The 42638-nt window shown below is 41.6% G+C and carries 41 protein-coding genes and 5 pseudogenes; 30 read left to right on the top strand and 16 right to left on the bottom strand.

The genetic code is table 11. From position 1 onward, the window contains the following. The 3 genes from RRG12_RS31020 to RRG12_RS31010 form a co-directional block, all read right to left on the bottom strand. Positions 1-344: hypothetical protein (locus tag RRG12_RS31020; protein WP_420761849.1), on the bottom strand; the 344-nt coding region annotated here is incomplete at its 3' end. A gap of 159 nt (positions 345-503) precedes the next feature. After that, the gene (locus RRG12_RS31015) at positions 504-692 is read right to left on the bottom strand and encodes a hypothetical protein (protein WP_420761848.1); all 189 of its coding nucleotides are present in this window, start codon (positions 690-692) and stop codon (positions 504-506) included. Between the two features lie 509 nt (positions 693-1201). Then, positions 1202-2794 (bottom strand): alkaline phosphatase D family protein, encoded by a 1593-nt coding sequence (locus RRG12_RS31010; protein ID WP_069073580.1) that lies wholly within the window; start codon positions 2792-2794, stop codon positions 1202-1204. Between the two features lie 381 nt (positions 2795-3175). On the opposite strand from RRG12_RS31010, the gene RRG12_RS31005 reads away from it, so the two are divergent. The 20 genes and pseudogenes from RRG12_RS31005 to RRG12_RS30910 all read left to right on the top strand — a co-directional run bounded on the left by RRG12_RS31005 (position 3176) and on the right by RRG12_RS30910 (position 22511). After that, positions 3176-3742, top strand: a complete 567-nt coding sequence (locus RRG12_RS31005) for a hypothetical protein (protein WP_370684504.1) — start codon at positions 3176-3178, stop codon at positions 3740-3742. A gap of 9 nt (positions 3743-3751) precedes the next feature. Continuing rightward, on the top strand, positions 3752-4090 hold the full coding sequence (locus RRG12_RS31000; protein WP_370684503.1) for a hypothetical protein: 339 nt from the start codon (positions 3752-3754) through the stop codon (positions 4088-4090). Between the two features lie 98 nt (positions 4091-4188). Beyond that, entirely contained in the window at positions 4189-4311 is a 123-nt protein-coding gene (locus tag RRG12_RS30995) for a hypothetical protein (protein ID WP_420760671.1), read from the top strand. A 206-nt stretch (positions 4312-4517) separates the two neighbouring features. Further along, entirely contained in the window at positions 4518-4868 is a 351-nt protein-coding gene (locus RRG12_RS30990) for a hypothetical protein (RefSeq protein WP_420761847.1), read from the top strand. Positions 4869-4884: 16 nt separating this feature from the next. After that, complete coding sequence (locus tag RRG12_RS30985) at positions 4885-7605, top strand: PAS domain S-box protein (RefSeq protein WP_420761851.1); 2721 nt, start codon at positions 4885-4887, stop codon at positions 7603-7605. Further along, on the top strand, positions 7602-8225 hold the full coding sequence (locus RRG12_RS30980; RefSeq protein ID WP_029634594.1) for a response regulator: 624 nt from the start codon (positions 7602-7604) through the stop codon (positions 8223-8225). The genes RRG12_RS30985 and RRG12_RS30980 overlap by 4 nt, the downstream gene beginning before the upstream one ends. 220 nt (positions 8226-8445) lie before the next feature. After that, entirely contained in the window at positions 8446-9003 is a 558-nt protein-coding gene (locus tag RRG12_RS30975; RefSeq protein WP_420761846.1) for a DsbA family protein, read from the top strand. 164 nt (positions 9004-9167) lie between these two features. Further along, entirely contained in the window at positions 9168-10151 is a 984-nt protein-coding gene (locus tag RRG12_RS30970; RefSeq protein ID WP_069072010.1) for a CPBP family intramembrane glutamic endopeptidase, read from the top strand. A gap of 36 nt (positions 10152-10187) precedes the next feature. Continuing rightward, positions 10188-10925 (top strand): SDR family oxidoreductase, encoded by a 738-nt coding sequence (locus RRG12_RS30965; RefSeq protein ID WP_069072011.1) that lies wholly within the window; start codon positions 10188-10190, stop codon positions 10923-10925. Between the two features lie 161 nt (positions 10926-11086). Continuing rightward, a complete protein-coding gene (locus RRG12_RS30960) occupies positions 11087-11878 on the top strand; it encodes a CPBP family intramembrane glutamic endopeptidase (protein ID WP_069072012.1) in 792 nt (263 codons plus the stop codon). A gap of 230 nt (positions 11879-12108) precedes the next feature. Further along, on the top strand, positions 12109-12309 hold the full coding sequence (locus RRG12_RS30955; protein ID WP_420761845.1) for a hypothetical protein: 201 nt from the start codon (positions 12109-12111) through the stop codon (positions 12307-12309). A 20-nt stretch (positions 12310-12329) separates the two neighbouring features. Beyond that, positions 12330-12707 (top strand): hypothetical protein, encoded by a 378-nt coding sequence (locus RRG12_RS30950; RefSeq protein ID WP_069072014.1) that lies wholly within the window; start codon positions 12330-12332, stop codon positions 12705-12707. A 12-nt stretch (positions 12708-12719) separates the two neighbouring features. After that, the gene (locus tag RRG12_RS30945) at positions 12720-12992 is read left to right on the top strand and encodes a DUF302 domain-containing protein (protein WP_420761844.1); all 273 of its coding nucleotides are present in this window, start codon (positions 12720-12722) and stop codon (positions 12990-12992) included. Between the two features lie 123 nt (positions 12993-13115). Beyond that, positions 13116-13481, top strand: coding sequence for a hypothetical protein (locus RRG12_RS30940; protein ID WP_069072015.1), 366 nt, complete (start codon positions 13116-13118; stop codon positions 13479-13481). A 19-nt stretch (positions 13482-13500) separates the two neighbouring features. Next, positions 13501-13851: a peptidoglycan-binding domain-containing protein gene (locus RRG12_RS30935; RefSeq protein ID WP_069072016.1), complete on the top strand. Its 351-nt coding sequence runs from the start codon at positions 13501-13503 to the stop codon at positions 13849-13851. An 89-nt stretch (positions 13852-13940) separates the two neighbouring features. After that, positions 13941-14042 (top strand): annotated as a pseudogene (locus RRG12_RS30930) (sigma factor); the annotation flags it as partial. A 205-nt stretch (positions 14043-14247) separates the two neighbouring features. Continuing rightward, the gene (locus RRG12_RS30925; RefSeq protein WP_420761843.1) at positions 14248-20214 is read left to right on the top strand and encodes an AAA family ATPase; all 5967 of its coding nucleotides are present in this window, start codon (positions 14248-14250) and stop codon (positions 20212-20214) included. Continuing rightward, complete coding sequence (locus RRG12_RS30920) at positions 20214-21788, top strand: hybrid sensor histidine kinase/response regulator (protein ID WP_420761842.1); 1575 nt, start codon at positions 20214-20216, stop codon at positions 21786-21788. The genes RRG12_RS30925 and RRG12_RS30920 overlap by 1 nt, the downstream gene beginning before the upstream one ends. A gap of 257 nt (positions 21789-22045) precedes the next feature. Beyond that, the gene (locus RRG12_RS30915; protein WP_420761841.1) at positions 22046-22297 is read left to right on the top strand and encodes a hypothetical protein; all 252 of its coding nucleotides are present in this window, start codon (positions 22046-22048) and stop codon (positions 22295-22297) included. Between the two features lie 34 nt (positions 22298-22331). Beyond that, positions 22332-22511, top strand: a complete 180-nt coding sequence (locus tag RRG12_RS30910; RefSeq protein WP_420761840.1) for a hypothetical protein — start codon at positions 22332-22334, stop codon at positions 22509-22511. A gap of 98 nt (positions 22512-22609) precedes the next feature. On the opposite strand, the gene RRG12_RS30905 is transcribed toward RRG12_RS30910, so the two are convergent. Then, entirely contained in the window at positions 22610-23821 is a 1212-nt protein-coding gene (locus RRG12_RS30905) for an endonuclease (RefSeq protein ID WP_420758009.1), read from the bottom strand. A gap of 306 nt (positions 23822-24127) precedes the next feature. Here RRG12_RS30905 and RRG12_RS30900 point away from each other — a divergent pair, with 306 nt between their 5' ends. Continuing rightward, positions 24128-24493, top strand: coding sequence for an ArsR/SmtB family transcription factor (locus RRG12_RS30900; protein ID WP_420761839.1), 366 nt, complete (start codon positions 24128-24130; stop codon positions 24491-24493). A 262-nt stretch (positions 24494-24755) separates the two neighbouring features. Here RRG12_RS30900 and RRG12_RS30895 read toward each other — a convergent pair. Further along, positions 24756-25199, bottom strand: a pseudogene (locus tag RRG12_RS30895) (FAD-dependent oxidoreductase); the annotation flags it as partial. A 73-nt stretch (positions 25200-25272) separates the two neighbouring features. On the opposite strand from RRG12_RS30895, the pseudogene RRG12_RS30890 reads away from it, so the two are divergent. The 3 genes and pseudogenes from RRG12_RS30890 to RRG12_RS30880 form a co-directional block, all read left to right on the top strand. After that, positions 25273-25419 (top strand): annotated as a pseudogene (locus tag RRG12_RS30890) (IS701 family transposase); the annotation flags it as partial. Positions 25420-25520: 101 nt separating this feature from the next. Then, positions 25521-26348, top strand: coding sequence for an IS982 family transposase (locus RRG12_RS30885; RefSeq protein WP_069074888.1), 828 nt, complete (start codon positions 25521-25523; stop codon positions 26346-26348). Between the two features lie 142 nt (positions 26349-26490). Beyond that, a pseudogene (locus tag RRG12_RS30880) lies at positions 26491-27602 on the top strand (IS701 family transposase); the annotation flags it as partial. A 17-nt stretch (positions 27603-27619) separates the two neighbouring features. Here RRG12_RS30880 and RRG12_RS30875 read toward each other — a convergent pair. The 4 genes from RRG12_RS30875 to RRG12_RS30860 all read right to left on the bottom strand — a co-directional run bounded on the left by RRG12_RS30875 (position 27620) and on the right by RRG12_RS30860 (position 30480). Next, complete coding sequence (locus RRG12_RS30875; protein WP_420758946.1) at positions 27620-28840, bottom strand: ISL3 family transposase; 1221 nt, start codon at positions 28838-28840, stop codon at positions 27620-27622. 418 nt (positions 28841-29258) lie between these two features. After that, positions 29259-29732 (bottom strand): class I SAM-dependent methyltransferase, encoded by a 474-nt coding sequence (locus RRG12_RS30870; protein WP_420761838.1) that lies wholly within the window; start codon positions 29730-29732, stop codon positions 29259-29261. A 145-nt stretch (positions 29733-29877) separates the two neighbouring features. Beyond that, the gene (locus RRG12_RS30865) at positions 29878-30120 is read right to left on the bottom strand and encodes a hypothetical protein (RefSeq protein ID WP_420761837.1); all 243 of its coding nucleotides are present in this window, start codon (positions 30118-30120) and stop codon (positions 29878-29880) included. Between the two features lie 27 nt (positions 30121-30147). After that, entirely contained in the window at positions 30148-30480 is a 333-nt protein-coding gene (locus tag RRG12_RS30860) for a rhodanese-like domain-containing protein (RefSeq protein WP_420761836.1), read from the bottom strand. Between the two features lie 248 nt (positions 30481-30728). Between RRG12_RS30860 and psbA the strand changes: the two genes are divergently transcribed. The 5 genes from psbA (at position 30729) to hetL (ending at position 35080) form a co-directional block, all read left to right on the top strand. Further along, the gene (gene psbA, locus RRG12_RS30855) at positions 30729-31814 is read left to right on the top strand and encodes a photosystem II q(b) protein (protein ID WP_420761835.1); all 1086 of its coding nucleotides are present in this window, start codon (positions 30729-30731) and stop codon (positions 31812-31814) included. A 273-nt stretch (positions 31815-32087) separates the two neighbouring features. Next, positions 32088-32780 carry an MBL fold metallo-hydrolase gene (locus RRG12_RS30850; protein ID WP_420761850.1) on the top strand — a complete coding sequence of 231 codons (693 nt, stop codon included), beginning with the start codon at positions 32088-32090 and terminating at the stop codon, positions 32778-32780. A 56-nt stretch (positions 32781-32836) separates the two neighbouring features. Next, positions 32837-33382 carry a rhodanese-like domain-containing protein gene (locus RRG12_RS30845; protein WP_420761834.1) on the top strand — a complete coding sequence of 182 codons (546 nt, stop codon included), beginning with the start codon at positions 32837-32839 and terminating at the stop codon, positions 33380-33382. Then, positions 33379-34290 carry a sulfite exporter TauE/SafE family protein gene (locus RRG12_RS30840; RefSeq protein ID WP_420761833.1) on the top strand — a complete coding sequence of 304 codons (912 nt, stop codon included), beginning with the start codon at positions 33379-33381 and terminating at the stop codon, positions 34288-34290. Before RRG12_RS30845 ends, RRG12_RS30840 begins: the two co-directional genes overlap by 4 nt. Positions 34291-34366: 76 nt before the next feature. Next, positions 34367-35080 carry a heterocyst differentiation pentapeptide repeat protein HetL gene (gene hetL, locus RRG12_RS30835; protein WP_420761832.1) on the top strand — a complete coding sequence of 238 codons (714 nt, stop codon included), beginning with the start codon at positions 34367-34369 and terminating at the stop codon, positions 35078-35080. 72 nt (positions 35081-35152) lie between these two features. Here hetL and RRG12_RS30830 read toward each other — a convergent pair whose 3' ends face one another. The 4 genes from RRG12_RS30830 to RRG12_RS30815 all read right to left on the bottom strand — a co-directional run bounded on the left by RRG12_RS30830 (position 35153) and on the right by RRG12_RS30815 (position 38550). Then, positions 35153-35293, bottom strand: a complete 141-nt coding sequence (locus tag RRG12_RS30830; protein ID WP_420761831.1) for a hypothetical protein — start codon at positions 35291-35293, stop codon at positions 35153-35155. A 42-nt stretch (positions 35294-35335) separates the two neighbouring features. Continuing rightward, the gene (locus RRG12_RS30825) at positions 35336-36637 is read right to left on the bottom strand and encodes a hypothetical protein (protein WP_420761830.1); all 1302 of its coding nucleotides are present in this window, start codon (positions 36635-36637) and stop codon (positions 35336-35338) included. A gap of 214 nt (positions 36638-36851) precedes the next feature. Continuing rightward, the gene (locus RRG12_RS30820) at positions 36852-37736 is read right to left on the bottom strand and encodes a hypothetical protein (protein ID WP_420761829.1); all 885 of its coding nucleotides are present in this window, start codon (positions 37734-37736) and stop codon (positions 36852-36854) included. A 661-nt stretch (positions 37737-38397) separates the two neighbouring features. After that, the gene (locus RRG12_RS30815) at positions 38398-38550 is read right to left on the bottom strand and encodes a hypothetical protein (protein WP_420761828.1); all 153 of its coding nucleotides are present in this window, start codon (positions 38548-38550) and stop codon (positions 38398-38400) included. 406 nt (positions 38551-38956) lie between these two features. Here RRG12_RS30815 and RRG12_RS30810 point away from each other — a divergent pair, with 406 nt between their 5' ends. Next, positions 38957-40381 (top strand): NB-ARC domain-containing protein, encoded by a 1425-nt coding sequence (locus RRG12_RS30810; RefSeq protein ID WP_420761827.1) that lies wholly within the window; start codon positions 38957-38959, stop codon positions 40379-40381. Between the two features lie 101 nt (positions 40382-40482). Here RRG12_RS30810 and RRG12_RS30805 read toward each other — a convergent pair. The 3 genes and pseudogenes from RRG12_RS30805 to RRG12_RS30795 form a co-directional block, all read right to left on the bottom strand. Beyond that, positions 40483-40626, bottom strand: a pseudogene (locus RRG12_RS30805) (radical SAM protein); the annotation flags it as partial. A gap of 43 nt (positions 40627-40669) precedes the next feature. Then, a complete protein-coding gene (gene nifT, locus RRG12_RS30800) occupies positions 40670-40873 on the bottom strand; it encodes a putative nitrogen fixation protein NifT (protein ID WP_420761826.1) in 204 nt (67 codons plus the stop codon). After that, positions 40870-41136, bottom strand: a complete 267-nt coding sequence (locus RRG12_RS30795) for a nitrogen fixation protein NifZ (RefSeq protein ID WP_420761825.1) — start codon at positions 41134-41136, stop codon at positions 40870-40872. Before RRG12_RS30795 ends, nifT begins: the two co-directional genes overlap by 4 nt. Between the last annotated feature and the right edge of the window lie 1502 nt (positions 41137-42638).

The following is a 42638-nucleotide window of genomic DNA, read 5'->3' as shown; positions in this document are numbered from 1 at the left end:
ACTTTGCGATTTACTGAGATTACGTTGTTGTCGCTCCATTTACCTTTAATTTCGCTAATCTTTAATGTTTTAGGATCAAGAAAATGGTTCAAGTTGCCGCCTAGTTTTCCCCACCAGTAAGAAGCCCCGACCATTCGGGTATTAGTAAACTTAACGCCAGACATTTTAACGACTGAATTAGTCTTTGTATTGAAAGAACATGCAGTATTAGTTTTGTTATCCAGTGCGATAATCAAATTGTTGTTGCTGCTGAAAAATGACAAATCGTCATTTATATTATTAGCTACAGCAGTTAAAGGTAATAAAAACGCCAAAATATTAATAGTTACAAATAGTTTTTTCATTAGCTTTATTTTAATCTATTAAATACTTTACTATCTCAATTTGCAATAATACATCAGTATATTTATTTACTTGTTATTCAGTATAATAGCCTCAAGATTGCTAACTGGTAGCCAAGCAAGCTCCTACTGAGATTAAGGTGAGTTTCTGTCTGCCAAATCCTAATTAAGGACAACCCGGAACTCAGAGGCAAAGGTGGCTGCTGGGCGATTGTTAGCGCAGTGAATGACTTTAGTTGCACCGTGAGAATGTGGGATGGAGAACACACGGTTGCTTTGCAGCACCTGAAGTCCTTCAACTACCCGCCTGCCGAGTGTCAGCAGATGCAGGTGATTTGCGATCGATCGCATTAATCAGGTGTATTCCGATTCGCTGGAAGAGACAGTCAAAAGTCTGTTGCAGTCGTTGGGGAAGGTGAATCGACCTTATCTTACTGCTGTCGAAGAGAAATTGTTGAATCTTCTGGAGTCTGAATACGAGATAAGATAACCCCTGAACAATTTTGGCAATTTGGCATTCAATACAGCACTTCCGCCAGCTATGAGGTACATCCTCAAATCTGAAAGCTTTGATAGGAGAGGGCAAGGAGAAAAACTGTATTGCATAATAGCCGGAAGCGCTGTATCTTTGGGTTGCAGTTTCAACGGAGATATCACCACAATAGGACAGCGAAGAAGTTGTACGAGGGATAGGGCAAAACTTTCCGCTTCTGGTGTCCCGTGCTACGCCAGTTGTCAAACGAGTGCTGTAGAATCGCTCTACATAATTGATACAGCGCTGAATGGAGTTCGTAATGGAGTGGGATTACACTTTTAAGCTTTTGCGTACTCAAATATTTGAATACGCAAAAGCTTAAATACTAGTCTAATTTGGCACCTGGATGACCATTCTCAACAACAAAGGAAGCAAAGGTATATACAGGCGCATCTGGACGACTTACAGTTGTAACAATACGCAGGTCAGTCTGCCAACGCTCATAGTTAAGGTTGACTCGGAAGTAGCCTCGGCGATCGCCATCAAAGAACTTAATATGGGGGTTTTCTGGAATCTTCGGTCCATAGTAGGGGCCGTAAACATTGGCATCACCATTGCTAGTAATTGAAGGAGTCACAAACTCTGTAGCCACTGTTGGAGAGTTAGAAGCCTTAAAGTCCAGCTTGAGGTCATTGACAAATGTAGAATGCCAATCGCCAGTAATCACCACTGGGTTAGGAATCCGGCGGCTGGCGATGTGACTTAAAACACGATTACGTGCAAGGGGATATCCATCCCATGAGTCGTTCCAAAAGATTTCGCCTGGCGCAATTTTATGATCTAGCTCTGCCATCAGCACCTGTTGAGCAAGTATGTTCCAACGTGCTTGAGAACGATCAAGACCATCTAGCAGCCAGCGCTCCTGCTGAGAACCAAGCATGGTTTTAAATGGATCTAGCGCTGCTGGACAACGAGGTGTTTCACCGTCACCGCATGGCTGATCGCTGCGATACTGGCGGCTATCAAGTACGTTAAATTCCGCCAGATTACCAAAAGTCAGCCGACGGTAAATAAGCATATCTGGCCCCTGTGGTAGGGAAAATTCTCGCAGTGGCTGATGCTCATAATAAGCCTGATAAGCAGCTGCACGCCTTTTGAGAAACTGTTCGACCGGATCGTTGTTTTCCGAAATGTCATCTGTATAGTCATTTTCAACTTCGTGATCGTCCCAGGTGACTGTAAAAGGAAATAAGGCGTGAGCTTTTTGTAAATCCGGGTCAGTTTTATATAGAGCATATCGAAGGCGGTATTGCTCCAGCGTATTCGTTTCTTTTCTAAACTCTTCAGGTAAAGAAATGTTGCGTACACCACCTGTAGCAGGGATGCCGTATTCGTAAATATAATCACCCAAGTGAAAAACCAAATCTAAATCTTCTTCAGCTAGGTGACGATAAGCAGAATAGAAACCATCTTCCCATTTTTGGCAAGTAACAAACGCAAAATTCAGCTGATTCAACCTAGTGCCAATCGCTGGAGCAGTACGGGTACGACCAATTGGACTATCTTCATTACCCACTTTAAACTGATACCAATACCAACGGTTAGGCTGTAAACCACGTACATTTACATGAACAGAATGTGCTAATTCAGGGGTTGCCAATGCCACGCCCCGTAGCACAACTTGTCTCATGTTTTCATCCAAAGCAACTTGCCACCGTACTGGCACATTAAATGGCGGCATACCGCCACCATTTAAGGGATCTGGAGCCAGCCGTGTCCATAGCACTACACTATCTGGTAAAGGATCGCCAGAAGCAACACCAAGACTGAAGGGATAGGCAGAGAATCTTGACAATGCAACAACTTTATGAGTCCAAAGACTAGCAATAGCGCTTGCGGTCAATGTGCCGGCACCGAGCAGAAAGCGTCGCCGCTTTGTTGTAGTGGATAGCAAGCCCTGGAAATGTACATGCTCCATAAAAGTCCTTGTTGAAATTTCTACAATAAAAGGGAATAAAAAACCTAAATAATAACCATCTAGTTATTAACAAGATTAATTACCAAATCGGGTTTAATTAGGGCTTAAGAAGTTATTAATATTGCAATAATTTATTTACAATCCACAATCAGCCAGTGAACAAGTGGATGAGTGCAAGCAGCCACAGTTATGCTTTTTTATCAGAGATGGGAATACCTATTATTTCAAGCATTTTTGCCATTTATAAAATTGGGGACTAACACTGTTTACGTAGCAAGTGATACCTGCATTGGGCTATGACGGAGCAGTTATCAACTATTTCCAAAATCTACGTTGTAATTGATTCTGAAAAAATATTGTTGAATTAAACAGGGTGGAATAATGGCTAAACCACCTTCTAGAAGCAAAAAAGACACTTCTCCCGCATCTACCGATTCAACTTCAGCAGCTAACTCTGTAAACGAGGATATCTCTCAGCAAGTAGATCCAAGTTCCGCAACGATTACAGTTACTGCTGTTGAAGTAACAGAGTTGACCCAAGAGGAGCAAAGCGATCGCCTACATCTGGAGAGGAAAGTGGAGCGGGCGTTTTTTGAAGCAGGTAAGGCACTGGCAGAATTGCGCGATCGTCGGCTTTACCGTTCAAGTCACCGCACGTTTGAGGAATACTGCCGCGATCGCTTTGGGCATAGTCGTCGCCAGTCTTATCTTTTAATGGATGCAGCTGTTGTTTTTGATAATTTACTTGAAAAATGTGATCCATTGGATCACATTTTGCCAACTAACGAACGTCAAGTCCGACCAATGACAAAGCTTGAACCCGAACAACAGCAAGAAGTGTGGGTAAAAGCGGTGGAGCAGGCAGGGGGTAAAGTGCCACCAGCTAGAATCGTTAAAAACGTAGTGCAGCAAATAATGGAGCGAACCCAAGTACCCAATACCTACTAAATTGGCAAAGTGTGCCAGATTCTCGCAAAGGACAACCCGGAACTTAGAGGAAAAGGCGGGTGCTGGGGGATAGTTAACCATGTGGGTGAATTTAGTTGCACCGTCAAAATCTGGGATGGGGAGTATACAGTTGGGTTGCAACACCTGAAGTCTTTCAACTACTTGCCTGCCGAGTGTGAGCAGATGCAGCAGATTAGCGATCGCATCAGTCGAGTGTATTCAGATTCACTTGAGGAGACAGTCAAAAGTCTGTTGCAATCATTAGGGAAGCTGAATCGACCTTATCTCACTGTTGTGGAAGAAAAGCTGTTGAGTGTTCTGGAGTTGGAGTATGGGAGAATACCCTAAACAATTTTGGCAAATTGGCATCCAATGTCTTTGGGTTGCAGTTTCAATGGAGATATCACCACAACGGGACAGTAAGGAAGTTAAGTTGTACGAGGGATGTGGCAAAACTTTCCGCTTCTGGTGTCCCGTGCTATGCCAGTTGTCAAACGAGTGCTGTAGAAATGCTCTACATGATTGATACAGCACTCGCAAGTGAACGCCATCACCCTGCAACTGGCTAGAAATGAACAAAACCAAATAGAACCTCAAAAATGAAAAATGTAAGTAGCTGGATTGCTGTATAGTTTGGGTTATGCCAGATTATCCTCTCAAGAGTTGCTCTATGATTGCTCTACCTGGTATTGTTATCCAAAACAAAATATACGAAAGTTCCAATTCTCTAGTGTACCGGGGCATCAGAGACGATGGAGTAAGGATCGTAATAAAAATGCTAAAGCTTGATTATCCTTCTCCCCAGGAACTAACCCGCTACAGACAGGAATATAAAATTACCCTTTCCCTGAATCTGGAAGGAGTTATCAAGGCATACAGCCAGCAGGACTATCAACGGACTCTGGTGATTATCTTAGAAGATTTTGGGGGAGAGTCCCTAGAGCAATGGATGCACAAGCGCCCAGATATCTTCTACCCCATGCCTTTATCCACTTTTCTAGGTGTTGCGATCACCCTTACAGACATTCTGGGCAGAATCCATGCAGCCAATATCCTCTCTGGCGCTTTTGAGCCTACCTCTCGATGCTTCAAACTCCCAAAAAGTAGCTTGGCTCAATTGTGTTAACATCAACCAAGAAAAGATGCAGAAATGGGCAGAACACGCTCCCATGAATTATCTACATAAATTTCATCTAGTCGAGGCAGAAAAAGCGCGAGTCTTAGGGCAATTTTTTGAGGCTGAAGAGTTTTACGAGCGAGCGATCGCGGGGGCTGCTGAAAATGAGTTTATCCAGGAAGAAGCACTCGCCTATGAATTAGCGGCTAAACATTATCTGGCGCGAGGGCGGTTAAAAATTGCTCAAACTTACATTAAAGAGGCGCACTATTGCTATGATCGCTGGGGCGCAACCGCTAAAGTTAAAGACTTAGAAAAACGCTATCCACAACTCCTCAACACCAACCTAGTTCGGCAATCACATTCAATCGTGACCGATGAAACTATCCGTCATCCGACTGCGGCGATCGATTGGGCTGCGGCGATGAAAGCGGCTCAAGCCATCTCAGAAATGATCCATCTCGATCAATTAACTGCAACGTTGATGCAGGTGGTGATAGAAAATGCCGGAGCCGAAACTGGCGCTCTGGTTCTCCTGGAAGATGATCGGCTCACTGTTGTGGCTCAGTGCAGTGGGAGTAGACAGTGTAACCTGGAAAAGATCGCTGTTGCTGGCTGTGCAACAATTCCTGTCTCCGTCATCCAATCAGTAGAACGCACATTTGAAACTCTGGTGTTTGATGATGCAATCAGCGAACCGTCTTTTTTGACTGATCGGTATATTCAAAACCAACAAACGCGATCGCTCCTGTGTATGCCCATTCTTAAGCAAAATCAGCTGATTGGCATACTTTATCTGGAGAACAATCTCAGTACCGGAGTGTTTACTAGCGATCGCTTACAAGTCCTTAAACTGTTGATTGCTCAGGTAGCAATTTCACTGGAGAATGCTCGGTTATATGAACGGTTATCGGATTATTCCGAAACACTGGAAAGGAAGGTAGAAGAGCAAACTCAAGCTTTGCAGCAGGAGATCGCGGAACGTCAACAAACCGAAGCCGCATTGAGACAAAGTGAAGCAAATTATCGCAACCTGCTACAAACCGCGAATTCCGTGATCATTCGCTATGATCCGCAAGGACGGATTCGCTACATCAACGATTATGGGGTAAAGCTTCTTGGCTATGAAGAACATCAGATTTTAGGGCGAACCTTATTTGAAACCATCATTCCAGAAGCCGAACTTTCTGGACGCGATGTGAGACCCTTTGTCCATGATTTACTTCGTAATCCTCAATCGTACCCGCAAGGCGAGGGTGAAAACCTGTGTCGAGACGGTCGGCGAGTTTGGGTTGTTTGGTCAAATCAATCCATCTTCAATGAACAAGGAGATGTCGTTGAAATCTTATCGGTTGGCAATGACACCACCCAGCGTAGACAAGCAGAAGAGGCATTACAACGCAGTGAAGCCAAGTTCCGAACTATTTTTGAAAACTCACAGGTTGGTATCTACCGAACCCGCACCGATGATGGCTTAATTCTCAATGCCAATCAACGCTTTGCCGATCTGTTTGGTTTTGATTCACCCCAAGAGATTATTGGAATTGAACACACTACAGGCTATTGGGTCAATCCCAGCGATCGCCAACAAGGCATTGAGGTGATGAAGCGGGATGGGGAAGTGCGAAGCTATGAAGCACAGATGCGAAAACGAGATGGGACAGTGTTTTGGGGACTTTTCTCTTCTTATCTGAATGCAGCCGATGATTACATCGAAGGGGTGATTGCGGATATTAGCGATCGCAAACAGGCAGAAGTAGCATTGCAAGCCTCTGAAGCAGAACTGCGATCGCTCTTTTCAGCCATTCCCGATCCAATGTGTATCTTCAATAGTGAGGGACAATTGATCTGTGCAATCAAAGGAAATCCGTCATATGGAGAGTTGCATAGGGAGGAGTATATTGGTAAAACACTGCATCAACTCTATGCTACGGAACAAGCTGATGAATTCCTGAGTTACATTCAGCAGGTGCTGAGAACTCAACAAGTACTCACAGTTGAATACAGCCAGTGGATAGCTGAACGAGAAATCTGGTTTTCGGCTCGCATTGCACCGATTCGGCACGAACAGGTGATTTGGATAGCGCGAGATATTACGCTGCAAAAGCGAGCAGAAGCAGCCTCAATTTTGGAAGAACGCAACCGCATGGCGCGTGAAATTCACGACACACTCGCTCAGGCGTTTACGGGCATTCTGGCTCAGGTAGGAGCGGCAAAACAGGTGTTAACGGATGATTCAGAAGCAACTGAGGCACACCTAGACCTGATCAAAGAATTGGCGCGAACTGGACTGGTTGAAGCGCGGCGATCGGTAGTAGCGCTCCGTCCTCAGCTTTTGGAGGAAGGCAGTTTACAGAGCGCTCTACATCGTCTCATCGCTCAACTCAGAACTGCCGCAATGGATACCACTTTATATTATGAGATTGAGGGTGCAGTATATTCTCTGCCGACTGAAGTCGAGAGTAACCTACTGCGGATTGGGCAGGAAGCCTTAACCAATGCGATTCGACACGCCAATGCTGATGAAATTCGAGTGAAGCTAGGATACGATCGCGATCAGTTTTGCTTGCGCGTGCAAGACAATGGACAGGGCTTTGGAGTTGGGAGTATTCCAGCCTCTGAGGGTTTTGGCTTACTAGGCATGAGCGAACGAGCAGAGCGCATCGGTGCACAACTCACGATTCGGAGTCAACCTGGAGAAGGTACAGAGATGATTGTTACCGTCGATCGGGAGGCATCACAATGAGCCAAGCCATTCGGGTTCTCATTGCAGACGATCATGCTATTTTTCGCCAAGGATTAGCCACGATTATTAACCGTGACCCAGATATGCAGGTGATTGCCCAAGCCGAAAATGGGGAACAAGCGATCGCTCTATTTGGGGAACACCAACCGGATGTCACGCTCATGGATCTCCGAATGCCTGAAGTGGAAGGAGTTGCCGCCATCGGTGCAATTTGTGCTACTGCTAAATCTGCTCGGATTATTGTACTGACCACGTATGATAGTGACGAAGATATTTATCGGGGATTGCAGGCAGGCGCAAAAGGATATCTGTTGAAAGAAACTGAACCTGACGAGCTTCTGAATGCTATTCGTACCGTTCATCGGGGTCAGAAGTATATTCCGCCTGATGTAGGAGCAAAGTTGGTACAGCGCCTCAGCAATCCAGAACTGAGTGAACGAGAACTAGAAGTACTCGGCTCACTGGCGCAGGGAATGAGCAATGCCGATATTGCAGCTGCTTTGAGTATCGGTGAAGGCACTGTCAAATCTCATGTCAATCGGATTTTGAATAAATTGGATGTGAGCGATCGCACCCAAGCTGTAATTGTTGCCGTTAAACGCGGCATTGTTAATTTATAAGATGTACTTTCGATAGAATTGGGATTCTAACTTGAGTTAGAACCAGCCTTCTACTCCACGATGGCATGGTTGCTCTATCAATTTATACTGTAAAAATTTTAACTTGCTATAGACGACAGCTTGAAGGCAATTTCCTATATTAAATGTATGCAAATAGAGATGCAGTCAATGGATTGAGCAAGTCAATTGCAAAGTTCTATACTTGCTGCAAACGTAAAAAATGAACGATGATCGCAGCTACAGTTCCTTACTTGTACCCCCTTCAACTCAAGATTGGATGCAAGGTGTGCTGAGTGCCAAGGTCGTGCTGGTGATGTATGGAGACTATCAATGCTCTAGAAGTGCGGACGTTTACAGGATGATTCAAGGAATCAAACGAGAGCTGAGTGCTTCTTTTGGAGAAGATTATTTATGCTTTATCTTCCGTCATTTTCCGCAAACACAGATTCATCCTCATGCTCAACGAGCCGCCGAAGTCGCTGAAGCCGCCGCTGCCCAAGGACAGTTTTGGTCAATGCACGATACTTTATTTGTTTATCAACAGAAGTTAGAGAATGGTTATCTTGTAGAGTACGCCAATGATTTGGGGCTTGATATTCCTCAGTTTCTCAAAGACTTGTCTAAACAAGTATATGTCGATCGCATCCACGAAGATATCGAAAGTGGAATACACAGTGGAGTAACAACTGCCCCAGTCTTATTTATCAATACCATTCGATATACCGCACGCTGGAAAATGACAGAGTTGATGACAGCCATTGTTGCAGCAAGTCACTAAGCTCTATTTATACCTGACTTGTTTGTGAGTGCTAGTCGGCGATCGCGCATTTGCTCGCTAGTTTTTGCCTGTTTTGTTGAATTTAAACGCCTCACTGGAATGACCGCAAAACAGGTTTGCTAACTTCCAAGTACTACATATATGTACGAGTAAAGGAGACAAAGATGAAGATTAAAGCAATCAAAAGACACCAGGGAATCGGAACAGAAGTGAAAGACGCGACTTACGTCGAGGCTGCCCGGTGGGGTAAGTATCGGTGGTGGCGGTATGTTCTGGGGCTGATGATCATCCTCTTTGCCTGGATGGTCGTTGCCAACTTCGCCAGTGCGCTCGTCGCGCTCGCGATCGGCGGCAAAGAGGGTGTCGCGGCTTTCGGTCGGCTGGATTATGCCGCGTTCGGTCGGGTGGGGGGCTTTGTCGTGAGCATGGCAGGTTTTCCGGTTTGGCTCGCGGGAATCCTCATCGCCGTCACCCTCATCCACCAGCGTCATCCCCGGACACTCGTCACGGCGCGGGAGCAGATCAGTTGGCGGCGCGTCGGTCATGGCTTTGTGGCTGGGTTTGTGCCGTGGGTGCTGCTAGCCGGACTGGGGCAGTACCTCCTCTACCCCGATAGCTTCTCCTTCAACTCCGACCTCAAGACGTTCGCGCTCTTTGTACCGATCGCGCTGGTCATCACCGCAATCCAGACGACCACTGAGGAGCTTTTCTTTCGCGGGTACATCGTGCAGGGCGCAAGCCTGATCTGGTCGAACCGCGTGTTTCTGGCGATCGTCTCGGCTGTGATCTTCACGCTGCCGCACGCCACCAATCCAGAGTCACAGGAGGGCGGATGGATCGGGATGTTCCTCGGACTCTTCGTCGGCACGGGTCTGCTGTTTGCGATCGTTTCATTGATCGACGGCACCACCGAGCTTGCGATCGGCGCACATTTCGCTAACAACATCGCGTACTTTCTTTTGTTCAACTGGTCTGGAAGCTTCTTCACTACGCCAGCCCTGTTCAGCGTTAGTGAGTACCATGCAAGATTCTACGACATCACCTCTCTCGTGCTGATTCCCATTTTCCTGGTGATTGTTTTCCGGGTGTTCAAACGCGATGAGGCATCCGAACCCGTTTCCCAAAATCATCTGAAGGGTCGTCGGTAATCTCGTTAATTTAATCACTTACAAGGAACAATCGCCATGTCAACTGATGAGAACAAAGTTATTGCGATTACTGGAGCTAGTAGCGGTATTGGTGAAGCAACTGCTAGATTGCTGGCTCGCCAGGGTTTACGGGTTATGTTAGGGGCGCGGCGTACCGATCGACTGGAAGCAATCGCTGCCGAAATTCGCTCTAAAGGTGGCGAAGCAGAATACCGCACCCTTGATGTCACCAACCTCGAAGATATGCAAGCCTTTGTCGAGTTTGCCCAAGATAAATTTGGTCGCCTTGATGTTGTGGTGAACAATGCGGGCTTGATGCCGCTTTCCAGGCTAGAGGTGCTGAAGATCGATGAATGGAACCGCATGATTGATGTGAACATTCGCGGTGTGCTTCATGGGATTGCTGCTGCACTACCCCTCTTTAAGCAGCAACGATCAGGGCAGTTTGTCAATCTATCCTCGATTGGCGGGCATAACGTCTATCCAACCGCAGCCGTGTACTGCGCCACTAAGTTTGCAGTTTGGGCGATTTCCGAGGGACGACTGCGGCAAGAATCGACGGACATCCGGGTTACGGTGATTTCGCCTGGAGTGACGGAAACTGAACTTGCCAGCACGATCACGGATGCTGAAGCAGCAGAATGGGTGGAGGGATTTCGTGAGGCAGTGATTCCGGCAGATGCGATCGCGCGTGCGATTGCCTTTGCGATCGAGCAACCCGTAGAGGTAGATGTGAATGAAATCATTGTTCGACCGATTGGACAAATGAGCTAAATTTCGGAAGTCGAGGGAACACCTGGAGAACGTTATGCACCTCGACATATGAGCAGTGTGAATCAGTAAACGCATTCACGTCCTTTTCAACCTGCCCGCAATCCCAGCAATGATAGCTGCTGGCATGAGCTAATAGGACAGAGCATCTGGAGATTAAACCAATGGCAATTCTGAAACAATTTGGAATTTTATTTGTATTGGGCAGTGTGGGAATTGTGATGTTTACGATCACGTCTATTCCTTTAATCGAGCAACAGTTAGCGAAACTGTCTCCAGAAACACTGGGAAAAGTGCCTCCATTATGGATTTTAATGCTTCTGCAAGGACTACAGTATTCAATTCTACTGGCAATCAGCATTCTGATCGGAATTGGCTGTGCCTATCGCGTTGGATTACGCTCACATTTGATTGACTACTGGGTATTTCATACCCCTAAGATTCCATATTCTGTCATTGAGATGAAATGGAGCTTGGGTGTAGGTGCAGCAGCGACGATCGTTCTCCTGTTGCTCGATCGGTTGATGCAACCTGCACTACCTGAAGCGCTACGGGCAGCCAATAATGCAGAACCGAATTGGCTGAGTTCACTTACGGCGATGCTTTATGGCGGCATCACTGAGGAAATTCTGATGCGCTGGGGCTTAATGTCACTGCTTGTTTGGATAGCATGGAAAATCTTCAAACAAGGCATTACGCTGCCAAGCCAAGGAATATACCAAGGTGCGATTGTTCTAGCCGCGTTGGTATTTGGACTACTACACCTGCCAGCGACTGCCGCGATCGTTCCTCTCACTCCAGTTGTGATTATTCGGGCTTTGTTACTGAATGGGATTGTAGGAATCGCATTTGGCTGGCTCTTTTGGCAATATTCGCTAGAGGCTGCAATGTTAGCTCATATCAGCGTTCATGCTTTTGCCTTTGTTCTTAGCGGTTTACTGGCAAGGTTGGCTTAAGTTTTGGAATAGATCTCATAGGGCTATCACTGCCCACAAAGCCTTACAGTGAAAGGTTTTAAAAAGAAAGGTTTTGAAAATGGTGGGCGATGCCCACTACTTGAATTGATGCTCAACTCTACAGTTTTAAGGTGGTAAATCAAATGATTCAGTGCAAAGATTTTGCGCCTCGGATTACTGAACGAGGACCCTTCGGCGGACCTGCCGAGTATGAATCCTTCTCTGAGGTTGTGAGTGCTGTAAATCAGTGGATCGCAAGTACAACGATACAGGTAATCAATGTTGAAACCGTTGTTTTACCCGATCGGATTGAAGGCACAAGTGATGATGTCTACGGAGTGACGACCAGTAATGCTTTCCACCCAGTGATGATCAGTCAGGGTCTTGCAATCAATTGCTTTCAATGTGTGCGTGTCTGGTACAGAGAATAAGCTTTACCGGAGAAAAAATAATGAAACGATTTACCTTGTTTACTTTTCTGTACCTCGCGCTGGGAGTCTGTCTGAGTGCGATCGCACTTGGATACCCAAACCTGCCTTCGGGTCTTCAAAGAAGCTTGTTCATCAGTGCAGGAACCTCCTACATTTTTTGTCTTCTCAGCACCTTCCCATTTTGGCGCGAAAGGACGATCCGCTTCTATCGCAGACGGAATTCAGCGGTAATTCTACCCTGGTTGGTGATGGGATTCTATATTGTTTGGATGATCTGGGAGGTTCAGAGTCAGAACTGGACGATGGAAGCCATTTTAGGAGCGTTTTCGCGGCTAATATTTGTCTTAGGGTTTGCAGAAATCATTGTGATTACATGGCAAGTGAATTCTGAACATTAGTGTCTAAATCGAATGGCACGCTCATTAAGACACAGCCCTTGCCCAGGCTGGGAACCCATTCTGGGAGGCTCTGCCTCTTCCTTCATGGTGGCAGAACCAACGATCGCCCTGGATTTACCCCTGAAAGTACTGGCTCATGAAGCGACTGACGGCAAGGTGTGGGTGAGTTACAACGATCCTAATTACTTAAAACAGCGATTTTCTCTCTCGGATGAGTTGGTGAAAAATATCGCTATCATTGCACCTTTAATCAATGAAGCACTTAGTTACGTCGATCACAAATAAGTTGCAGAATTAGCACGCGATGGCGCAAAGCACCCGCTCAAAAGGCGATCGCACCTTGGCGTTTTTGAAACAGCATTGTAGTAGCAATCGAGTAATGTCAAACTCATTAATTTTACAACACTCATGAAAACATTTGCGTTCTTCCTGGCTCTGCCAATCAGTATCTTAGCTAATTTTTCCTTAAGAGCTTCTGCTGATTCTACTGCTGGCATCATCCTGAGTACAAAATGCCAGAGTGGGTACAACATCAATATTTGGCAGAATTATACGAACGGTGAACTGCTTTATCGCGCAACCAGTGCCAACGGTAATTTAAGTTTGGGTAAAGGAACTAGCCAAGCAACAGAAGGTGTTCGAGTGTATAAGTTTCGGAATGGAATTTATGAATATTGGGTATGGGATGGCACGTTGGATAACCCGCAGTCTGGAACTTTAGAGGTGTATAAAAACAACCGTATCTTGATGAAGCAAGCTTGTAGAAAAAGTTGAATCAATAGCACGGATATGAATGGCACGCTCGTTGAATGGTTCCCAGCTTCCAGGCTGGGAACCCATTCTGGGAGACTCTGCCTACACTGATTTCACCTTACCTACCTTGCGCCAAGGCGATCGCGGCAGAAACGTGCAATTGTTACAGCGCATCCTTCAAGACAATGGCTTTTTAGGAGCCGCAGGTGTGAGGCTAGGCAATCCAAGAGGGGCGATCGTCGATGGCATCTTTGGTGCGGTCACAGTGTCTGCGGTACGCGATCTCCAGCGACGATACAGAATCCCAGTTACAGGGCGAGTCAATCCAACCACCTGGGAAGTCCTGGATATGCACGAAAACCCCTATCGATCCCCGCTTCCCTGGAAATAACAGAACATTACACAACCATAAGCCACAGAAGATTTCTAATGAACCGAAAGATTCTTTCAACCAAAATCACAACCACAATCGCAATCACAATTCTGAAGTTTGATCCCAACCGAGGCTATAAACTATCAACCTACGTTTACTGGTGGATTAAGCAGTCAATTACACGCGCGATTGGAGAAAAATCTTGCACAAACCTTGTTTTTAGGAAATGTTGTGCAATTTTTCTCACTAAGTGCAAACTTATATTTCCAAATGTTGAGCTTTATTTAGTCTTATAAAACTTTTGGACTGGCTGGGAATGCTAAATACAACACCTGAATGTCCTTTTATTTGACAGTGGTGAATAACGTTTATTAGCCTCATACCCAGTTCATCCTAATACTTAGGCTTAGAAAAATGATACCTGTTCTTCCCAGTTACAACTTTATTGAAGCTCTGTATGAAGGTGTCAATACCGTTATTTATCGCGCTTCCAAGCAGTCAGATCAAACTCTTGCGATCATTAAAGCCCTGAAAGCCGAGTATCCCAGCCTCGAAGAACTAACCCGACTCAGACATGAATATAAAATCTCACAAACGATAGTAGATATAGAAGGAATTGTCAAGTCTCTAGCTTTAGAAAATCATCATAACGGTCTAGCCCTAATTTTGGCAGACTTTGGTGCAGAATCTCTGAAAAAGTATATTAGCGATCGCCAATTATCATTAACCGAATTTCTCACAATAGCTATTCAGCTAGCATCCACTCTCACTCAACTGCATCAAGCCAAAATTATTCATAAAGATATTAAACCTGACAATATCGTTATTAACCCAGAAACCGGGCAAGTTAAAATTATTGACTTCAGTATTGCATCGCGGTTAGAAAAAGAAAATCAAAGCATTAGCAATCCCAATTTATTAGAAGGCACTCTTGCTTATATGTCACCGGAGCAAACCGGACGAATGAATCGGTCAATTGACTACCGTACCGACTTCTATTCTTTAGGTGTTACCTTTTATGAAATGCTGACAGGTGCGCTACCATTTAATGCGGCTGACCCTCTGGAATTTGTTCATTGCCATATTGCAAAAATACCAATAGCGCCTCAAGAGTTAAATCCCAAAATTCCTTCAGCAGTTTCTGATATTGTCATGAAATTGTTAGCTAAAACTGCTGAAGATAGGTATCAAAGTTCTCTAGGACTAAAAGCCGATTTAGAAACCTGTCTGACTCAGTTACAGACAGATGGAGAGATTTCCCACTTTATTGTCGGTCAACTAGATTCATACAGCCAATTTTCTATCCCGCAAAAACTCTACGGACGGGAAATAGAAGTTGCTACTTTGTTAGAAGCATTTGATCGCGTCAGTTCTGGTAGTGCAGAAATGATGCTAGTTTCTGGTTACTCAGGCATCGGTAAATCTTGCTTAGTTTACGAAGTTCACAAACCGATTGTGCGCCAGCGCGGTTATTTTATCTCCGGTAAATTTGACCAGTTCAAGCGGAATATTCCTTTTGCTTCCTTAATTCAAGCATTCCAAGATTTGATGCGGCAATTGCTAACAGAAACCGATGACCAAATTGCCGTTTGGAAATCAAAATTAATATATGCCCTCGGTTCCAATACTCAAGTAATTATAGACGTTATTCCCGAATTAGAACGGATTATTGGCCCGCAGCTAGCAGTTCCTCAATTAGGGTCATCAGAATCACAAAACCGATTTAATCGGGTGTTTCAACAATTCATTCATGTATTTAGTCAACCCGGACATCCGCTAGTTTTGTTTCTGGATGACTTACAGTGGGCGGATTCAGCTTCCCTAAAGCTTATCCAGTTAATTATGACCGACCCAGATAGCCAATATCTATTGCTAATTGGTGCGTATCGAGATAACGAAGTCAGTGCCACTCATCCCTTGATTCAGACCTTGGAGGAGATTCAACAGACTGGTGCGATCGTAAATAACATTATCCTCCAGCTTTTGGATAGCGATCATGTCAAGCAGTTAGTAGCCGATACTCTTCGTAGTGAAGTTTTAAAGGTAAAACCGCTAGCTGAGTTAGTTTTTACAAAAACCCAAGGTAACCCCTTTTTCTTAACTCAGTTACTCAAATCTCTTTATCAGGATAACTTGTTATCCTTTGACTTTGAGCGCGGTTTTTGGCAATGGAATATTGAGTTTATTCAGGGAGTGAATATAACTGATAATGTCGTTGAATTGATGGTCAGTCAAATTCAAAAGCTATCTGAAAAAACCCAGAATGTATTAAAGTTTGCTGCCTGCATTGGAGACAAATTTACTTTAGATATATTGGCGATTATTAATAAAACAACTCAGTCAGAAACAGCAGCAGATTTGTGGGAAGCTCTGCAATCAGGTTTGGTTCTGCCCCTCAATAATTCCTACAAAACACCGCTCGTTTTCGACTCAGAACAAATGGAGACTGAGAACAGGCGATCGCACATTAACCAGCCCCCATCACCCATCACCTATAAGTTCTTACACGACCGGGTGCAGCAAGCATCTTATTCTCTCATTCCAGATGACCAGAAAAAACAGACTCACCTAAAAATCGGTGAATTGCTACTCAAACATACCTCGGAAACGGACATTGAAGAAAACATTTTTGAAATTGTCAATCAACTAAATGTTGGTGCTGAATTCATTACCCAACAGCCTCAAAAAGATAGACTGGCTCAACTCAATCTTATAGCTGGACAGAAAGCAAAAGCAGCAACAGCGTATGAATCATCTGTTAAATATTTAAATGTAGGTTTGGAACTTCTTGCAGCAGATAGTTGGAAGTGTCAGTATGACATGACACTCAATCTCTATGTAGAAACAGCAGCAGTAGAATTTCTCAACACTAACTTCGAGCGAGCAGAAATGCTTTCTGATGTAGTTTTATCACAAGCAAAAACCCTGCTCGATCGAGTCCAGGTCTACGAGACAAAAATGCAGTTTTATATTGCTAAGAACCAAATGCAAGCTGCGTTAAATACCGGAATGCAAGTCCTGAAAATGCTAGGGTTGCCTTTAGCAGCGAAATCCCCAACAAGACTGACTAGATTGAATTTAGGAGGAAAAAGGATTGAGGATTTAATAGAATTGCCAGAAATGACTGATGTTTATAAATTAGCTGCATTGCGAGTTTTAATAAATTTGATTCCTCCGGTTTATATTGCAGCACCCGAACTTTATCCCCAGGTCGTTTTTAAAATGACTAATCTCTGTCTCAAAGATGGAAACTCTCCTCTGTCAGCTTATGCGTATGTACTTTATGGAATGTTCCTATGTGGCGCTTTTGAAGACATGGATTCTGGCTATCAATTTGGTCAGCTAGGCTTAAAGCTGTTAAATCAATTCAATGCTAAGGAAATGACGGCGAAAATCTATGAAACATTTAATTATTTTATCAGGCATTGGAAAGAACCAGCTATTAATACTATAGAACCGTTAATTGAGGGTGTCCAAAGAGGGCTGGAAACAGGAGATTTAGAATATGCTTCTTATTCGGCTTGTTTTTATTGTACGCATTTGTTTTTTATTGGGGAAAATCTAGAAATAGCTCTCCAAAAACAGGCGCATTATATTGCTTTAATGCAAAGAACCAAACAAGAATTTCAAATTATCTATGCTCAGATAGTTCGACAAACAGGTTTAAATTTAATTAAGAAAACATCGGAACCATATCGATTAATTGGCGAAAGTTTTGATGAAAATAAAATGTTGCCAATTCTGATAAATAGCAATAATTACATGGCTATTTATCCTATCTATGTTTCTAAACTGATTCTAGGTTATTTATTTAAAAATTACGATTGCGCTGCTGAGGATGCCTTGCTGGCAGAAAAATACGAACAAGGTGGACGAGCGTTGATGTACAAAGCCGAACACAAGTTCTACTCTTCTCTGACTCTCCTAGCTTTGTATCCCGGTGCATCAAAAAGCGACCGCCAACAATATTTCAGCCAAGTGATAGCGCAGCAGAAAAAAATGAAGCAATGGGCGTTACATTCTCCTGCAAACTATCAGCATAAGTATGATTTAGTGGAAGCAGAAAAAGCACGAGTATTGCAACAAGATGCCAAAGCGATCGCATTTTATGACCGAGCAATAACTGGAGCCAGAGAACATGGATATATTCAAGAAGAAGCCCTAGCCTCAGAACTAGCAGCAGAGTTCTATTTTGCTTGTGGCAGAGAAAAAGTTGCTAATACCTATCTCAACGATGCCTACTATGGATATGGTTGCTGGGGAGCGAAGGCAAAAGTCAAAGACTTGGAAAAAAGATATCCTCAACTATTTCGGATATCAAAGCGAGAAACCGTCAGTACGAACGCGACTCGGATGATAAGCTATACAGGTGAAAATGCTTCAGACTCGCTAGATTTAGCCACAGTTATGAAAGCATCTCAAGCCCTTTCTGGAGAAATAGTTTTGGGCAAGTTGTTGGCTAAATTAATGACAATTGTGCTAGAAAATGCTGGCGCTCAAACAGGCTACTTAATTTTAGAAAAATCAGGAGAACTGCAAATAGAAGCATCAGGAGCAGTAGACAAAAATGATGTAACTGTGCTACAAGGAATTTCAGTCTCAACCAGTCAGCAGCTACCAATTTCACTGATTAACTATGTAGCCCGAACTAAAGAAAATGTTGTCCTCATTAATGCAACTTGTGAAGGAACATTTACCACAGATACATACATCGCCACCCATCAACCCAAATCGGTTTTATGTACACCGCTCATCCATCAAGGAAAACTTAGTGGCATCCTTTATTTAGAAAATAATCTTACCATTGGCGCATTTACATCAGATCGCTTAGAAGTATTACAAGTGTTATCTTCTCAAGCGGCGATTTCCATTGAAAATGCTCGTCTTTATAAAGACTTAAAATTAGCCAACGCTAACTTAGAAGCCAAAGTACAAGAGCGAACTTTAGAGTTACAAGAAAAAAATGTGGATCTGCAAAAAGCAGAAGAAATCGCCCAATCAGCCAACCGTGCTAAAAGTGATTTTCTTGCCAACATGAGCCATGAACTGAGAACACCACTTAATGGCATTTTGGGTTATGCCCAAATCCTCAAGCGTGAAAAAAGTTTAACTAACTCACAAAAAGATGGTGTGAATATTATTCATCAGTGTGGCGACCACCTCTTGAACCTGATTAATGACATTTTAGACCTCTCTAAAATTGAAGCGAGAAAAATGGAACTCCACCTAACGGATTTTCATTTCCTAGATTTTCTCGAAGGCATTGCCGAAATCTGCCGTATCCGCGCCGAACAAAAAGGTATTTGCTTAATTTTTGAACAAATTACTCAACTTCCTATAGGTGTCAAAGCTGATGAAAAACGGTTGCGGCAAGCTTTGATTAACTTACTGGGTAATGCCGTTAAGTTTACTGAAACTGGAGGCGTGGCTTTCAAAGTCGGCTATCAGGAAGGTAAAATTCGGTTTCAGGTGGAAGATACAGGAATTGGCATGGCACCAGAGCAATTAGAAGAGATATTTTTGCCGTTCCAGCAGGTAGGAGATCACAATCGTAAAGCAGAAGGAACGGGATTAGGACTGGCAATTACCCGCCAATTAATTCAAATGATGGGTGGCGAAATCCAGGTAAAGAGTAATTTAGGAAAAGGGAGCATTTTCTTCTTTGATTTAGATTTACCCGAAGTTTCTAAATACGCTGATGTTATCAAAAAAGAGCAACGAAATATCCAAAGTTTTAAAGGTGAGAAGCGGAAAGTTATCGTGGCAGATGACAGACTAGAAAATCGGGCAATTTTAGTCAAGATGCTATCGCCTTTAGGATTTGAAATGATAGAAGCAGTAGATGGTCAAGATTGTCTCAATAAGGCATTTGAATTAAATCCAGATTGTATCTTAATGGACTTGATGATGCCTCAAATGAATGGCTTTGAAACTACTCGTCGCATTCGGCGATCGCCTGAACTAAAGAATGTGATCGTGATTGGCACTTCTGCTAGTGTTTTTGATTTCGATCTCAACAAAAGTAGAGAGGCGGGTTGCAATGATTTTCTACCTAAGCCCATCCGCATAACAGAGCTTTTAGAAAAGTTACGGCATCACTTAGAACTGGAATGGATTTATGATGATGGGGAAACTCAAGTATATAAAGGTAACAAAGAAGAAAATTCTCAGCAATCATTGGTAGCTCCCTCCGCAGACGAAATTGCGATTCTGTTGAATTTAGCAATGAAAGGCGATCTCAAACGGATTGTGGAGCGAGTTACTCACTTGGAAGAAGTGGATGTTAAATATGCACCTTTTTCTTTAGAGTTGCGTCAATTAGCTAAAGGTTTTCAAGTTAAAAAAATTCGTGAAATTCTAAAAAATATAGGTGTAAATTAATGAGTATTTCCAACATTGAAAATAGCATTATCTTAATCGTTGATGATAACCCGACAAATTTAGGAGTATTATTTGATTTCTTGGCTGACTCTGGCTTCCAAGTGTTGGTGGCGCAGGATGGCGAAGATGCAATTGAACAAGTCGAATATGCTCTCCCCGATCTAATTTTGTTAGATGTACTCATGCCTGGTATGGACGGGTTTGAAACTTGTGAACACTTGAAAGCTCAAGAATCAACTAAAGACATCCCCGTAATTTTTATGACGGCGCTTTCTGAGACGGTGGATAAGGTCAGAGGGTTGAATCTTGGGGCGGTGGATTACATCACTAAGCCGCTTCAGCATGAAGAGGTTTTAGCTCGTGTCAAAATCCATTTAAGCATCCGAAATCTGACGAAGAGACTGCAAGAACAAAATGTGCATTTAGAGCAGGAGATTCAAGAGCGAACTAAGGCAGAGAACGCCCTCTTAAAACTGACATCTGAGTTAGAAGAACGGGTGGAACAAAGAACGGCTGCGCTTGGACAATCTAATCAGCTGCTGCAACAGGAAATCCAAGAGCGCATTTGTACAGAGCAAGCATTGCAGGAATCAGAAGCACGTTATCGAGAACAAGCCAATCGGCTAGAACTTGCCTTTCGCCAACTTCAAGAAACTCAAAGCCAACTGGTTCATAGTGAAAAAATGTCCAGTCTGGGACAATTGGTGGCAGGTGTCGCCCATGAAATTAACAATCCTGTCAACTTTATCTATGGAAATCTGACTCACGCCTATCAATATACCCAAGATTTGCTCAACCTTTTGAATCTCTATGCCAAGTACACTCCCTCACCGCTACCTGAAATTCAACAACTGGCTGAAGCGATAGATTTAGAATTTTTGAGTAACGACCTACCCAAATTGCTGAGTTCGATGAAGGTTGGGGCTGATCGTATCCGCGAAATCATTCAGTCGTTACGGATTTTTTCTCGCGTGGATGAAGCCCAAATGAAGCTGGTGGATATTCACGCTGGGCTAGATAGCACGTTGCTGATTTTGCACAATCGGTTTAAAGCCAGTTCTAACCAAATAGGTATTCAACTCGTTAAAGATTATGGCGATCTACCGCTTGTGGAGTGTTATGCAGGACAACTCAACCAAGTGTTTATGAATCTACTGGCGAACGCAATTGATGCTTTGGAGGAGTATGACAAAGAGCGATCGCCCCAAGAAATTTACTTTTGCCGCAGCACGATTAGGATTCGCACCGAAGTGACTGACAATGAGTTTGTGACTATTTGGATTGGCGATACTGGCCCCGGTATGACAGAGGAAGTACGCGATCGCTTATTCGACCCCTTCTTTACAACAAAACCCGTAGGTAGAGGCACGGGTTTAGGCTTGTCGATTAGCCAGGAAATTATTGTCTCCAAACATGGTGGTCAGATAACGTGCCTTTCAGCGCCTGGTCAGGGAACAGAGTTTATGATTAAAATTCCGATGCGATCGCACCCTTTAGAATCAGTAAACCAAAAAGTTTTTTCCCAAGAGCGATGCCTGCGCCTGGCTACGCCTACGCTAATTAAGTTTACGTAGTCTAAAGTGCTATCTTTTACTAATTACAAAATTACTACTTGGGGTAAATATAGCGTAGGTGACACTGTAACCAGACCCAAAATTCGTCAGGTCTGAAAGCATAACTGAGTAATTCAATGTCACTTATCCTTTAAGTGACATTGAATTAGAAGCATAAGCACGTAAAAACGTCCAACACAATAAGCATTTGAAGCTATTTTACCCCTGGTGTTAGCTACGCTATATCTGCCCCAAATAGAACACCGATTACAGAACCGATGCCCAGCAAAACAATTGAAGTCCGAGAGTACACCGTCAGAGCGCACAAGCGGGAAATTCACACTCGCGTTTTTAACTTTGTATGTAAGCAGTGTGAACAGCCCACACAACGAGAAACCTTTGGTGTGCGACCGCTCTACTGTGAAACATGCCGTCCACCACAAGCACCCAAGCAATCGAAAGTAGTCCCTATAGGCAAGAGGAAACCCAGAGCTATGAACTACTTGAGTGGTAAAGACATAGCTGGATGATTTTTTGTTTTGAGGTAAGGGCGATCGCACGAAAGTGATTCGTCAACACGGGGGCTTGGGATACAAGCCTGTGGATGAGTTGCATCCTGTCGGGTTGTGTGAAACCGGAACTGCGTTTGAACAACAGGTGGAAATTGTCTATGAGGGACGGATTTTTCAGTGTCGCCGTATTTTAGTCAAGTTAATTCGTCCTACCCGTGACGAATGGCACTAAGAAAGGCTGAAACTTCGTCAGGGCAGGGTGTGGGAGGTGTGGGAGGACGGGGAAGAAGTCTTACCCCCCCACTCCTTTCAAGGGTAGGTATTTAAAAATCAGGCAGTAGAGAGGGTGATTTGAGAGACATGGAGTTGTGGAGTCAAGGAAGGCCAAGGTTCAGGGAAAAAGCTACCTTGAGGTAGGGGAAGACGATTAAGAACGGCAGCCTTAATCACTAAAAATCCACGACGGAAACATGAGAGACAACGATGGAAGACACTATTTTTCAAATTGCGTCGTGCAACGTGGGTTTGTGGTAATTCGTCTAAACTACTAATAGGCAAATTGGCATCAATAGCACCTCCAACACTAACCTGCCATAAAGTAGCGATTGCGATCGCTAACCAATGTCTCTCGGCTCGTTTGGTATCTGTCATTTTAGTTTGATGCCAAGCAAAACCACCTCTTTTACCGTCTTTAAATAGACATTCAATCCAAGAGCGCATCGAATACCAACAAGCATCCGCAACTTCGGGTTGTAAATCGGTGAGAATTAACCAAGGTTCGGCATAGCCCTCGTCATGACGGGCTAACAATGTACATTCAATCGGGTTACTTTTGAAACAAGTTACCAATGACTCAAATGACTGACCAACTTCTCGAACAAGAGTATTTAGAGGTAGCCAAGAAACAGTACCTTTAATTTGAAACTGCCCCTGAAGGTTAATCCGCATAAAAGGATGCCAACCACAGTTCAAGATTTGTTGATACAACCACTCAGCATAAAGCCCTCTATCTGTGGTGACAATTACAAACCAATCTGGTGGTACAGTTTTGTCTATATGGCGAAATAATTCTTCCCAGTGAGGTTTCCAACTTCCAGGAATGGTAGCTTCAACTATTTTCCAGGCAATTGGAATTCCACAGCCACGGTAAACAATGCTAATTGCTAATACAGTAAAGCGATCGCTTAAAGTTGAAGCATCTGCTGCCAATGCTAGACGTTTTTCACCTTTAGGCCAAAGACTTAGAATCCAAGATAGTAGTGGACTAAAACAAGATGTCACATCCAATGAAGTTCGACCAGTTTTTGTTTTATCTTCTGCGTCTCGATACCATTCCCGCAGTTGCTGACGTATAGTATTCTCCTTTTTACCCAGTAGTTCTGCTAAAAATACTGAAACCGTTGTCAGTCCACTTGATTGGGTCATTACTATCCCAAAAGTCCACATTGCCAGTACAACAGCTTGAGGTTTTGTGAGATTTGGCATTTTTTCAATTACTTTTCTAGTCCATTCTCTTAATTCCTCGCTTTTTCCTACTTGCATTCACCCTCCTGCACCCGTAGTAATTCTGCTGATAAAAGCTAGATAGTATTTTACCTGCAAAAATACGCCTTTATTAAATACCTACCCTTGAAAGCCCCACTCCCCCCACTCCCCCCACTCAAAAGCCAGTTAAATCATGGGTTTGCGCTTATCTTAGTGCCATTCCTACCCGTGACCAAGAGTGGGAAATTGCCATTTATACAAACTTACCGTCCATTGACGCTTCGGGGATTTTGGTGGCAGAGCTTTATCAAGAAGGAATTATAACTATATAGTAATATAAGTTATATATAAAATTGAATCCTTATGTCAGAGACTCTTTCTCGAAAAAACACTTCAGAAATTCTTGCTCCCGTTGCAGAGTATTTTAAGGTACTCTCTGAAACCAGTCGCTTACAGATTTTGAGTTGTCTCAGAACCGGGCCGATGAACGTTACTGAAATGGGTGAAGCTACGGCTTTAGGACAAGCGAATCTCTCAAAACATTTAAAGGTGTTGACCCAAGCAGGTTTGGTGTCCCGTCAGCAAAAGGGAGTTAGCGTCTACTATGCGATCAGTGACCCTGTAATTTTTGAATTATGCGAATTAGTTTGCGATCGCATTGGCAACGAAATACAAAAACGGGCTAAAGAATTTGAACAGATCAAAGCCTTTAGCACCTTCTCAAAATAACTATTTTCTCAGTCAAGCTGAGAAAAAGTTTCTTGGGAGTTTCCCTACTCTCCTCCCAACAAGGCATTGACATTTTTTTAATTAAAAATTAAAAGTTAAAAATTAAGAAGGATAATAGTTTTTAATTAATTTGAGGTACAAGTCCCCACTGATAGCGTCGGCGGAAAGCGAGTATTGGTTCGCGTAGCGTCTTGTAGCGAGCATCGCGTCTTGCAATTTTTAATTAATAATTTTTAATTTATAATTTCGAGAAGCGACTTGACTAGGCATTTACTTTTAGATTCACCTCCCAACGACGCGCACCATTGGTACGACGAATGTCTCGCCAAATTTGCGTAGCAGCTAAAGCCCCATCCCCCGCAGCAATCACTACCTGATTCAACCCTACCTTCAAATCACCAATGGCAAAGACTCGCGGGTGAGAAGTCCGACACATCTGATCGGTAACTAGATTACCTCTTTTTAACTCCAGGTTTATCCCTTGCAGATAGGTATTGTGATAGCGGGAACCCATTGAAATTAGACCAGTTTCTAACTCAATCACTGAACCATCCACCAACTCCACACCAGTCATCTGGTGATTGTGTCCCAAGAATTGCTTAATTGGTGTCTCCACTAGGCGATAACCATGTTCTTGGAGTTTCTGACGTACTTGCGGACTTACTTCAAAAGCTCCGTGAGTAAAGGCGGTAATATAAGATGTAAACTAGCTTAACCCTCTTTTATCACTCTCGACAAAGTATAATTAGGAGCGATCGCAAAAATACCAGACAGAGAGTATGGTTGAGCCTCGCCCACCTGCACCCACAGTAAAATTTGTGGACGAATACTGCCAGTTGTATCAAAACCTCTTTCCAGAAGTTAGAAGCTTTGAAGCTTTTAAGTACCTACACATGGGATGTGTTTCTGATATAAAACGTAAAACTCACGCCTGTAATAACTCAAGTTGCTAGTTACATACCAAGAAAGATGACATAGGGGTATAAAAACAATAAAATCCCTCCAGACAGAAAATTAGGAGGGAAATATGTTAAATGAAATAGTTACTATCTATTCTGTCATAGATGACCTATTGAAGGCGATTGGACATGATGAGGATATTCGTCGTGAAATGAGTGATGCAGAAATTATCACCACGGCAATGATAGCGGCAATGTTTTTTGGTGGGAATCATAGCAAGGCTTGCAGCTATATGAAAGACCATAACTTGATACCAGGAATGTTAGAAAAATCACGATTTAATCGGCGATTACACAAGGTATCGATGTTGATGAACGATTTATTTCATCAAATGGGAACAGCACTAAAAGAAATTAGTGAAGATACGGAATATCTTTTAGACTCGTTCCCCGTACCAATATGTGATAATATTCGCATCTTTAATGCGAAGTTAATTCACTCGGAAGAATATCGGGGTTATATCGCATCCAAGAAACGTTATTTTTATGGAGTGAGAGTACAGTTATTGACTACCAAAACAGGTATTCCTGTCGAATTTGTGTTCATGCCAGCTAGCGCAACAGATATACGGGGATTGAGTGCTTTACCCTTGAATTTAATGCCTGGGAGTCAAGTTTACGCCGATTCTGCCTATCTTGATTACACTGTGGAAGATGACTTAATTGAAACTAGTCAAATCTCGATGCAGGTCATGCGAAAAAGTAACTCTAAACGCCAAGATGCACCGTGGAATCAATACATTAAACAGTCTATTCGTCATTACATTGAAACCGTGTTTAGCGGCATCACTCGTTTCTTCCAAAAATCGCTTCATGCCGTAACATTTGAGGGGTTTTTACTGAAGTTACAAGCTTTTATTTTTGCTTACACTCTGCAACAAGCTTTTATTGACTAAGTTGCAAATGTTACTCTCTATTAAACTACACTGAACATTCCTAATGGCATTTTTATAGTGGTTGGAGTTCGTACAACCCTTATTTACTGTGCCTACACTTTCCATCTCCTCTTTTGTATTCTATTACCCGCAACTTGGGTTAATAGCGAAAATTGTAGGGTTAGATAATCATCAATCATTACATCATTTTTTAACAGCATCACCCTGGGATGTACAAGAATTAAGGAGGCAAAGGTTAGAATTAATATTATATATACTTCAAGGTCGCCCAATAATACTAATTATTGATGAGACAGGGGATAAGAAAAAAGGAAATACGACTGATTATGTAAAAAGACAGTACATTGGAAATTTAGGTAAAACAGATAACGGTATTGTGGCGGTTACAGCATATGCAGTCTTATCTGGAATGACATTTCCTCTAATATTTGAAGTATATAAACCGAGGGAAAGATTACAACCAGGAGATAAATATTTAACCAAACCTGAAATCGCTGGGATAATGATCAGAAAATTGCGAGCAATGGGGTTTAGATTCAATCTGGTGCTGGCGGATAGTTTGTATGGTGAAAGTAGTAAAAATTTTTTAAGCGTACTAAATGAATTAAATCTTAATTTTATTGTAGCGATTCGCTCAAACCATAGAGCATGGGGAATTACAGACTCAAAAGTAAAATACTCAGATTGGCAAAGATTCAAGCGTGTTTTCTCGGATTTAAGTTCAGAGAATAGATATATTAGAGAGATAATATGTGGCAAAAAATCGGATATCAGATATTGGCAAATAACAACTGATAAAGAAGAGCTTCCGAAAAACACGACTTGGTATGTAATGAGTAAATATCCAGAAATTACCCCAAGAGAAGTTGGTAATTTTTACGGTCTAAGGACTTGGGTAGAATATGGTTTAAAACAAAGTAAAAATGAATAAGTATTGCTGATTTTCGCCTCACTCATTATCCACAAATAGAGAAATGGTGGGAAATTGTTTTTAGTGCTTATCTGTTGGTTAGTCAACATTGAGAACAACTGCTAAAATTACCACCACAATCTGAATCTAGATTTTCATCACATCCTTGGTGGAATCAAGGCAATGGTTGGAATAGTATTCTGAATAACCTCCGTTTGATACTTCAGCCATTTACACTATTTAACTTGATTAAACCTTGGTTAGCGGTCTTTACAGTCCCTAAGCTATCTGAGGGATTTTTTCAACTTCAAATGATTGTTAATAATCTGACTTGCTCAATTTTTCGGTTCTTCGGTTACTTTTATGGAGAATTAATAGTAAAATGCCAATTTAATAAACTGCGTAATCGAAAATTGCTAAAGTTACGAAAGCCATATCCTAGTCTTTTAATTAACTTGAGTTTATTATTAATTCCTTCTACAACACCACTTGTAGTTCTCCCGTCAAAATAGCCTACTATTTCACCAAACCATCTAACCATTGTACCTATACTTTTGGGAAAACATAAAAGTGAATTATGCATCCAATCTAATAATTTAATTATGCTATCTCCCCAAGATTTAGTTGATTCAAATATCTCTCTAAATTCTTCTTTTAGTTGATGCATCTTAGCCAAGATAGGTGAAACCTCTTGGGCAGACTTTAACTTTTCTTTTTGCTTCTCGTTTAAAGAAGCCTCATTTTTAATGAAGCTATATTTGCTTTTATTTAATCCCTTTAATATTCGTTCTCTTTCTAATTTATTTTCTAGGGACATTGCTATTTTCTTTTCGGTTTTACGCATAGTATCTAATTCATCATTTACTTGTTTCATAACATGAAATCTGTCAGCAGTTATATTAGCATTAGGCATTAACTCTTCTACTAAACTTTTATAAGGCAACCAGAGATCAATGCTCACTTCTTCGATTTGTTTAAGCACCTGAACTCCCCATTTTACAAGGACTTCCCTGATTTCTTCTATTCGTCGTGAATGCACAATTTCAATTGGTTTATGAGTATCTAAATCTACTAATATTGCTAAATAGTTTCCTTGTCCTTTAACTAAAGCAATTTCATCTATACCTAGCCTTTTTAGATGAATTAAATTTATATTTAATATTTGCGATACTTGTCCTTTTAACATAGATTCGACTTCTTCATCGCTTAAATCATTTCTTTTGCCGACACTATGAATATTGCTATTTAATACTTGTTGAACTATTTCCATTGCCAATCTTTTAGTATATCCTTTACTCTTCTCTACAAAATTCAACTTTTCACTAAAGACTTTTTTACATTTATTACACTTGAATTGGCGACGATTTATTTTTAGTAGCACTCGTTTTTCACTCCAAGATAAATCATGAATCATCCGCCAATGATTTTGATGTATACTGTGAGTAATTTGTTTACAGGATGGACAAGCAGAATAGTTGACAGCTTTTTCTATTGTTATAATTATTCCTTCCCCTTCAATTTCTTCAAAATCTAACACTTTCATCTCTGGAAGATTCAGTATTTGGTCTACGGGAAATTTCATGACGATTGCCAAAAACTTTTGGATTTTATAAATATGATTATAATATTTTCACTATCTAAACATATCTAAAGACTTGTAAAGCTTTACAGGGCAGCAGTTTTGAGCTTAAAAAATTGAAAAATATAGGCATTAAATCTTCATGATTTTAATTTATTCCATAAAAAGAGCCGAAGAACCAATTTTTCAAAACTTAAATATTCCTTATTTCTATTTTTCCTCTGCCTAGAGTGACAAAAGAGGGTTAAGCTGAAGATCATTTCTTCAATACTTGCTTCACTACCTGCGAAGAAACCACATTTTTTATCTGTCATTTCATAACCATCGCAAATCATGCAGACATGCAAATTGTACCCAGCATCGACTAATGTGAATAAAGACTCCATCTTTAACTGTAGGTTCCATTTTTTTGCCTCCGAGTCTAAATATTTTGAGTATTAATTAAACTTTTTGAATCTTGTTCGACTATTTCGACAGTTTTCTTCCTAGCTACTCCAGCAATATGAGGGCTGACAATGGGAAAAGAAAGATTAAACTGTTGATAATCAACGCTCTCAAAACCAATATTTTCTAAAATTTCCCCAGTTTCACGGTTGGGGTGACAATTGTCGAACATTGTCTTCCAGACAGGTTCAATTCCATCTTGAATTCTGCGCGTCCAAGTACCGCATTCAGCGGCAACATGTTCGATAAATAAGAAACGACCATCAGGTTTGAGTACCCGCCCGATTTCTCGTAAGGTAGTTACAAGGTCAGTTACAGAACAGAGAACATGGGTACTGACAACAACATCAATGCTGTTATCTTCAATATCTAACCTTTCCGCTGATCCTAAACGTACCTCAATATTATGCAAACCAAAGCGTTCGGCTTCCTGCTTGAGATAAGAATGCATGAAAGGATTTGGCTCAATGCAAATAAGAAGGATATCAGTCAATACTTTTCGGTTAAGGGGGAAAGGGGAAAGGGAAAGGGTTTGAATTTCCCTTTCCCCATTGCCCTTTAACCTTTCCCCAGACCAAAAAGAGAGATTATTGGGTTTAACCGAAAAGTATTGGGATATCAGTGGGATAATAAGAGAGATTTGCCCCTGCTCCCGGCCCAATTTCTAAAAGTCGTCCATCTAAATCTGCAAAGAAAGCCTGTTTGAGTTGTGCCATAGTTTCATAACTGTTGCAACCCTGCAACTTGATGGCACTGTTATCTGCGGTATTTGCTTTAGCCATTCCCCAAGCAAAGAGACGTTTTAACCAGTCTGGAGTTATTTGTCTGTGTGGTGTCATAAAAAACTCCTGATTAAACCAAAATTATTACTTACCCGTACAAGTTTCTAGCCCCAATCGCCGCCACTCCATCATCCCACCGCTAATATTGAAGACTTTAGTAAAACCTGCTTTGACCAAATATTCAGCAGCGATAGGGCTACGGTGGGAGGTTAAACAAATTACAACAACAGATTCGTTCTTGGATAAATCCCGAAACCATTGGGGATAAAACCAACGACGTAAACCCGGTATCATGCCTATTAGAAGACGTGGCAAACTCAGGTTGATTGCCCCAGGTGCGTGAAACATCCCATACTCCAAGTTGCTACGCACATCTATCAGGAAGGGAGGTTCAGCTAAGAGCCTGTCAAGAAACAACTTTTACAATTTATTATCTAGAAAGCTTACTGAGAAAGCATTTCTAGCTCAAAAGAGGCATCTTTTTTAACTTAAAGTGAAAGCCCAGTCTAGATTACAGCCCGCTTGTCACGCCTCAAACTCACTGCCTATTAAAATAACTTTAAAGCAATATGAGAATTTGCTTGACATCTTATATAACTATGTGGTTATATAAAAGGATAAGGTTAACTTGCCTTGAACAACGATTAACCTCGGAATTAAAAATTATGACTATTTCTCTGCAACAACGCCAAAGTAGTAACAATCTTTGGGAGAAATTCTGCAATTGGATCACCAGTACCAACAACCGTATGTACATTGGTTGGTTTGGCGTACTGATGATTCCCACACTCTTAACGGCAATCACTTGTTTCGTCATTGCTTTCATTGCTGCACCACCTGTAGATATAGATGGTATTCGTGAACCTGTCGCTGGTGCTTTACTCTATGGCAATAACATCATTACTGCTGCGGTTGTGCCTACTTCCAATGCAATTGGTCTGCACTTTTATCCCATTTGGGAAGCGGCTAACTTAGATGAGTGGTTATATAATGGCGGCCCTTACCAGTTGATTATTTTCCACTTCCTGATTGGTATTTACTGCTACATGGGTCGTCAGTGGGAATTATCTTACCGCTTAGGGATGCGTCCTTGGATTTCTATTGCCTACAGCGCACCTGTTGCTGCTGCCACTGCGGTAATATTAGTCTACTCTATAGGTCAAGGTTCTTTCTCTGATGGGATGCCTTTAGGGATTAGTGGTACTTTCAACTTCATGCTTGTATTGCAAGCAGAACACAACGTTCTCATGCACCCATTCCACATGTTGGGAGTAGTTGGTATCTTTGGTGGTGCTTTATTCTCTGCCATGCACGGTTCTCTAGTTACTTCGTCTTTAGTTCGAGAAACCTCTGAAACTGAATCCCAAAACCACGGTTACAAATTTGGTCAAGAAGAGGAAACTTACAATATTGTCGCAGCTCACGGTTATTTCGGTAGATTGATCTTTCAATACGCATCTTTTAACAATAGTCGTGCTTTACACTTCTTCTTAGCTGCTTGGCCAGTAATTGGTATCTGGTTTGCTGCCTTGGGCGTATCCTCTTTTGCCTTTAACCTCAATGGTTTTAACTTTCACGATTCCCTTCTTGATTCTCAAGGTGGTGTAATTAATACTTGGGCAGATGTTTTAAACCGCGCTAACTTGGGAATTGAAACAATGCACGAACGCAACGTTCACAATTTCCCCTTAGATTTAGCTGCTGGAGATATTCAACCTGTAGCTTTAGTTGCTCCTGCTATTCACGGTTAATTAATTCTAAGTTTCAGTTCGTTGTAATTCCTCAACAACAATGTAAGCAACCCAAGTTAAAAATGCTTCGGGTTGCTTTTTTATCAAAAGGGCGTTGCTATCAGGAAAGAATCATTGTTTGGCGATGGGCTACGCCCCGATGGAAGCGATGGCGCAAAGCGGTCACTGTAGCTGATCGCAACAGCCACAAAAAACTAACTCCAGTGTGGACAACATATTACTATATAGTTATATGATTAATCAATCAAGCAATTTTATCTGGAGTTAGCCATGATGTTATTCCGACAACTCTTTGACCCGGAAACAAGTACATATACTTATTTAATTGCTGATTTAGAAACCAAAACGGCGATTTTGGTCGATCCGGTATTAGAACAGGTAGATCGCGATCGCCAATTACTCACAGAACTAGGATTAACTCTCAAATACTGCTTAGAAACCCATATCCACGCCGATCATATTACTGGAACAGCTAAATTGCGGAAGGCTACGGGTTGTTTGGGGATTGTACCGGAAAATGCCCAAGCTATATGTGCAGACAGATTTATCAAAGATGGAGAAGTATTAGAGTTAGGGAGTCTAAAAGTAAAGGCAATGGCAACTCCGGGTCATACTGATAGCCATAATGCCTATTTAGTTAATGGTACTCATCTACTCACCGGAGATGCCCTGTTAATTCGTGGTTGCGGACGGACTGACTTTCAGAGTGGAAATGCAGGGATGATGTATGACGCAATAACGCAACGGTTGTTTACATTACCTGACGAAACCTTAGTTTATCCCGGTCATGATTATCGAGGTAACACAGTTTCCACCATTGGGGAAGAGAAACAATGGAATTCGCGGCTGGTGGGACGAAACCGCAGCGAATTTATCCAATTGATGGGAAACCTGAATCTACCCAACCCGAAAAAGATTATGGAAGCAGTACCTGCGAACCAGCGCTGCGGTAGCGTTGCTGCGTAACAAAATCACACAAAAACTTCGCGTTTAAAAATCTACATTCCTAAGTATAAAAAGCAATGACTACTTCCCGTATAAACAAATTACAAACCGTTGATGCCCAAACACTCAAACAGTTGCGGAAACAACAAGCTATCACACTTATAGATGTTCGTGAACCAGCTGAGTATTCAGGAGAGCATATTCCCGGAGCAACTATGATTTCCCTATCCAAATTTGATCCGCGCAAAGTTCCCCAAGATCAAGACACAAAAGTGATTCTCTACTGTCGTTCCGGGAATCGTTCAACAATGGTTGCTCAAAAGCTATTTGATGCGGGTTTTACAACTGTTACCCATCTGGAAGGAGGTATAAGCGCTTGGAAACAAGTGGGTTATGCTACCACAATTAACAAAAATGCCCCCATTAGTTTAATGCGGCAAGTGCAAATTGTCGCTGGGTTATTAGTATTAACAAGCACATTATTGGTAGCATTTGTTTCTCATTGGTTCCTGATTCTCAGTGTTTTTATGGGAGCCGGATTAATGTTTTCGGGAATTACAGATAGCTGTATGTTAGGGATGTTACTAGCAAAGCTTCCTTATAATCAACGGAGCAGTGTATGACGCTGTGGATTATTGGGCATTTGTTAGCAGCTTGTATTGGGGTGAGCTTAGGTTTGATTGGTGGTGGGGGTTCGGTGCTGGCGCTACCAATTTTAGTTTACGTCATGGGTATACCGCCAAAATCTGCGATCGCCATGACTTTGGTAATTGTCGGTACTGTTAGCTTATTGGGGGTAATTCCCCACTGGCGAGCCAAAAATGTTGATTTCAAGACTGCATTTATTTTTGGTTCGGCAACGATGTTGGGGGCATTTGTGGGGGCAAAAATTGCTACTCTCCCAGTAGTTACCGCAGCTTTTCAAATGATGCTGTTTGCAGTCATGATGTTAGTGGCTGCGGTGTTTATGATTCGGCGTAGTTCTAAACCTGTTGCAGCAGATGACAAACTGGCATTTTATCCCCCACCTGTCTGTAAGTATTGCTGGTTGTGGTTAATTAGTGAAGGCTTGGGTGTGGGAGTGCTGACTGGGTTCGTTGGTGTTGGTGGTGGGTTTGCGATCGTGCCAGCTTTGGTACTCTTGGGAAATGTACCAATGAAACAGGCGATTGGAACATCCTTGTTAATTATTGTATTTAATTCAGTTGCAGGCTTTTTAGGCTACTTGGGACACGTTTCTTTAAATTGGAACTTGATCTTATCCTTTATTGTGGCTGCTAGTGTGGGAACAATTTTCGGTGCGTACTTAGCTGAATTTGTTCCAGCTAATAGACTTCAGAAAACTTTTGGTTATTTTTTGCTTGCAGTTGCAGCTTTGGTTTTAGTGCAGAATCGTCAGCAACCGCGATCGCCCCAGGTAGATAATCATAGCAACGCCCGACTAGTCACAATCAGTAGACCGAAAACTTTTGCCATACCTTCTCTACGAGATGCTATGCGAACGGTGGGCGTAGCGATCGCCAAAAAATAACTGCATCCCAAAACTCCGTATGAAGAATTACACAGCGATCGCCTGAAAAACCTCCCATGAACCTAAAATTTTTAACATGGATATACATGAAATTCTCAAATCTTATGCTGCTGGAGAAAGAAGCTTCCCAAGACTGAATCTGCAAGAAGCAGAATTAACCAATGCAGACCTCAGAGGCGCAGATTTTAGCAATGCCGATTTACGTCAGACACGACTTGGTAAAGCCAACTTCAATCAAGCATGTTTGCGAGAAGCTAACCTGAGTGAAGCTATTCTCTGGGGAATAGACCTAAGTGAAGCAGATTTGTATTGCGCCATTCTTCGTGAGGCTGATTTGACTGGTGCAAAGCTGGTTCGGACATATCTAGACAAAGCCAACTTAATCAAAACCAGTTTATGTGGTGCTAATTTAAATGGTGCAAAACTCTCTGGTTCTCTACTAATTCAAGCAGATTTACGTCCCAGTTCCAATCAACGTACAGATTTGGGATATGCGGTTTTAACTGGGGCAGATTTGAGCTACGCTGACCTGAGAGCGGCTTGTATGCATCATGCCAACTTAGATGGAGCGAAGTTATGTCGGGCAGACCTAAGTCGAAGCATCCAGTGGGGAGATTTGGCGACGGATCTTAGTGGAGCCAGTTTGCAAAGAGCAGACTTGAGCTATGCAGATCTCAATGGTGCGATTCTGCGAAAAGCTAATCTGCAAGGAGCAGACTTAACTGGAGTTATTCTCACTAACGTTGATTTCCAAGGAGCGATCATGCCCGATGGTACAATTCATGATTGATGATAGGCGATGTCTACGACGGGCTACGCCTACGCACTCGTTGCTGACAAGTTTAAAATCATCAGCTATTTGTCAATAAGTAATAGTGCTTAAATCATTGCTAAAAATCGGCGTAGAAAACACAATTTTTGGTAACGCTTGCTGCAAGCGCGATCGCTCTACTTCAAAATATGGGAATGAAGAGACGATCGCACATTTTTTATCCGACCTCACTAAATGGTGTTGCTTCTAAATAGAATTATCATGACATTCCAATCATGGCTGGTCTATCAACCAATAAGCACCTGCATTTTTTTTAGTTGTTAGATATGAACCAGAATCCTTAATACACAACCACTGATCCGTCCAGTGATGATTGACAAAATAAACTTCGTCGCCATAATAAATAATTGGCTCGTTGTTATTCTTTTTGCGAATAGTCCATAGCTGCTTCTCTCCCCATCCATCTGTCTCGTAATAGAGGCTAGGAGTTGTCCATGCACCAAGAATATTCTCATTTCCAACAGATTGTTCGGTAGTCTCTATTCTTACCGTATCTCCATCTTTTAAGATTCCATTCCCTCCAGATAGCAAAAGTTGTATTGGCATCTCTGAACTATTAATTTGTGGATAGTAATATTTAGGAGGCAAATTGCCAAACGACAAAGACTCATACTTTGCAGAAACGATGGAATCTTTTTTTGTTGGAGTACGCATATAGAATTTATTACCATATTGAAATACTGGGGGTTTTTTCGGTGAAAATGGTGTTTCTAATGAGTGAATCAATAAATCAGAAATGGTTTTTCTGTTTAGAGGAAATTCATCGACTACTTTAAATTCTACTTTTTCTCCTGTGGATAAATTTCTCCATCCATTGTCGTCATAATATAAACGAATAGTTTTTCTTTCTTTTAGCTTAAAATAACAAGGAACATAACCTGATAGCTCTTGTGGCAATATATAACCATTATTCCATTGTTGCGAAGATATTAGGAGAATTATTTCATTAGAAAAGTGCCAATATTGACTAGAATGTGAATCCAATTCCAAAAAGCAATTACATCCGATCATGCTCTCCCAAGATGCATAGTCAATACTCTCTCCTTCTTGACTCCATTGAAAGGCTCGGCCAAGACCTATGTAAAACAAATCATCGCTTTTGTTGGATAACCCAAGAGTATAATTGTCCCAATTCTGGCTTTTTTCTACATTAGACTCAGCAAAATTAATTTTTGGGGAAGAGCTACCTGTAGAATCTACTTCAAAAAAGTTCTGTACTAGGCTTTGCTTCACTAATTTATCTGAAGAAAAATAACAAGGAATAGAACCTCTATTTGCATCGGCTGCAACCCGAAAAGGCCAATGATCAACTAGAATATTTAAAGTGGTTGATGACGTTAGTTGATTCAGAGCAATTGAACCCCCAAAAGAAAGGTAAGAATTACTAGGATTTGTACCTATTATACCTTGCAGAATATATAAACGAGATTGAGATAATTTTAGTAAATTCAACTTATCATGCTCAAATTGTATAATAATCTGTATCCAAGATTCATATGAGACAATATTACCCATGAGCAGAACCAAATTTGAGAAAAAACTTTATATAGCTAAATAGAGAGTTTATTAAAAATATTCTCAATAAACTCTCTAAAAGTCTCTCGTATGGGGACACCGTTGTTTAGCAAACTCGTGATGTCTCAATTTAAAAATGAAGGATAGGATAATTCTGAAAAATTCAAATTTATCTTATCCAGTCCCTCAAAACTATCTTGATAGACTACTATATCTATCTTTTAGGACCGAAGACTGAGAGGGCAGTTTGGGAACTTACTTCAGTTAGCATTTTATTAGAGTCGTTATCAGCAGCTGTTAATCCATTGTTGTCTCTGTCCAGCAAGAGTTTCACCTCTGGATTATCGGCAGCACTAAATGCTGTCAAGTCAATTAATACCCCCGGAGCAAAGATATTCGAGCGAATGATACCTTGTTGAACATTAACAGCGGCTAGGAAAATCAAAACTTTCTCAATTGGCTCCATAGTTAAGATGTTGTCTGCTGCTACATCGAAGACCGCAAAGGGCGCATTATCATCCACATGAGCTTCTGAAGGACCAGTTAGCCCCAGAAGTGCGCGACCTGATGCAGATTGATTTGTCACAACAATAGGTCCTGCACCCCGTCCCTCCTCTTTTACCTCTAGACGATTATTTTCATTGAGGAGGACTTTTGAGCCTAATGGAATGGCATCAGTTCTGGTACTTGTCCGAATGATAGTGTCATCGCTGACTTTGATAAACTTGTTGTAAAAGACGGAATAAGTCGGCTTATAAAAGATATCTATATTTGTTGACCAATGCTTAGGTTGCAGAGCAAACCAAGTAGGGACATAGCCTGGAGCTCCTTTTCCATCACAGAACTTAAAGGCATAAAGACACCAGCTATTGTCACGGTAATATTTTTGGTCACCTTCTTTAATGTTGATTATCGATATATTGAAAGTCATGGTAACTCCTATGTTTTTTAGTTTCAGGTTTTCGATTTTGAGGGAAACTTGACCATACTCAGCACTAAATACTGAGTAAGTTAAAAAATACTCATAACTTCTGTACTTGGTACAAGCCCCACCCTTGATCGGCAGAATCTTCTTAACGTGAGAAGGTTGATACCCCACCCTTTGTGGGTGGTCTTTTAACTCAGCACTCAGGACTCAGGACTCAGGACTCTTCATTTTGATCTTAAGCAGAGATATTGCAGAGTCATTCATACTAGACGTAAATAGTTAGCCAGTCTAGTTTCTAGCCCACACAGGTAGTCATTACGAATCAGTATATGTCGCTCATAATCCTTTTACCTTCCTCAAGATTTACTTTATAAATTTAGTATTTACCTTAAATCCATTCAACTCAACCGAAGTTGACGAACTTAAAAACTTCTCAACTTCAGTCTCTACAAGCTAGACACAGGAAAGATTTCAACTATTGTCAAATTAAACTTTATTTCCCCTTGTTTCTCTTAAAATCGGCAAATAAACCTTAACTTCGGGATCTAAAGTCACAAAACTTGAAATTCACCACAGCTAAAACTTTCTCTCGGTTTTACCGAAACGCTTCAAAATCAATCGTTGCAGTAAACGTTTCAATATCAGCGATCGCCCATACATTTCAGATCAATCGAAAAACCCGCCCAATCTGAGTACAATTTGATTAGACATAGGCAACCGTGACCTTCCCTGCAACAATCTATATTCGTAGAAGAGCGATGTCTACGACGGGCTACGCCTACGCACTGATTAAGCAGTTATCTCCCCAGAAAAGTTAACTGCCGTCATTCAATTATTGGAGTTTCTGTCGGAGTTTCAGCCCTTCAATACCGCCTGAGTCAGTTCTTAGAGCATCTCCCCAGGAAAATCGAGTACCTGCGGCGCGAAGACGAATAGTAGCCAGCAGAACCGATCGCTTCCCAATTCCAGCAACAGCGATCGCCATTCAAAAGCTGAATTACGAAAATACAACACAAAAGAAAGGCGATCGCCAACTTAATCAAACCCGTAAAATTACTTAACGTGGGTGCGAGAATAAAGCAAGTAACATAAAATTAGCTGGATAAATTTGCTTCACTCAGTCTTGTAAGACTTACCTGCTTTCAGACTGAAATAGTGCTTAATATCTGTGTTTCCTATAATAATTCTTGAACAAATCTTTTGAATGGGTACAGTTTTGACAATTAAGACTTGATTGAGTAGCTAATTTTATAGCTTTGGCAGCTGAAGTTATTTACTGCTGATTTGTGTCTTGTGTCAGTCATCTCCTGTTTGTTGGTGCATCTTACCGATGTACTACAGACGGTCATGCCTATCCATAAAAAATACATTTATCACCTGCAACATTTCCCATGAAATCCCAACAAAGGAGCCGTAGACGTGGTGTAATCCTAACGCCCCAAGGATTGCAGAAACTCCAAGATGCAAAATCTCAATCAGAAAGTAATGAAAATTTTGATAAACATTATACCCGTGAAGCTTTAGGCTTTCGCATGGGGTTAGACCCAGATACGGTAGCAAAGGTATTTGCCTGTGAAATCGGAGTAGATCGGCAAACCCTGAATTATTGTTTCCAAGCATTCAAGCTACAACTAGAACCTAATGATTATCAGTTAGCCAATCCAGATATCAACCCCCAGGAAGACTACACAAAAATTCCAAATCGAATTGATTGGGGAGAAGCACCAGATGTATCCCTTTTTTACGGACGTACAGAAGAACTGGGAACCCTGAAGCACTGGATTTTAGCTGAGTCTACCCCAGAGCAAGCAATACCCTGCCGTCTCATTACCTTATTAGGCATAGGTGGTATCGGCAAAACCTACCTATCGATGAAGCTCGCTCAACAACTTCACAATCAGTTTGAGTTCGTGATTTGGCGATCGCTCCTTCCGGGTCCTTCACTGAACGATCTTTTAGCAGACTTAATCTCCGTCCTATCCGATGGGAAAGAAACTGATCTACCAGAATCATTCAATCACAGAATTTCACGACTGATTCATTATTTGCAACGTTATCGTTGCTTACTGGTTTTAGATGGTGCTGACAGAGTTCTCCAAGAATGTGCAGCCACAGAAATCACCTGTCGAGATTGCATCTGGCTTCACCACACAACCGGCGGGGAATACTGTGAGTTATTTAGGAGAGTGGGAGAAGCCACCCATCAAAGTTGCTTAATCTTAACCAGTCGGATCAAATCTCATGAGATCGCTCCGCTTGAAGGAAAGACAACACCTGTGCGAGTATTCTCTCTCCAAGGATTACAGGTTACAGACATACAAGAACTTTTGAAAACAAAAGGAACCTTTAGAGGAACGCCAGACGACTGGAATCGATTAATCGAATCCTATGGAGGGAATCCCCATATCCTAAACCGCATTGCCATAACGATTCAAAAGTTATTTGATGGTAGTATAACTGAATTTTTAAAACAAAAAGTTACACTTTTCGGTACAATTCTCAACGATTTATATCCAGAATTTGAATACCTATCAGATGTAGCTAAAGCAACGATTCAATGCATGGTACTTAATCGTCAACCCATTTCTTTTTCACAGCTACGAACAAAGATGCCATCCTCAGTTTCATCCCAAGAACTACTGGAAAGCTTAGAACTACTGCAAGGGCGATCGTGGATTGATGCCAAATCAGGTCTGTTTTCCCTCCAACCGATGATGATTGAATATGTCAAATCTTTTATTATTGATGAGCAGATCGCCAAATTTCAGCCGAACGCATTTCTGGATCAAGAACATCAACGTCAGGTAGCAAGCTAGAACTGTCAGGATGATCAATAGGGGTTTTAGCGATCGCAAATAACAGAGTAAACAGCATTTATAATAGAGCGATCGCTCAACAATCTAAGGTGACTTATACCAAGAGTGAAGCCACTAAAAGACATCACATTTACCTTACTCGCTAAGTCCACCAGTGCAGATGCTTACTAAAATGTTTTGCCACCAGAGAAAGTTACACCTATATTACAGGGGTTGCTGAGAATGTTTTCAGCAAGGGTATCAACCTCTGTAACTGAAGAGGCAGTTGTTGCTGGGAGCAGTTTATGTTTAATACAACCTTTTAGCCTCTATAGTTTGCGGTAATCGTAAAGGTTCTGATAAATCTGGAATTGCTAGTTCCCAACCGTTTGCTAAGGTAAAAATCTGACCCTCACATCCCTCTGTTTGGTTCACCACTTCTTCCTCAATATCTTTTTTGGCAATATAGACTACTAAATGTCCGGCAGCATTCTGACGCAGCATAACTTTCATTTGATTTCCTCAACAGGTTCTAGTTCTTTTTTGCGACAACCGACGATAAAGCCCTTGTCAATAAAATGCACTGCATAGATATAGGAATTTTGCAAAAAGGTCCCAATACTGACGATGTAGCCAATTTCTCCCTTTTTTGCTAGTGTTGCCCCAATTTCTTGACCGGGATATGTGCCATCGTTGCGGATCAGCTTGCGAGTTTTGACTTTTGAGCCAATTTCAAAGGCTGGTGGCAAGTCTAGTTCTAATTCATCCAATTGCATAAAATAACCTCTGGGATGGGACAAAACTCAATAGTTTTTGCATATTGAAGCTGCATTTGTTTTGTACCAATTCTTGCCACACTGCGTCTAAGATAGATTGGAATATCATCTGAGGTTAAACTCATACCCTATTGCTGTAGCAAATTAGTTACCAAGTGCCGATCTCAATGTTTACCCATTATGTGCTACCGATTCGTACTCAAAGAGCATCTAAAAATCTGTCATATAGCAATCCTAAATGAGAGCAACCTGATAGTATTTTTGTACTATAAAAATTATTTACTAATACACATCTCCAGAAATTAAATATGCGTTATCCAGAACCCTTGTAGAGACGTAGCACTGCTACGTCTCTACATTCATTTTCGGAGATGTCTAATCACCAAGAATTTTATTTTCTTAAGTTGCAGAAGTATACACTGTGTTCGGATCTCAAATAGGGATTGTTATAGTAGCTGCGAAAATGACAAACAAAACTGTTTGACAGTCTTTTGCTCTGTAAAGATGTTGTATATCTGTCGCATCGAAATTTATAGGGTGAAAGAGCAATGTGTTACTTATATCAGGCGGCTCTAACCACAAAAGTGCATATATTAGCTTGTACTCAATTACTATGAATGCCGATTCAATCGGAATTTACAAGCTAAAAAAAATTTTTTCACGTCAGGGTACTAGTATTTTTAGACTAGGGATACTGATGTTTATCAGAGTCGGGAGTGAGTATTTATTTACTTAAGACTAAAATGCCAAGCGGAATTTGAAGGCATTTTTGTCATGATTTCTTCAATATTAGTTTTTACTCATCTGCACTCGCCGATGGAATACATTAAAAAATAATTTTCTGTATATCAAGCTACGATATACAATTTTATTGTTGAGTTTCAGAAACATCAGCTTTATACTTGATTTTAAAACTCCTGTCTGTATATCTAGGCACGATTTTGGATAAAGTTAGTTTTTTTAGCAAAAAAGTGATATTTTAGATACAGAATTGAATTTCGTTGAGCAACTGGGCTGGTTCTTGATTAACTACTCCAGTTCTTTATCCCTAAAGTACCCAAGTAAATAGTGCTTTGAGCAGCAATGTGATACGCCCAGCTTTTAGCGATCGCACACACTCTGAGTACATATAAGAAAAGGTCAAAAAACAACTCAAATGGCACTCAAACTATTGCTAGTGCTGGGTTTAAGGTGAGTACAAAAATACTTGTACCCTTCATCATAAATACTCGTACCCTTTCCAGAAAATACTAGCACCCATACCTGAAAACTTTTTTTAAAAGCTTCTAAAAGCCTGGTAATTATAAGTTTCAGTTTTTGAGTACAAACGTAATCAGTTTAATAATTTCTAAAAAACACTCGCAACATCTTCTTTTGAGGCGGCTGCTATAAATAAAACATGTAGCACTAAACACTGAATGCACTAACAAAAATGTATCGCTAAATACTTAATGCCCTAACAAAAACTCGAAAGTTATAACCAGTAAACCAAAAAGTTTTCC

The sequence above is a fragment of the Nostoc sp. CALU 546 genome (assembly GCF_048836525.1).
The sequence above is the reverse complement of the archived record's forward strand: the minus strand, read 5'-3'. Positions and strand labels throughout refer to the sequence as shown.

Excerpts from the sequence above, each read along its gene's own strand:
- RRG12_RS30935 (WP_069072016.1), top strand. The coding sequence starts at position 13,501 with ATGGCACGCTCGTTGAATGGTTCCCAGCTTCCAGGCTGGGAACCCATT.
- RRG12_RS30815 (WP_420761828.1), bottom strand. The coding sequence starts at position 38,550 with ATGGCGATCGCTGTTGCTGGAATTGGGAAGCGATCGGTTCTGCTGGCT.
- RRG12_RS30875 (WP_420758946.1), bottom strand. The coding sequence starts at position 28,840 with ATGAAATTTCCCGTAGACCAAATACTGAATCTTCCAGAGATGAAAGTG.
- RRG12_RS30840 (WP_420761833.1), top strand. The coding sequence starts at position 33,379 with ATGACGCTGTGGATTATTGGGCATTTGTTAGCAGCTTGTATTGGGGTG.
- RRG12_RS30795 (WP_420761825.1), bottom strand. The coding sequence starts at position 41,136 with ATGCAATTGGATGAATTAGAACTAGACTTGCCACCAGCCTTTGAAATT.
- RRG12_RS30990 (WP_420761847.1), top strand. The coding sequence starts at position 4,518 with ATGCTAAAGCTTGATTATCCTTCTCCCCAGGAACTAACCCGCTACAGA.
- RRG12_RS30810 (WP_420761827.1), top strand. The coding sequence starts at position 38,957 with ATGAAATCCCAACAAAGGAGCCGTAGACGTGGTGTAATCCTAACGCCC.
- hetL (WP_420761832.1), top strand. The coding sequence starts at position 34,367 with ATGGATATACATGAAATTCTCAAATCTTATGCTGCTGGAGAAAGAAGC.
- RRG12_RS30960 (WP_069072012.1), top strand. The coding sequence starts at position 11,087 with ATGGCAATTCTGAAACAATTTGGAATTTTATTTGTATTGGGCAGTGTG.
- psbA (WP_420761835.1), top strand. The coding sequence starts at position 30,729 with ATGACTATTTCTCTGCAACAACGCCAAAGTAGTAACAATCTTTGGGAG.
- RRG12_RS30945 (WP_420761844.1), top strand. The coding sequence starts at position 12,720 with ATGGCACGCTCATTAAGACACAGCCCTTGCCCAGGCTGGGAACCCATT.
- RRG12_RS31015 (WP_420761848.1), bottom strand. The coding sequence starts at position 692 with ATGCGATCGATCGCAAATCACCTGCATCTGCTGACACTCGGCAGGCGG.
- RRG12_RS31005 (WP_370684504.1), top strand. The coding sequence starts at position 3,176 with ATGGCTAAACCACCTTCTAGAAGCAAAAAAGACACTTCTCCCGCATCT.
- RRG12_RS30965 (WP_069072011.1), top strand. The coding sequence starts at position 10,188 with ATGTCAACTGATGAGAACAAAGTTATTGCGATTACTGGAGCTAGTAGC.
- RRG12_RS30850 (WP_420761850.1), top strand. The coding sequence starts at position 32,088 with ATGTTATTCCGACAACTCTTTGACCCGGAAACAAGTACATATACTTAT.
- RRG12_RS30940 (WP_069072015.1), top strand. The coding sequence starts at position 13,116 with ATGAAAACATTTGCGTTCTTCCTGGCTCTGCCAATCAGTATCTTAGCT.
- RRG12_RS30900 (WP_420761839.1), top strand. The coding sequence starts at position 24,128 with ATGTCAGAGACTCTTTCTCGAAAAAACACTTCAGAAATTCTTGCTCCC.
- RRG12_RS30950 (WP_069072014.1), top strand. The coding sequence starts at position 12,330 with ATGAAACGATTTACCTTGTTTACTTTTCTGTACCTCGCGCTGGGAGTC.
- RRG12_RS30980 (WP_029634594.1), top strand. The coding sequence starts at position 7,602 with ATGAGCCAAGCCATTCGGGTTCTCATTGCAGACGATCATGCTATTTTT.
- RRG12_RS30825 (WP_420761830.1), bottom strand. The coding sequence starts at position 36,637 with ATGGGTAATATTGTCTCATATGAATCTTGGATACAGATTATTATACAA.
- RRG12_RS30870 (WP_420761838.1), bottom strand. The coding sequence starts at position 29,732 with ATGCATTCTTATCTCAAGCAGGAAGCCGAACGCTTTGGTTTGCATAAT.
- RRG12_RS30985 (WP_420761851.1), top strand. The coding sequence starts at position 4,885 with ATGCAGAAATGGGCAGAACACGCTCCCATGAATTATCTACATAAATTT.
- RRG12_RS30925 (WP_420761843.1), top strand. The coding sequence starts at position 14,248 with ATGATACCTGTTCTTCCCAGTTACAACTTTATTGAAGCTCTGTATGAA.
- RRG12_RS30845 (WP_420761834.1), top strand. The coding sequence starts at position 32,837 with ATGACTACTTCCCGTATAAACAAATTACAAACCGTTGATGCCCAAACA.
- RRG12_RS30915 (WP_420761841.1), top strand. The coding sequence starts at position 22,046 with ATGCCCAGCAAAACAATTGAAGTCCGAGAGTACACCGTCAGAGCGCAC.
- nifT (WP_420761826.1), bottom strand. The coding sequence starts at position 40,873 with ATGAAAGTTATGCTGCGTCAGAATGCTGCCGGACATTTAGTAGTCTAT.
- RRG12_RS30975 (WP_420761846.1), top strand. The coding sequence starts at position 8,446 with ATGAACGATGATCGCAGCTACAGTTCCTTACTTGTACCCCCTTCAACT.
- RRG12_RS30905 (WP_420758009.1), bottom strand. The coding sequence starts at position 23,821 with ATGCAAGTAGGAAAAAGCGAGGAATTAAGAGAATGGACTAGAAAAGTA.
- RRG12_RS31010 (WP_069073580.1), bottom strand. The coding sequence starts at position 2,794 with ATGGAGCATGTACATTTCCAGGGCTTGCTATCCACTACAACAAAGCGG.
- RRG12_RS30885 (WP_069074888.1), top strand. The coding sequence starts at position 25,521 with ATGTTAAATGAAATAGTTACTATCTATTCTGTCATAGATGACCTATTG.
- RRG12_RS30920 (WP_420761842.1), top strand. The coding sequence starts at position 20,214 with ATGAGTATTTCCAACATTGAAAATAGCATTATCTTAATCGTTGATGAT.
- RRG12_RS30865 (WP_420761837.1), bottom strand. The coding sequence starts at position 30,120 with ATGACACCACACAGACAAATAACTCCAGACTGGTTAAAACGTCTCTTT.
- RRG12_RS30970 (WP_069072010.1), top strand. The coding sequence starts at position 9,168 with ATGAAGATTAAAGCAATCAAAAGACACCAGGGAATCGGAACAGAAGTG.